The organism is Bathymodiolus japonicus methanotrophic gill symbiont, from assembly GCF_019721995.1.
In the GTDB taxonomy this organism is placed as follows: domain Bacteria; phylum Pseudomonadota; class Gammaproteobacteria; order Methylococcales; family Methylomonadaceae; genus Methyloprofundus.
This window is the reverse complement of sequence record NZ_BLYC01000014.1, coordinates 1-53,473: the sequence shown is the minus strand read 5'-3', so window position 1 is coordinate 53,473 and position 53,473 is coordinate 1. Positions and strand designations below refer to the sequence as shown.

Annotated in this window: 72 protein-coding genes, 1 tRNA gene and 6 pseudogenes; 45 read left to right on the top strand and 34 right to left on the bottom strand. The window is 42.7% G+C overall.

The window, feature by feature from the left end:
* Positions 1 to 21: 21 nt before the first annotated feature.
* Positions 22 to 186: a hypothetical protein gene (locus tag K6984_RS17300; RefSeq protein WP_221896662.1), complete on the top strand. Its 165-nt coding sequence runs from the start codon at positions 22 to 24 to the stop codon at positions 184 to 186.
* 377 nt (positions 187 to 563) lie between these two features.
* Here K6984_RS17300 and K6984_RS17295 read toward each other — a convergent pair whose 3' ends face one another.
* The 7 genes and pseudogenes from K6984_RS17295 to K6984_RS17275 all read right to left on the bottom strand — a co-directional run bounded on the left by K6984_RS17295 (position 564) and on the right by K6984_RS17275 (position 4,665).
* Entirely contained in the window at positions 564 to 1,631 is a 1,068-nt protein-coding gene (locus tag K6984_RS17295; protein ID WP_221896661.1) for a transposase, read from the bottom strand.
* 5 nt (positions 1,632 to 1,636) lie between these two features.
* Positions 1,637 to 2,020, bottom strand: a pseudogene (locus K6984_RS17290) (IS66 family transposase); the annotation flags it as partial.
* Complete coding sequence (locus tag K6984_RS31285) at positions 1,939 to 2,226, bottom strand: hypothetical protein (protein ID WP_230988152.1); 288 nt, start codon at positions 2,224 to 2,226, stop codon at positions 1,939 to 1,941. The pseudogene K6984_RS17290 and the gene K6984_RS31285, both read right to left, overlap by 82 nt.
* Positions 2,227 to 2,649: 423 nt before the next feature.
* Positions 2,650 to 3,591, bottom strand: a pseudogene (tnpC, locus tag K6984_RS17285) (IS66 family transposase); the annotation flags it as partial.
* A 149-nt stretch (positions 3,592 to 3,740) separates the two neighbouring features.
* On the bottom strand, positions 3,741 to 3,869 hold the full coding sequence (locus K6984_RS34000; RefSeq protein ID WP_263458596.1) for a hypothetical protein: 129 nt from the start codon (positions 3,867 to 3,869) through the stop codon (positions 3,741 to 3,743).
* Positions 3,818 to 4,252 (bottom strand): DUF6444 domain-containing protein, encoded by a 435-nt coding sequence (locus tag K6984_RS17280; protein ID WP_221896658.1) that lies wholly within the window; start codon positions 4,250 to 4,252, stop codon positions 3,818 to 3,820. Before K6984_RS17280 ends, K6984_RS34000 begins: the two co-directional genes overlap by 52 nt.
* A 167-nt stretch (positions 4,253 to 4,419) precedes the next feature.
* Positions 4,420 to 4,665, bottom strand: a complete 246-nt coding sequence (locus K6984_RS17275; protein WP_221896657.1) for a hypothetical protein — start codon at positions 4,663 to 4,665, stop codon at positions 4,420 to 4,422.
* 148 nt (positions 4,666 to 4,813) lie between these two features.
* Here K6984_RS17275 and K6984_RS17270 point away from each other — a divergent pair, with 148 nt between their 5' ends.
* The gene (locus K6984_RS17270) at positions 4,814 to 4,957 is read left to right on the top strand and encodes a hypothetical protein (protein WP_221896656.1); all 144 of its coding nucleotides are present in this window, start codon (positions 4,814 to 4,816) and stop codon (positions 4,955 to 4,957) included.
* 141 nt (positions 4,958 to 5,098) lie between these two features.
* Entirely contained in the window at positions 5,099 to 5,296 is a 198-nt protein-coding gene (locus K6984_RS17265; RefSeq protein WP_221896655.1) for a hypothetical protein, read from the top strand.
* A gap of 36 nt (positions 5,297 to 5,332) precedes the next feature.
* Here K6984_RS17265 and K6984_RS17260 read toward each other — a convergent pair whose 3' ends face one another.
* Together K6984_RS17260 and K6984_RS17255 are read right to left on the bottom strand one after the other, a co-directional pair.
* Positions 5,333 to 5,671, bottom strand: a complete 339-nt coding sequence (locus K6984_RS17260) for a hypothetical protein (protein ID WP_221896654.1) — start codon at positions 5,669 to 5,671, stop codon at positions 5,333 to 5,335.
* Between the two features lie 198 nt (positions 5,672 to 5,869).
* Positions 5,870 to 6,094, bottom strand: coding sequence for a hypothetical protein (locus tag K6984_RS17255; RefSeq protein ID WP_221896653.1), 225 nt, complete (start codon positions 6,092 to 6,094; stop codon positions 5,870 to 5,872).
* On the opposite strand from K6984_RS17255, the gene K6984_RS17250 reads away from it, so the two are divergent.
* Positions 6,051 to 6,188 carry a hypothetical protein gene (locus tag K6984_RS17250; protein ID WP_221896652.1) on the top strand — a complete coding sequence of 46 codons (138 nt, stop codon included), beginning with the start codon at positions 6,051 to 6,053 and terminating at the stop codon, positions 6,186 to 6,188. The two genes, K6984_RS17255 and K6984_RS17250, sit on opposite strands and share 44 nt — an antisense overlap.
* Positions 6,189 to 6,649: 461 nt before the next feature.
* On the opposite strand, the gene K6984_RS17245 is transcribed toward K6984_RS17250, so the two are convergent.
* Positions 6,650 to 6,802 (bottom strand): hypothetical protein, encoded by a 153-nt coding sequence (locus K6984_RS17245; RefSeq protein ID WP_221896651.1) that lies wholly within the window; start codon positions 6,800 to 6,802, stop codon positions 6,650 to 6,652.
* Positions 6,803 to 6,814: 12 nt separating this feature from the next.
* On the opposite strand from K6984_RS17245, the gene K6984_RS17240 reads away from it, so the two are divergent.
* From K6984_RS17240 to K6984_RS17230, 3 genes are all read left to right on the top strand, one after another.
* Positions 6,815 to 6,961, top strand: a complete 147-nt coding sequence (locus K6984_RS17240; protein WP_221896650.1) for a hypothetical protein — start codon at positions 6,815 to 6,817, stop codon at positions 6,959 to 6,961.
* 187 nt (positions 6,962 to 7,148) lie between these two features.
* Positions 7,149 to 8,477, top strand: a complete 1,329-nt coding sequence (locus tag K6984_RS17235; protein ID WP_221896649.1) for an N-acetylmuramoyl-L-alanine amidase — start codon at positions 7,149 to 7,151, stop codon at positions 8,475 to 8,477.
* A gap of 135 nt (positions 8,478 to 8,612) precedes the next feature.
* Complete coding sequence (locus K6984_RS17230) at positions 8,613 to 8,774, top strand: hypothetical protein (protein ID WP_221896648.1); 162 nt, start codon at positions 8,613 to 8,615, stop codon at positions 8,772 to 8,774.
* A 150-nt stretch (positions 8,775 to 8,924) separates the two neighbouring features.
* Here K6984_RS17230 and K6984_RS31280 read toward each other — a convergent pair whose 3' ends face one another.
* Entirely contained in the window at positions 8,925 to 9,032 is a 108-nt protein-coding gene (locus tag K6984_RS31280) for a DUF2442 domain-containing protein (RefSeq protein ID WP_230988151.1), read from the bottom strand.
* Positions 9,029 to 9,301 (bottom strand): hypothetical protein, encoded by a 273-nt coding sequence (locus K6984_RS17220; protein WP_221896647.1) that lies wholly within the window; start codon positions 9,299 to 9,301, stop codon positions 9,029 to 9,031. Before K6984_RS17220 ends, K6984_RS31280 begins: the two co-directional genes overlap by 4 nt.
* Here K6984_RS17220 and K6984_RS33995 point away from each other — a divergent pair.
* A complete protein-coding gene (locus tag K6984_RS33995) occupies positions 9,258 to 9,389 on the top strand; it encodes a hypothetical protein (protein WP_263458788.1) in 132 nt (43 codons plus the stop codon). The two genes, K6984_RS17220 and K6984_RS33995, sit on opposite strands and share 44 nt — an antisense overlap.
* On the opposite strand, the gene pyrF is transcribed toward K6984_RS33995, so the two are convergent.
* Positions 9,386 to 10,108 (bottom strand): orotidine-5'-phosphate decarboxylase, encoded by a 723-nt coding sequence (gene pyrF, locus K6984_RS17215; protein ID WP_221896646.1) that lies wholly within the window; start codon positions 10,106 to 10,108, stop codon positions 9,386 to 9,388. The two genes, K6984_RS33995 and pyrF, sit on opposite strands and share 4 nt — an antisense overlap.
* A 66-nt stretch (positions 10,109 to 10,174) precedes the next feature.
* Positions 10,175 to 10,345, bottom strand: coding sequence for a hypothetical protein (locus tag K6984_RS17210; protein ID WP_221896645.1), 171 nt, complete (start codon positions 10,343 to 10,345; stop codon positions 10,175 to 10,177).
* Between the two features lie 12 nt (positions 10,346 to 10,357).
* Between K6984_RS17210 and K6984_RS33990 the strand changes: the two genes are divergently transcribed.
* Positions 10,358 to 10,486 carry a hypothetical protein gene (locus tag K6984_RS33990; RefSeq protein ID WP_263458787.1) on the top strand — a complete coding sequence of 43 codons (129 nt, stop codon included), beginning with the start codon at positions 10,358 to 10,360 and terminating at the stop codon, positions 10,484 to 10,486.
* Here K6984_RS33990 and K6984_RS17205 read toward each other — a convergent pair.
* Together K6984_RS17205 and K6984_RS17200 are read right to left on the bottom strand one after the other, a co-directional pair.
* Positions 10,474 to 11,382, bottom strand: a pseudogene (locus tag K6984_RS17205) (aminotransferase class V-fold PLP-dependent enzyme); the annotation flags it as partial. The gene K6984_RS33990 and the pseudogene K6984_RS17205 overlap by 13 nt on opposite strands.
* Positions 11,383 to 11,572: 190 nt before the next feature.
* The gene (locus K6984_RS17200) at positions 11,573 to 12,076 is read right to left on the bottom strand and encodes a transposase (RefSeq protein WP_221896644.1); all 504 of its coding nucleotides are present in this window, start codon (positions 12,074 to 12,076) and stop codon (positions 11,573 to 11,575) included.
* 244 nt (positions 12,077 to 12,320) lie between these two features.
* Between K6984_RS17200 and K6984_RS17195 the strand changes: the two genes are divergently transcribed.
* The 3 genes from K6984_RS17195 to K6984_RS17185 are packed head-to-tail and all read left to right on the top strand — an operon-like array spanning position 12,321 to position 13,448.
* Complete coding sequence (locus tag K6984_RS17195; RefSeq protein WP_221896643.1) at positions 12,321 to 12,545, top strand: hypothetical protein; 225 nt, start codon at positions 12,321 to 12,323, stop codon at positions 12,543 to 12,545.
* Positions 12,542 to 13,102 carry a type I-F CRISPR-associated endoribonuclease Cas6/Csy4 gene (cas6f, locus tag K6984_RS17190; protein WP_221896642.1) on the top strand — a complete coding sequence of 187 codons (561 nt, stop codon included), beginning with the start codon at positions 12,542 to 12,544 and terminating at the stop codon, positions 13,100 to 13,102. The genes K6984_RS17195 and cas6f overlap by 4 nt, the downstream gene beginning before the upstream one ends.
* 40 nt (positions 13,103 to 13,142) lie before the next feature.
* Entirely contained in the window at positions 13,143 to 13,448 is a 306-nt protein-coding gene (locus tag K6984_RS17185) for a hypothetical protein (protein WP_221896641.1), read from the top strand.
* 55 nt (positions 13,449 to 13,503) lie between these two features.
* Here K6984_RS17185 and K6984_RS33985 read toward each other — a convergent pair whose 3' ends face one another.
* Positions 13,504 to 13,632, bottom strand: coding sequence for a hypothetical protein (locus tag K6984_RS33985; protein WP_263458596.1), 129 nt, complete (start codon positions 13,630 to 13,632; stop codon positions 13,504 to 13,506).
* 418 nt (positions 13,633 to 14,050) lie between these two features.
* Between K6984_RS33985 and K6984_RS17180 the strand changes: the two genes are divergently transcribed.
* On the top strand, positions 14,051 to 17,533 hold the full coding sequence (locus K6984_RS17180) for an SbcC/MukB-like Walker B domain-containing protein (RefSeq protein ID WP_221896640.1): 3,483 nt from the start codon (positions 14,051 to 14,053) through the stop codon (positions 17,531 to 17,533).
* Positions 17,534 to 17,739: 206 nt separating this feature from the next.
* On the opposite strand, the gene K6984_RS17175 is transcribed toward K6984_RS17180, so the two are convergent.
* Entirely contained in the window at positions 17,740 to 18,222 is a 483-nt protein-coding gene (locus K6984_RS17175; RefSeq protein WP_221896639.1) for an exosortase system-associated protein, TIGR04073 family, read from the bottom strand.
* Between the two features lie 517 nt (positions 18,223 to 18,739).
* On the opposite strand from K6984_RS17175, the gene K6984_RS35775 reads away from it, so the two are divergent.
* Complete coding sequence (locus K6984_RS35775; protein WP_338024541.1) at positions 18,740 to 19,036, top strand: hypothetical protein; 297 nt, start codon at positions 18,740 to 18,742, stop codon at positions 19,034 to 19,036.
* A gap of 20 nt (positions 19,037 to 19,056) precedes the next feature.
* Positions 19,057 to 19,305, top strand: a pseudogene (locus K6984_RS35770) (protein kinase domain-containing protein); the annotation flags it as partial.
* 2 nt (positions 19,306 to 19,307) lie between these two features.
* Here the strand turns inward: K6984_RS35770 and K6984_RS31275 are convergent.
* Entirely contained in the window at positions 19,308 to 19,541 is a 234-nt protein-coding gene (locus tag K6984_RS31275; protein WP_230988150.1) for a hypothetical protein, read from the bottom strand.
* A gap of 12 nt (positions 19,542 to 19,553) precedes the next feature.
* Here K6984_RS31275 and K6984_RS17165 point away from each other — a divergent pair, with 12 nt between their 5' ends.
* From K6984_RS17165 to K6984_RS17140, 6 genes are all read left to right on the top strand, one after another.
* Positions 19,554 to 19,697 carry a hypothetical protein gene (locus tag K6984_RS17165; protein ID WP_221896638.1) on the top strand — a complete coding sequence of 48 codons (144 nt, stop codon included), beginning with the start codon at positions 19,554 to 19,556 and terminating at the stop codon, positions 19,695 to 19,697.
* Positions 19,698 to 20,007: 310 nt separating this feature from the next.
* Complete coding sequence (ribF, locus tag K6984_RS17160; RefSeq protein WP_221896637.1) at positions 20,008 to 20,937, top strand: bifunctional riboflavin kinase/FAD synthetase; 930 nt, start codon at positions 20,008 to 20,010, stop codon at positions 20,935 to 20,937.
* Between the two features lie 8 nt (positions 20,938 to 20,945).
* Positions 20,946 to 23,777 carry an isoleucine--tRNA ligase gene (ileS, locus tag K6984_RS17155; RefSeq protein ID WP_221896636.1) on the top strand — a complete coding sequence of 944 codons (2,832 nt, stop codon included), beginning with the start codon at positions 20,946 to 20,948 and terminating at the stop codon, positions 23,775 to 23,777.
* A gap of 97 nt (positions 23,778 to 23,874) precedes the next feature.
* A complete protein-coding gene (lspA, locus tag K6984_RS17150; protein ID WP_221896705.1) occupies positions 23,875 to 24,342 on the top strand; it encodes a signal peptidase II in 468 nt (155 codons plus the stop codon).
* 32 nt (positions 24,343 to 24,374) lie between these two features.
* Positions 24,375 to 24,581, top strand: a complete 207-nt coding sequence (locus K6984_RS17145; RefSeq protein ID WP_221896635.1) for a hypothetical protein — start codon at positions 24,375 to 24,377, stop codon at positions 24,579 to 24,581.
* 198 nt (positions 24,582 to 24,779) lie between these two features.
* On the top strand, positions 24,780 to 24,944 hold the full coding sequence (locus K6984_RS17140) for a hypothetical protein (RefSeq protein WP_221896634.1): 165 nt from the start codon (positions 24,780 to 24,782) through the stop codon (positions 24,942 to 24,944).
* Here K6984_RS17140 and K6984_RS17135 read toward each other — a convergent pair.
* Positions 24,879 to 25,037 (bottom strand): hypothetical protein, encoded by a 159-nt coding sequence (locus K6984_RS17135; protein WP_221896633.1) that lies wholly within the window; start codon positions 25,035 to 25,037, stop codon positions 24,879 to 24,881. The genes K6984_RS17140 and K6984_RS17135 overlap by 66 nt on opposite strands.
* Before the next feature lie 27 nt (positions 25,038 to 25,064).
* Positions 25,065 to 25,193: a hypothetical protein gene (locus K6984_RS33980; protein ID WP_263458596.1), complete on the bottom strand. Its 129-nt coding sequence runs from the start codon at positions 25,191 to 25,193 to the stop codon at positions 25,065 to 25,067.
* Here K6984_RS33980 and K6984_RS17130 point away from each other — a divergent pair.
* Entirely contained in the window at positions 25,171 to 25,830 is a 660-nt protein-coding gene (locus K6984_RS17130; protein WP_221896632.1) for a hypothetical protein, read from the top strand. The genes K6984_RS33980 and K6984_RS17130 overlap by 23 nt on opposite strands.
* A gap of 69 nt (positions 25,831 to 25,899) precedes the next feature.
* Here the strand turns inward: K6984_RS17130 and ampD are convergent, their stop codons facing one another.
* Positions 25,900 to 26,451: a 1,6-anhydro-N-acetylmuramyl-L-alanine amidase AmpD gene (gene ampD / locus K6984_RS17125; RefSeq protein ID WP_221896704.1), complete on the bottom strand. Its 552-nt coding sequence runs from the start codon at positions 26,449 to 26,451 to the stop codon at positions 25,900 to 25,902.
* A gap of 154 nt (positions 26,452 to 26,605) precedes the next feature.
* On the opposite strand from ampD, the gene K6984_RS17120 reads away from it, so the two are divergent.
* The 3 genes from K6984_RS17120 (at position 26,606) to K6984_RS17110 (ending at position 28,248) form a co-directional block, all read left to right on the top strand.
* Positions 26,606 to 27,130 carry a hypothetical protein gene (locus K6984_RS17120; protein ID WP_221896631.1) on the top strand — a complete coding sequence of 175 codons (525 nt, stop codon included), beginning with the start codon at positions 26,606 to 26,608 and terminating at the stop codon, positions 27,128 to 27,130.
* 96 nt (positions 27,131 to 27,226) lie between these two features.
* On the top strand, positions 27,227 to 28,069 hold the full coding sequence (gene nadC, locus K6984_RS17115) for a carboxylating nicotinate-nucleotide diphosphorylase (RefSeq protein WP_221896630.1): 843 nt from the start codon (positions 27,227 to 27,229) through the stop codon (positions 28,067 to 28,069).
* The gene (locus K6984_RS17110) at positions 28,057 to 28,248 is read left to right on the top strand and encodes a flavin reductase (RefSeq protein ID WP_221896629.1); all 192 of its coding nucleotides are present in this window, start codon (positions 28,057 to 28,059) and stop codon (positions 28,246 to 28,248) included. The genes nadC and K6984_RS17110 overlap by 13 nt, the downstream gene beginning before the upstream one ends.
* On the opposite strand, the gene K6984_RS17105 is transcribed toward K6984_RS17110, so the two are convergent.
* Positions 28,229 to 28,453, bottom strand: a complete 225-nt coding sequence (locus tag K6984_RS17105) for a hypothetical protein (RefSeq protein WP_221896628.1) — start codon at positions 28,451 to 28,453, stop codon at positions 28,229 to 28,231. The genes K6984_RS17110 and K6984_RS17105 overlap by 20 nt on opposite strands.
* On the opposite strand from K6984_RS17105, the gene K6984_RS33975 reads away from it, so the two are divergent.
* The 5 genes from K6984_RS33975 to greA all read left to right on the top strand — a co-directional run bounded on the left by K6984_RS33975 (position 28,410) and on the right by greA (position 34,046).
* Positions 28,410 to 28,544, top strand: coding sequence for a hypothetical protein (locus tag K6984_RS33975; RefSeq protein ID WP_263458786.1), 135 nt, complete (start codon positions 28,410 to 28,412; stop codon positions 28,542 to 28,544). The genes K6984_RS17105 and K6984_RS33975 overlap by 44 nt on opposite strands.
* On the top strand, positions 28,511 to 28,795 hold the full coding sequence (locus K6984_RS17100; protein ID WP_230988149.1) for a flavin reductase family protein: 285 nt from the start codon (positions 28,511 to 28,513) through the stop codon (positions 28,793 to 28,795). The genes K6984_RS33975 and K6984_RS17100 overlap by 34 nt, the downstream gene beginning before the upstream one ends.
* A gap of 226 nt (positions 28,796 to 29,021) precedes the next feature.
* Positions 29,022 to 30,149, top strand: coding sequence for a glutamine-hydrolyzing carbamoyl-phosphate synthase small subunit (carA, locus tag K6984_RS17095; protein WP_221896627.1), 1,128 nt, complete (start codon positions 29,022 to 29,024; stop codon positions 30,147 to 30,149).
* Between the two features lie 24 nt (positions 30,150 to 30,173).
* On the top strand, positions 30,174 to 33,392 hold the full coding sequence (gene carB, locus K6984_RS17090; RefSeq protein ID WP_221896626.1) for a carbamoyl-phosphate synthase large subunit: 3,219 nt from the start codon (positions 30,174 to 30,176) through the stop codon (positions 33,390 to 33,392).
* A 177-nt stretch (positions 33,393 to 33,569) separates the two neighbouring features.
* Positions 33,570 to 34,046 carry a transcription elongation factor GreA gene (greA, locus tag K6984_RS17085; protein ID WP_221896625.1) on the top strand — a complete coding sequence of 159 codons (477 nt, stop codon included), beginning with the start codon at positions 33,570 to 33,572 and terminating at the stop codon, positions 34,044 to 34,046.
* A 25-nt stretch (positions 34,047 to 34,071) separates the two neighbouring features.
* Here greA and K6984_RS17080 read toward each other — a convergent pair whose 3' ends face one another.
* The gene (locus K6984_RS17080; RefSeq protein ID WP_221896624.1) at positions 34,072 to 34,293 is read right to left on the bottom strand and encodes a hypothetical protein; all 222 of its coding nucleotides are present in this window, start codon (positions 34,291 to 34,293) and stop codon (positions 34,072 to 34,074) included.
* On the opposite strand from K6984_RS17080, the gene K6984_RS17075 reads away from it, so the two are divergent.
* Complete coding sequence (locus K6984_RS17075; protein ID WP_221896623.1) at positions 34,250 to 34,390, top strand: hypothetical protein; 141 nt, start codon at positions 34,250 to 34,252, stop codon at positions 34,388 to 34,390. The two genes, K6984_RS17080 and K6984_RS17075, sit on opposite strands and share 44 nt — an antisense overlap.
* Positions 34,391 to 34,417: 27 nt before the next feature.
* On the opposite strand, the gene K6984_RS17070 is transcribed toward K6984_RS17075, so the two are convergent.
* The gene (locus K6984_RS17070) at positions 34,418 to 34,732 is read right to left on the bottom strand and encodes a YhbY family RNA-binding protein (RefSeq protein ID WP_221896622.1); all 315 of its coding nucleotides are present in this window, start codon (positions 34,730 to 34,732) and stop codon (positions 34,418 to 34,420) included.
* A 56-nt stretch (positions 34,733 to 34,788) separates the two neighbouring features.
* Between K6984_RS17070 and rlmE the strand changes: the two genes are divergently transcribed.
* Complete coding sequence (gene rlmE, locus K6984_RS17065) at positions 34,789 to 35,409, top strand: 23S rRNA (uridine(2552)-2'-O)-methyltransferase RlmE (protein ID WP_221896621.1); 621 nt, start codon at positions 34,789 to 34,791, stop codon at positions 35,407 to 35,409.
* 161 nt (positions 35,410 to 35,570) lie between these two features.
* Positions 35,571 to 37,496 (top strand): ATP-dependent zinc metalloprotease FtsH, encoded by a 1,926-nt coding sequence (ftsH, locus tag K6984_RS17060; protein ID WP_221896703.1) that lies wholly within the window; start codon positions 35,571 to 35,573, stop codon positions 37,494 to 37,496.
* Between the two features lie 177 nt (positions 37,497 to 37,673).
* On the opposite strand, the gene K6984_RS17055 is transcribed toward ftsH, so the two are convergent.
* A complete protein-coding gene (locus K6984_RS17055; protein ID WP_221896620.1) occupies positions 37,674 to 37,889 on the bottom strand; it encodes a hypothetical protein in 216 nt (71 codons plus the stop codon).
* Here K6984_RS17055 and K6984_RS33970 point away from each other — a divergent pair.
* The 6 genes from K6984_RS33970 (at position 37,846) to K6984_RS17030 (ending at position 42,015) form a co-directional block, all read left to right on the top strand.
* Positions 37,846 to 37,980 (top strand): hypothetical protein, encoded by a 135-nt coding sequence (locus K6984_RS33970; RefSeq protein WP_263458785.1) that lies wholly within the window; start codon positions 37,846 to 37,848, stop codon positions 37,978 to 37,980. The genes K6984_RS17055 and K6984_RS33970 overlap by 44 nt on opposite strands.
* A gap of 11 nt (positions 37,981 to 37,991) precedes the next feature.
* Entirely contained in the window at positions 37,992 to 39,332 is a 1,341-nt protein-coding gene (gene glmM, locus K6984_RS17050) for a phosphoglucosamine mutase (RefSeq protein WP_221896619.1), read from the top strand.
* Positions 39,333 to 39,386: 54 nt separating this feature from the next.
* Positions 39,387 to 40,139, top strand: coding sequence for a triose-phosphate isomerase (tpiA, locus tag K6984_RS17045; protein WP_221896618.1), 753 nt, complete (start codon positions 39,387 to 39,389; stop codon positions 40,137 to 40,139).
* 1 nt (position 40,140) lies between these two features.
* Positions 40,141 to 40,587, top strand: a complete 447-nt coding sequence (gene secG, locus K6984_RS17040; protein WP_221896617.1) for a preprotein translocase subunit SecG — start codon at positions 40,141 to 40,143, stop codon at positions 40,585 to 40,587.
* A gap of 5 nt (positions 40,588 to 40,592) precedes the next feature.
* Positions 40,593 to 40,677 (top strand) — tRNA-Leu (locus K6984_RS17035).
* Positions 40,678 to 40,839: 162 nt separating this feature from the next.
* On the top strand, positions 40,840 to 42,015 hold the full coding sequence (locus tag K6984_RS17030; protein ID WP_221896616.1) for a tyrosine-type recombinase/integrase: 1,176 nt from the start codon (positions 40,840 to 40,842) through the stop codon (positions 42,013 to 42,015).
* 12 nt (positions 42,016 to 42,027) lie between these two features.
* On the opposite strand, the gene K6984_RS17025 is transcribed toward K6984_RS17030, so the two are convergent.
* The gene (locus K6984_RS17025) at positions 42,028 to 42,279 is read right to left on the bottom strand and encodes an Ogr/Delta-like zinc finger protein (RefSeq protein WP_221896615.1); all 252 of its coding nucleotides are present in this window, start codon (positions 42,277 to 42,279) and stop codon (positions 42,028 to 42,030) included.
* Between the two features lie 256 nt (positions 42,280 to 42,535).
* On the opposite strand from K6984_RS17025, the gene K6984_RS17020 reads away from it, so the two are divergent.
* The 6 genes from K6984_RS17020 (at position 42,536) to K6984_RS16995 (ending at position 48,989) form a co-directional block, all read left to right on the top strand.
* Positions 42,536 to 43,024, top strand: coding sequence for an ImmA/IrrE family metallo-endopeptidase (locus K6984_RS17020; protein ID WP_221896614.1), 489 nt, complete (start codon positions 42,536 to 42,538; stop codon positions 43,022 to 43,024).
* Positions 43,025 to 43,469: 445 nt separating this feature from the next.
* Complete coding sequence (locus tag K6984_RS17015; RefSeq protein WP_420831625.1) at positions 43,470 to 44,813, top strand: IS4 family transposase; 1,344 nt, start codon at positions 43,470 to 43,472, stop codon at positions 44,811 to 44,813.
* Between the two features lie 119 nt (positions 44,814 to 44,932).
* Entirely contained in the window at positions 44,933 to 45,979 is a 1,047-nt protein-coding gene (locus tag K6984_RS17010; protein WP_221896613.1) for an STAS-like domain-containing protein, read from the top strand.
* A gap of 477 nt (positions 45,980 to 46,456) precedes the next feature.
* Positions 46,457 to 47,185, top strand: coding sequence for a hypothetical protein (locus K6984_RS17005; RefSeq protein WP_221896612.1), 729 nt, complete (start codon positions 46,457 to 46,459; stop codon positions 47,183 to 47,185).
* 500 nt (positions 47,186 to 47,685) lie between these two features.
* Positions 47,686 to 47,853, top strand: a complete 168-nt coding sequence (locus K6984_RS17000; RefSeq protein ID WP_221896607.1) for a hypothetical protein — start codon at positions 47,686 to 47,688, stop codon at positions 47,851 to 47,853.
* Complete coding sequence (locus K6984_RS16995; RefSeq protein ID WP_221896608.1) at positions 47,787 to 48,989, top strand: transposase; 1,203 nt, start codon at positions 47,787 to 47,789, stop codon at positions 48,987 to 48,989. The genes K6984_RS17000 and K6984_RS16995 overlap by 67 nt, the downstream gene beginning before the upstream one ends.
* A 553-nt stretch (positions 48,990 to 49,542) precedes the next feature.
* Here the strand turns inward: K6984_RS16995 and K6984_RS16990 are convergent.
* From K6984_RS16990 to K6984_RS16965, 7 genes and pseudogenes are all read right to left on the bottom strand, one after another.
* Positions 49,543 to 49,998: a triose-phosphate isomerase family protein gene (locus K6984_RS16990; RefSeq protein ID WP_230988148.1), complete on the bottom strand. Its 456-nt coding sequence runs from the start codon at positions 49,996 to 49,998 to the stop codon at positions 49,543 to 49,545.
* Between the two features lie 44 nt (positions 49,999 to 50,042).
* A pseudogene (locus K6984_RS36330) lies at positions 50,043 to 50,396 on the bottom strand (IS30 family transposase); the annotation flags it as partial.
* Positions 50,397 to 50,489: 93 nt separating this feature from the next.
* Entirely contained in the window at positions 50,490 to 50,801 is a 312-nt protein-coding gene (locus tag K6984_RS16980) for a hypothetical protein (protein WP_221896610.1), read from the bottom strand.
* Positions 50,802 to 50,828: 27 nt separating this feature from the next.
* On the bottom strand, positions 50,829 to 50,957 hold the full coding sequence (locus K6984_RS33965; RefSeq protein ID WP_263458596.1) for a hypothetical protein: 129 nt from the start codon (positions 50,955 to 50,957) through the stop codon (positions 50,829 to 50,831).
* A 20-nt stretch (positions 50,958 to 50,977) separates the two neighbouring features.
* A pseudogene (locus K6984_RS16975) lies at positions 50,978 to 51,178 on the bottom strand (helix-turn-helix domain-containing protein); the annotation flags it as partial.
* Between the two features lie 482 nt (positions 51,179 to 51,660).
* The gene (locus K6984_RS16970) at positions 51,661 to 52,863 is read right to left on the bottom strand and encodes a transposase (RefSeq protein ID WP_221896608.1); all 1,203 of its coding nucleotides are present in this window, start codon (positions 52,861 to 52,863) and stop codon (positions 51,661 to 51,663) included.
* Positions 52,797 to 52,964 (bottom strand): hypothetical protein, encoded by a 168-nt coding sequence (locus K6984_RS16965; protein ID WP_221896607.1) that lies wholly within the window; start codon positions 52,962 to 52,964, stop codon positions 52,797 to 52,799. Before K6984_RS16965 ends, K6984_RS16970 begins: the two co-directional genes overlap by 67 nt.
* Positions 52,965 to 53,473: the final 509 nt, after the last annotated feature.

Below are 53,473 nucleotides of genomic sequence, written 5' to 3'. Positions count from 1 at the left end.
AATGACTTGACGCCGTGTCGGATGGCCTTTTATTTTGTCTCCACCTTCGCTAACGCTCAGACTCCGACAAAACAACGGCCCTACGGCTATCGCGGACTAAAAATCTTCACTTCGCTAAAGCTCCGTTTCCAGGATTTTCAGCGATTGGTCTTCCAGTCCTCGTTGATGATGGTCCTACCGGTATAGGTGTCAGCTCTGATGGTACGCGAGTATATGTAGCAAATTATAATGCTAACACGGTATCAGTAACTGAAGTTTCCCAATTATTGAGTAGCTGAAATACACAATGCTGGTGTATCGAGGTTTATTTTAGGTGGTTTTGCCATGTTTATCATCAGTGTTCCCCTATCAATTGAGGCCGTGAAACTAACCTCGCCACAAGAGAGCTCATAAAGCACTGTAAAGACATTCCTGCGCTGAAAATCAGGGAAACGTAGCCTAAGCGAAGTGATGATTTTTAGTCCGCGATAGCCGTAGGGCCGTTATTTTGTCGGAGTCTGAGCGTTAGCGAAGGTGGAGACAAAATAAAAGGCCATCCGACACGGCGTCAAGTCATTTGGAGCCTATGTTCCGACCCCTTGTTGGGTCGGGACGAGGTGACGAGGACGAATCGGGGCCGCCGGAGGCATAAGTGGTCGCGTTAAGTTTTTGCTGCTTGCTTGGGCTGGGATGCCCAAAACAAGCTTTCGCAAAAATAGCGACTCCCCGATTATTATTGCGTTTTGAACTGCCCGAATGGTATACGAGCTGATACGAGATATTCTTGCCTGGAAAAATAATGGATTCACAAAACGATCTCGTTTTTGAGCCTGTTGCTGCCTAATCTCCAGAGCCTCGCTATATTTTTCATCCGATGGATGAATCAATTCTGGCTGTTGTGTTTTTGAAATCTCTTCAAACACGCGCATTAAATTATAGCTCATTGCAGTCAGGCGCATTTGATTTTCAAGTGAGCGGGTATTGGAAGACCAAGCTTTAGTTTCCTTGAAATTACTTTTAGTGTTATTGAATGTCTTTTCAATCGTCCATCGTTTGAAATATAGCATGGCAATGGCTCCAGGGTTAATAGTCATTGGCAAGGTTGTCACAAACCGGTGAAGTTTTCCGGTTTCTGGATCACGGTAATCCACCACGTTAAATTTGATGCCCTTGTTTTCGTACACACTGTATGCTTCAACTCCTGTATTGATCTCATGCTGGGAGTCAAAAGGGATAGACTCAACCAGAGTCGCAATTGAATTTTCTTTTAGCATTGAAATCATGTAATTAGCATGTCGTTTCTGCCGATCCCACCAGACAAAGTCGGTGACGGCTTTATCGTAGACATAGAGATGTTTCTGAGAGCTGTTATTTCCCTTGTTTTGCTTTTCAATATGATCTCGTAACACAGGTATTTCTTGATGTCTCTGAGTTCCGTTTGTCACCAGACAAAGAAATCTGAGCAACCCACTTCTGAGATTCAACGCGTAAATCCCCCCGGCCGCATAAACTTTCCCCTTGCTGTTTTTTTCAGTATGGCAGGCATGATCAATAAAATGTCCATCCGCTGCTTCTATGGTGTATTCGTCAAGTTCCGGTAATGCTTTAAGATAATCAATGTCGTAACTACTCAGCTTCGCTGAGTAGTTCAATGAAATTATAAAGCAAATTCAGGTAACTTTCCCTCAAAGACCAAGGTCATTGCCTGAGTTGCACTTAGACCTTGTTTACGGCACGTTGATAAATACCCTCTGACACGACAAAATATCTCTGCACCCTTGGTACTACGAAAGCAGCCGGATATCTTCTGTTGAACCTTGGTCATCCGAATCGAATTTTCTGCGGCATTATTGGTAAATGGCACCCAGGTATTTATCATGAAGTGCAAGACATCCTCTTCATAATTAATCAGCCTTTCCAGTAAGTTTCTAGCTTTACTGCGTTTTATTCGCTCCCGTTTTACTTCTTTAGGCTTATCGGGTGGTGGGCATTCGATCTCCGCTTTGCCAAGTAATTCTCTGTATTGTACCTTCCATCGCTGAAAATCATGGAAACGGAGCTTAGCGAAGTGGTGATTTTTAGTCCCTGATAGGCGACAGGGCAATTCGCTGATTCGACGTGTGCTAGCAGCACGCGAGAGGAGCAAGAATTGCATTCCGAATAGCCGTCCAGCCAGTGAGGTAGTAATGACGAAGCGGCTTTTGTGCGTAGTCGTTGCGGACGCAGGGCGTTCAGGGCATCTCCCATCCGCTGCGTAGGTGAACGAATTATACGGGGAGTCGCTATTTTTGCGAAAGCTTGTTTTGGGCATCCCAGCCCAAGCAAGCAGCAAAAACTTAACGCGACCACTAATGCCTTCGGCGCCCCAGACGTCCTGCGTACGTGCCACTTCGCCATTACCATCGTAAACTCGGTGCTGGCTTCGTAACACTCCCTCAAATGACTGGACGGCGTTCCGGAATGCCTTTTATTTTGTCTACACCTACGCTAGCGCTACGATTCCGACAAAACAACGGCCCTACGCCTTCTGGGGACTACCAGCCCTCGCGTTCGCTCTCCATGGCTGGCAGCGGGCGACAGGAGTCCCGGAATTTCGTGAGGTAGCATGGCGCGCCTGTTTTCTGCTTCTTTATGTGTAACTACTCAGCGAAGCTGAGTAGTTCAATGAAATTATAAAGCAAATTCAGGTAACTTTCCCTCAAAGACCAAGGTCATTGCCTGAGTTGCACTTAGACCTTGTTTACGGCACGTTGATAAATACCCTCTGACACGACAAAATATCTCTGCACCCTTGGTACTACGAAAGCAGCCGGATATTTTCTGTTGAACCTTGGTCATCCGAATCGAATTTTCTGCGGCATTATTGGTAAATGGCACCCAGGTATTTGTCATGAAGCGCAAGACATCCTCTTCATAATTAATCAGCCTTTCCAGTAAGTTTCTAGCTTTACTGCGTTTTATTCGCTCCCGTTTTACTTCTTTAGGCTTATCGGGTGGTGGGCATTCGATCTCCGCTTTGCCAAGTAATTCTCTGTATTGTACCTTCCATTTTTCTGCTTCTTTATGTAGTAGCATGCCACCTGCTTCATTGACGGCATCATTCATTTTTTCAAGTAGTCGTTTCATTTCAAGCGCCCACTCCTGTTTATCCTGCTCCCAGGCGCGCGTTAATTCCCTCAAATGATGTGCATTACAAAGCGAATGAGTACAATCATATTTATAGTAGGGCTTCCAATGATCATGACATAAAATCCCATGAAAATGGGGTAAAATACCAATGTCATTCATTGCCTCTGTGCCACGTTTGGCATGGGGAAAGAAGTGTGTCCACTGAACATTGGAGGCCCCATGTAGCCAATGGCGCTTACCATTAATATTAATGCCTGTTTCATCCGCATGAATGCACGCTGATTCGACTAAGTGTTCTTTACTGATAGTTTCAAACCCAGCCAACTTCTCATAGGCCAGTTCATTGAAATTATAGATAGAGCCTTCACTAATCGGCATACCTAATTGATCAGCGAAATACTCCTGTATTCGGTTGTAGGGCAATAACTGATATTGCGAAAGATAGACCACATGGGCTTTTATCCCATTACCATATTGCGCAGCCGCTGAAAATCAGGGAAACGGAGCCTAAGCGAAGTGATGATTTTTAGTCCGCGATAGCCGTAGGGCCGTTATTTTGTCGGAGTCTGAGCGTTAGCGAAGGTGGAGACAAAATAAAAGGCCATCCGACACGGCGTCAAGTCATTTGGAGCCTATGTTCCGACCCCTTGTTGGGTCGGGACGAGGTGACGAGGACGAATCGGGGCCGCCGGAGGCATAAGTGGTCGCGTTAAGTTTTTGCTGCTTGCTTGGGCTGGGATGCCCAAAACAAGCTTTCGCAAAAATAGCGACTCCCCAACTTAGTAACCTCATCTGGAAAAGGAGCGATAAAACACTGACCTTTTCCATTTATCAACCGTTGCGCCTGGTATTCTGTCACTACCCTTGAGATATCAATATCGAATACCTGGCGTGTTTCAAAGCCATCTGCCGTGTATCGCCCTTTTGGCAAGGTACGGCGATCAATGGTAATGATCTCGATTTCATCCGGGTCATCTATTTTTTGAAGTGTCGTGCCGACATGCGATTTTTGTCCGCCAGAAGGCTTATCTGATTTTTTTCGATTCCCTTTTTTACGGTTGGGATCACTTGCAGGTGGTTTACTGCTATTTTTGCTGTTCAGTGTCACTCGATTGAGTAATACCGTGACTAATAATAGAATCACTGTAACTACTCAGCGTAATTTAAATTCATAACATATTGATTTAAAAATATAATTAATGTATCTCTCTGGTTCTTAGTTTAATTTTCACCCATTTTTAAGGTAAATATGACTAAAATTAGGTCAGAATAAAATATATCCATTTTATCAATACCGTCGCCAATTTTAATTTAAGCCAAAAATGACAATCTTACACCTATATAAATCAATCGCTTATAGTCTGTAAGATTCATAAAAATGAGTGTATTTTCATTTTGGCGAAGGTATTGTTTTATTTTTAAAGTTAAAAAATACGCTGAGTAGTTACGAATCACTTCCAGTGCTGATTTTAGCGCAGGCGATATATCACGCTCAGTTTCAAGTAACTGTTTGGCATGACTGATTGCGGAATCAACATAGATGAAGTCTATTTTCAAAGGGTAACCTGTATTGCTTTCAGGCGCGCCATGCTACCTCACGAAATTCCGGGACTCCTGTCGCCGTAATTCGTTCACCTACGCAGCGAATAGGAGATGCTCCAGCCGCCCTGCGTCCGCCACAGACTGAGCACAAAGCAGCTCAGTCATGGCTACCACAAATGGCTCTACGGCTATTCGGGATAAAATTTTAGCCTCCCTCGCGCGCTATCGCGCACTTCGGATTGGCAAATTTCCCTGCGCCTTCTGGAGACTATCAGCCCGTCCGGGGCTGACAGCGAGCGTGGATTAATCGACTGTTGGGCAGTTTACTAAAAATCACAAAAACCAGACTAAAACCCTGTCAAGAACTTTTTTAATTATTCAGGTGCGCCATGCTACCTCACAACATTCTGGGACTCCTGTCACCAACATTCATTCGCCTACGCAGCGAATGGGAGATGCCCTGGTCGCCCTGCGTCCGTCTCAACTACTCAACTACGCACAAAACCCTGCTCAGTTAAGTCTACCTCAAATGGCTGGACGGCTATTCGGAATGCAATTCTTGCCTCCCTCGCGCGCTACTAGCGCACTTCGGATCAGCGAATTGCCCTGTCGCCTACCAGAGACTAAAAAGCATCACTCCGCTTAGGCTCCGTTTCCCTGATTTTAAGCGTACGCTGAGTAGTTACTCAATGTCTTGCGATAGCAGTGTTTCAGAGTGAAGATGGTAGCTCTGCTGTTCAAATGCCTCAAGCATACTTGTTCGTCTATGCGACTTCAGTGATTTAAAATACGTTGAGTGGGGAAGCAGCTGGCCATAAATCTGTTCATTGGTTTGGAGGAAATGGCGACCACTATCGACTACACTGATACAGCGTAATAACCCAAGGCGAATAAAGTCGATATCCTTCAACTCTGGGCATGAACGAGCCCACAAAGGATGACGCTCTGCTAACAGGGCACGTTCCATACTTTCATTGCAGTGTTGGTGAATATGTTCAGAGAGTGGTAGGTCTTTAAGCATGGGTGATATCCGTTTATGAGGTGATTAAAACGGAATTTTTTAGAAAATTTTTTCGGTAAATGCAAGCTTTATTTGAAATTATTTGTTGTTTTTTTACGGTGCCTACAGAGTGTCTATTTGCTGTTATAAGTGATTAAAATCAAAAAGATGGAAATATTCGAGTGGTGCTACCTTCAGGTAGGTTATAGGCTGCTTTGTTTATGTACTTCTTCCGCTGAAAATCATGGAAACGGAGCTTAGCGAAGTGGTGATTTTTAGTCCCTGATAGGCGACAGGGCAATTCGCTGATTCGACGTGTGCTAGCAGCACGCGAGAGGAGCAAGAATTGCATTCCGAATAGCCGTCCAGCCAGTGAGGTAGTAATGACGAAGCGTCTTTTGTGCGTAGTCGTTGCGGACGCAGGGCGTTCAGGGCATCTCCCATCCGCTGCGTAGGTGAACGAATTATGGCGACAGGAGTCCCGGAATTTCGTGAGGTAGCATGGCGCGCCTGCCATCGTGTATCGTTATACTTTTAGCTCTTTTAACTCGATGTTCAAGTTTTCAGCTATAACTGGGCTAAGAAAAGTAAATTCTTCCGGCTTTGTTTTATAAGTGATTGATTTACAATGATGTTGATGCTTTCTTTGTCAGTAAAATTATCAATAAAATCAATCAGTTAAAAAACTTGAACATCGAGTTTAAGCAAAGAGAAAATACCGGACAGATCTGGCAACGCGAATATCAGGGGGTTTACTGGCCGGCAAGAACACTTAACTGAAGTTTCCCAATAATTATTTATGGTAAAATTGAAACTATGCTACAACTATATGAAAAAAACAGTCTTTTCATTCGTTTCAAATGCTATTGCCTAAGGGGAATTAAGTAGGGGTTGCTATAAACATGGCAAAACCACCTAAAATAAACCTCGATACACCAGCATTGTGTATTTCAGCTACTCAATAATTGGGAAACTTCAGCTAATTGATACAGCACTATATTAATGCCCAGCCTTTCTTATCGCGATATTGTAGCGACAGGCGCGCCATGCTACCTCACGAAATTCCGGGACTCCTGTCGCCGTAATTCGTTCACCTACGCAGCGAATAGGAGATGCTCCAGCCGCCCTGCGTCCGCCACAGACTGAGCACAAAGCAGCTCAGTCATGGCTACCACAAATGGCTCTACGGCTATTCGGGATAAAATTTTAGCCTCCCTCGCGCGCTATCGCGCACTTCGGATTGGCAAATTTCCCTGCGCCTTCTGGAGACTATCAGCCCGTCCGGGGCTGACAGCGCTAGATGCAAGGTAAAAGGCATGCATTCAACCTGGGTAAATCTTTATTTTAAAAGCGGATTTATCGTTAAATTCACTTATTAAATCCCTGGAACAGACGTGGACTAGTCTATAATAATGATATAAATAGCAATCTTCCAGTAGTAAAAACAATCACATACTGCTATAATACAACTAAGATTATAGACTCTTGAGGAGGAGGTATGCGAAAACTAAGTATTTTATTTATTCTGGTTATTTTTAGTATCTCAGCCAGTTTTGCGGCACAAACTAAAATAAAATCAATGCGTATCAGTTCGTCCAGCGACAATACACGCTTGGTATTTGATGTGTCTGTGATTCCGACTCATAAGGTTTTTCGCTTAACAAACCCGGACAGGTTGGTTATTGATTTCAGCAATTCTTATTTAGAAAAAAACCTGAGCCAGCCTGAAAAACAACACCCCTTATTAAGCAGGTTACGCACGGCGCATCGGAATAAAAAAGATTTGCGCGTGGTGATCGATTTACAGCAAGCGGTTGCCCCCAAAAGTTTTGTCTTACAGGCAAATAAAAAGTATGGGCCACGCATCGTGATTGATCTGCCAATTAAAGGTAAAGCGCGGGTTGCGAAAACAGCGCCCACAAAAAAATATAAACCCGTTAAAACCGCTAGTCGCTATGCCAAGCCCTTTATAGTCGCTGTTGATGCAGGGCATGGGGGTAAGGCATCTGGCGCAAGAGGCAAGCATGGAACGCTGGAGAAAAAGGTTGTATTTCAAATTGCCACCAAGCTGGCCGCCCTGATTAATAATCAACCCGGCATGAAAGCCATTATGGTACGTAAGGGGGATTATTATGTTAGCTTGCGCGAGCGCATGAAGATTGCCAGAAAAGCCAATGCTGATTTATTTGTTTCCATCCATGCCGATGCCTTTAGAAAGTCCAATGTAACCGGCGCCTCGGTTTTCACCTTGTCTCGTCGTGGTGCATCGAGTGAAGCAGCACGCTGGCTGGCAAAACATGAAAATGCCGCAGATTTAATTGGCGGGGTTAGTCTGGATGACAAAGATGATATTCTCGCATCGGTGTTATTAGATTTATCACAAACAGCTTCACAGGATATTAGCCAGCTGGTAGCACAGGAAGTGCTGAAGAACCTTGCCCGCATTGGTGACCTGCATTCGCATAAAGTACAAAAAGCTGGATTTATGGTACTGAAATCTCCGGACATCCCGTCCATTCTGGTTGAAACTGCTTTTATCTCTAACCCTAAAGAAGAGCGCCGATTGAAAAGTAGTAAATATCAATTGCAAATGGCGAATGCTATTAAAAAAGGCATTATGTCTTATGCTGCGAAACATTCCCTCGCGTTAAATGGCTCTTCAGCATTTGCCGATGTATCCGCGCATAAAATTTCTAAGGGGGAGACATTATTAGGAATAGCACTAAAATATGGAATTACTTTAGACCAGATTAAACAGGCGAATGCCATTTCAAAAAGCAATAATATTAGGGTAGGGCAGGTATTATCTATCCCGGTAGGGATTTAACATGTTTCAGGCGCGCCATGCTACCTCACGAAATTCCGGGACTCCTGTCGCCGTAATTCGTTCACCTACGCAGCGAATAGGAGATGCTCCAGCCGCCCTGCGTCCGCCACAGACTGAGCACAAAGCAGCTCAGTCATGGCTACCACAAATGGCTCTACGGCTATTCGGGATAAAATTTTAGCCTCCCTCGCGCGCTATCGCGCACTTCGGATTGGCAAATTTCCCTGCGCCTTCTGGAGACTATCAGCCCGTCCGGGGCTGACAGCGAAGGAAGCTAAATTACTTACAGGGATGTAAGGCCAGAAACTAATGCTATTTTAAATAGCCCCCATGCTTTAAATTGACTTTGTAACTCGGGTTCATTTTTGAACGCCTGGAGAAAAATATACTCAGGTGCTAAATCTGTGCCATTTGGCCAAACAATAGTCTCTAATTCCTTATCAACCACTAAATTTGAAACTCAGCTTTATTTTTTAATTGCTCAAATACTTTTCCTTGCAAAGCATCTGCTAAATCAACAATACCTTCCCGACCGTTATTAAACGATACTTTCACTTTATAGTCTTGTAAATATTTAGCACTTGTAACGTGAATAAACACAGCATATTACTCCCGCTGAAAATCATGGAAACGGAGCTTAGCGAAGTGGTGATTTTTAGTCCCTGATAGGCGACAGGGCAATTCGCTGATTCGACGTGTGCTAGCAGCACGCGAGAGGAGCAAGAATTGCATTCCGAATAGCCGTCCAGCCAGTGAGATAGTAATGACGAAGCGGCTTTTGTGCGTAGTCGTTGCGGACGCAGGGCGTTCAGGGCATCTCCCATCCGCTGCGTAGGTGAACGAATTATGGCGACAGGAGTCCCGGAATTTCGTGAGGTAGCATGGCGCGCCTGTGAAGAGTTTAGAGCCTAAAACTGTGACGCAATTTGCAACTGAATTTTTTCTGCCATTGCTTTGCTGTTTTCCGCATCACGAATAGGGCGACCGATTACTATATAATCCGCACCATTCTGAAAAGCCTGCTCTACGCTAACGACACGTTTCTGATCATCTTCTATACGGTTGTCAATAGGACGTACACCTGGGGTAATTACCAGTAATTTATGATCCAGTTGTTCACGTAACATTGGAACTTCCAGACCGGATGAGACGATACCATCACAGCCTATAGCCAGTGCACGTTTAGCTCGAGAAAGTACCAGTTGTTGTACATCACATTGAAATCCAAGATCATCTAGATCGCCCCGATCCAGGCTAGTTAACGCCGTAACGGCCAGCACTTTCAAGTCTCCTTTCTCTTTAGTAGCCGCCTGCATAATCGAATCATTACCGTGAATAGTTGCCATATCAACGCCTTTGCTGCGTAACGCTTTAATCGCACGACCCACAGTAGCCGGAATATCAAAAAATTTCAGATCAACAAATATTTTTTTATTTCGAGATTTTAACCATTCTATAAATGCGAAATAGTCACCAGACATAAATATTTCCATGCCCACTTTGTAGTAAACCACCGTATCACCGAGCTCCTCGACTAATACCTTTGCTTGCGCAATGCTAGGGAAGTCCAGCGCCATTATAAGTCGTTCATTAGTCGGAATGGGTTTTGTCGAAATATTGTCTTGAGTCATAATTAAAAATATTGTTATAAGTTGCAGTTACGCTATTTTAACCCATGTAAGTGTACTGAACAGCTGTTATTCAGGTATTAACCCCACTGCGGCATCAAGTTCTTCCGCTGTCAGCCCCGGACGGGCTGATAGTCTCCAGAAGGCGCAGGGAAATTTGCCAATCCGAAGTGCGCGATAGCGCGCGAGGGAGGCTAAAATTTTATCCCGAATAGCCGTAGAGCCATTTGAGGTAGCCATGACTGAGCTGCTTTGTGCTCAGTCTGTGGCGGACGCAGGGCGGCTGGAGCATCTCCTATTCGCTGCGTAGGTGAACGAATTACGGCGACAGGAGTCCCGGAATTTCGTGAGGTAGCATGGCGCGCCTGCGCTACATTATAAAAAAAATGCGCTGAAAACCGAATCCCACCGCCACGCATGGCGCACACCACGTTATTTTCCTGCAGATGTGTATACAAAGCTTGCTGGGTCATTTGCGTATGCCTAAAAACTACTATGCCTGATTGTAAGTGAGCCGATGCATTGCTTAATAACTCTAAACGGGGGTGTGACTGTATCGCATCCATTAAATAACGGGCATTAGCCAGCACTTGCCTTTCTACTGTAGCCATACCAGTGTCAAGTAATACTGATAAACTAGCTGATAATGCATGTATACCTAAGGTATTTGGGCTACCGCACTCAAAGCGCTGCGCTGCAGGGTGGGTATCCCATGGCTTATTTTCATAATTATGCGTATCGTGCATCATATGCCAGCCATATTGAGTCAGTTTTAATTGCTCTCGTGCCGCAGGGCTACTATAAAATACCCCCAGGCCTTCGGGCCCCAGCATCCATTTATGCCCATCGGCCATAACAAAATCAGCCTGATATTTTTGCACGTCAAATTGTACTGCACCAATGCTTTGTATGGCATCAATACAAAATAAAATATGCTGCTGTTTGCAAAACTCACCAATTCTTTGAAGGTTCATACGCAAGCCACTGGCAAATTGTATCGAGCTAATGCTAATTAAACGCGTATGCTTGTCTACCAATGCAAACAGCGCATCCTCGGGTGTTTCGGCAGTAGACAGGTTTGCTTCGCGAAACTCAACTTGCTGGTCAGCCAGGGACTGCCAGACGATACGGTTGGATGGGAATTCTTCATTACTCGATACGATATTATCTCCAACTTGCCAATCCAGGCCGTAGGCGACAAATGACAGCGCTTCCGAGGTGTTTTTTACCAGCGCAATATCAGTAGTGCAGGGGGCGTTCAACAAGGCTTGTAATTGCTTAATTTATTATTAGGAGATGGGCGTATGGCATCCGACCTTCTATCGGCCTCTACTCCTCCGTTAACTTGCCAGTTTTGTAAGGTACGAATGCTGATACCAACAATATTACAGACTTTGCCCTTTCTGGCACCTTGTTCAATAGCTTCATTGATCCATGTGACATAATTTACGCGCTCTGAGTGAGGAATTAAGCGTCCTCGTTTTCCTCCCAGAGCGCATCCAGCTTTTTTCTAAGCACCAATAAGGCCGCTGTTTCTGCAAGTGCTTTCTCTTTGCGATTAAGCTCTTTCTTTAATTTTTTGTTTTCACTACGTAATTGTTTTAATACGTTTTTATCTGTTTTTTCTTGCGTCACGTTTTGCTCTGATCCTTTAATAAAATGGGTCTTCCAGGACTCAAGTTCAGCTTTATAAAGCCCATGTGTACGACAATATTCATTACACTCTTGCTCGCTCAGGGTACTTGTTTCTATAATGGCTGATAATTTTTTCTCGGCTGTCCACTGTATAGGAGAATGGCTTGTGTTTTTAGTGTTTTTGCACTTCTTATCAACATAAGTTTGCTTCCACGTATACAGCGTTCCGTAAGGAATATTTTCGGCCTTAGCTAATTCAGGTACGCTCATACTTAAGGGCGGAAGCATTTTGTTAATGATGGCATCTTTTCTTTCTTTTGGGTATTGAGTTGTCATGGTTTTATTTTTCCGCCCCTTGTTTGAGTTATTATTTTTCAAATAAGGCGAAAACTATCCTGACACGGGGGGATAATAACAGGAATGTCTTTACAGTGCTTTATGAGCTCTCTTGTCAGGCGCGCCATGCTACCTCACGAAATTCCGGGACTCCTGTCGCCGTAATTCGTTCACCTACGCAGCGAATAGGAGATGCTCCAGCCGCCCTGCGTCCGCCACAGACTGAGCACAAAGCAGCTCAGTCATGGCTACCACAAATGGCTCTACGGCTATTCGGGATAAAATTTTGGCCTCCCTCGCGCGCTATCGCGCACTTCGGATTGGCAAATTTCCCTGCGCCTTCTGGAGACTATCAGCCCGTCCGGGGCTGACAGCGGTTGAAAATGCAGGCGTTTCCAGTTTTTATTTGGGTAAAAAAGGCTTAGCCTATATTTCTCAGGAGATTGATACAAGGGAGCTAACAAGATGAATCACTATATTGATATTTTGATTAAGCCCGATGCAGAAATGCGAAAAAATGTATTGCTCAATAAAGTCTATACTAAACTCCAAAAAGCATTATTTACACTAAACTCAACGGGAATTGGTGTAAGCTTTCCTCAATACAAAGTCATGCTAGGCAATAGACTAAGAATACATGGAATAGAAGAAAAGCTGACTGAATTACAAGCCACTGATTGGCTTGGAGGGTCGGCTGGTTATTGTGATGTGAGCCCTATACAAGCAATTCCTAACGAAGTCGTTTACCGAACTATTTCGCGTAAGCAATCAAATATGACAGAAGCAAAATTAAGAAGGCTAATTAAAAGAGATTCTATTTCATTAGATGAGATTAAAGGGTATAAAGCCAAAATGTTTCAAAAATGGCTTGATAACCCGTACCTTGAATTGGATAGTTTATCCAATGGGCATAAACATAGGCGCTATATAGCTTTTGGTGAACCTGTTAAGTCAAATAGTGAAGGTAAATTTGACTTTTTTGGTTTAAGTAAAACCGCCGCTGAAAATCAGGGAAACGTAGCCTAAGCGAGGTGATGATTTTTAGTCCGCGATAGCCGTAGGGCCGTTGTTTTGTCGGAGTCTGCAGGCGCGCCATGCTACCTCACGAAATTCCGGGACTCCTGTCGCCATAATTCGTTCACCTACGCAGCGGATAGGAGATGCCCTGAACGCCCTGCGTCCGCAACGACTACGCACAAAAGCCGCTTCGTCATTACTACCTCACTGGCTGGACGGCTATTCGGAATGCAATTCTTGCTCCTCTCGCGTGCTGCTAGCACACGTCGAATCAGCGAATTGCCCTGTCGCCTATCAGGGACTAAAAATCACCACTTCGCTAAGCTCCGTTTCCATGATTTTCAGCGAGCGTTAGCGAAGGTGGAGACAAAATAAAAGGCCATCCGACACGGCGTCAAGTCATTTGGAGCCTATGTTCCGACCCCTTGTTGGGTCGGGACGAGGTGACGAGGACGAATCGGGGCCGCCGGAGGCATAAGTGGTCGCGTTAAGTTTTTGCTGCTTGCTTGGGCTGGGATGCCCAAAACAAGCTTTCGCAAAAATAGCGACTCCCCGATATAATGTGTTCACTGCCGCACAGGCAGTTTAGAAACCAGTAACAACAGATGCAAAAATATATTTATCGGTCACTGCAATACAGGAAAATGCTAAACAGACTTCATAAATAAATTAGAACCTTTTTTTTTGATTTATAATTAAGTAAGTGAGTTACTGAAGTTTCCCAATTATTGAGTAGCTGAAATACACAATGCTGGTGTATCGAGGTTTATTTTAGGTGGTTTTGCCATGTTTATAGCAAACCCCTACTTAATTCCCCTTAGGCAATAGCATTTGAAACGAATGAAAAGACTATTTTTTTTCATATAGTTGTAGCATAGTTTCAATTTTACCATAAATAATTATTGGGAAACTTCAGGTGAGTTATATAAGCGCAGAAAATAGGTTTGCCAGTGCGGTTTGTTTTTCCTTGCTTATGCTGATAGTAGACTGATTAATAAATACTTTATGAAAATACTGAATGTTTATTTTAATAATATCAATTCCCTGGCAGGTGAAAGCCGGATTGACTTTGATAAAGCGCCTATTGCGGATGTCGGTGTATTTGCGATTACCGGGCCGAATGGTTCAGGAAAAACCAGTATTTTAGATGCAATTAGCCTGGCTTTATATGGCGAGACATTTCGCTTTAAGAAGCCGGCTGAAAATGTTATGACCAGAAATACAGCCGTGTGTTTTGCACAGGTTGAATTTATCGTCAGCGGTGAAAAATATCGTTCTAGCTGGCAGGTAAAACGCCAGGATGATGCGCCTGAGGGTAAAGTTCAGGCTTCGCAGATGCAGCTGGTTCATGTTAATGGCGCGGATGAAATTATCGAACGTGAAGCGCATAAGGTGCGGGCGTTTAATACTGAAATAACAGGCATGGATTTTCGCCGTTTCAGTCGCTCGATTATGCTGGCGCAAGGTGATTTTGCGGCTTTTCTAAATGCCCTTGATGCTGAGCGCCTGGATATACTAGAGCGTATTATCAGTAAGGATATTTATACTGATTATAAGCAACAGATTCATCTGCTAACCCAGCAGGCGGAGCAGCAATTAGCAAGCTTGCAAATACGCCTGGATGAGATCGATTTGATGTCCGATGCGCAGCTTGAAGCTGCTGAACTGGATTTAGCAGATCAGAAAATCACTTTTTCTGAGTTAAAACAGCAAAATACCAGCTTGTTGCAATTACAGGCAGGTTTACAGAATCTGCAAAAACTAGAGCAGAGTATTAGCCAGTTACAGCAAGCGCAAGCCGAGGATCAGCAACGTACAGTTCAAGCGCAGGAAGGCCTTGCGACCATTGCTAAGTCTACAGATGTACTGGAATTCAAATCAGGACTGGATAGTGTCGCCGAGAAACAAGCGCTAATAGACCAGACACAAAAGCAACAAGCAATTTACCAACAGGATTTGCAGAAAATTCAGGATAAACTTGCAGTTGATGGTGCCGATGAAAGTAAATTAGCTACCTTGCCTCGGCAGGATACTTCAGTGGTGCAGCGAAGAATCGCTAACTTTAAAACTAAAGTTGCACAGATTAAAACCGATAGGCAATCGGAAGCTGCGCTGTTAAATGCAATAGAAGTGCAATTGCCAGAAAAAAAGCAGACGCTATCAACGGTGGATAGCTGGTTGTCAGAGCGGAAAAAAGATCATATTCTAATTGAGAATATGCCTGAACTAGGACGCTTAAAAAATCTGCGTAATCGTAGTGCTGATATCCAAAAGCAGCTTAAAGCCTATAACAAAATTCATAAAAACAGCACTTCAGCATCGGTTAAAAATCTAAAGCGTCTGGCATCTTCCAAAAAGGAAATTAGCGCTGCCAGGAAATATCTTGAGAAACTACATCATCAGCTGGAGTTTATCGCTGATGGACATACTTTTGAAGAGATGCTTGCCTTACATGCTGAGCAAAAGGAACGCGTAGCGAATTTTGTTGAATTACTCAGTTTGGCAAAAGTACATAGACGTTTTGTTAAGAAAGGCTTTTCTAAGCGTTATGAGCATTTTGACAAAGCGCGATTAGAGCATCAGCTAGAAGTTAAACAGAGGAAAATTGAAGAAGCGCAAAATATTCAGAAAATCTTAGAAAAAACAGTTTATCGTGAACAATTAACGATTAAACTGACCGAAGATCGAAAAAATCTTGAATATGACACTCCTTGCCCCTTATGCGGATCTTTGACGCACCCGTACACGAGTCATGCGCCTAATCCTAATGATTCGCGAAAAGCGCTAAGTGACCAATCCGCTATCGTAAAAGCATTGCAGAATGATGTGAAACGAATTTCTCAGCAGTTAGCTGCATATACTAAGGTAAAAGACAAAAACAGAGAACATGCAGAACGAATTAATCGAGTGGAAGCAGAATGGCTGAGCTTGTGTACGCGGCTTAATGCAGTCAGTGATGGCTTTGACATTGGTGGTTTTCGGGGCATGAAAAGCCGGATAAAAAAAGAGAAACAAGACCTGAAAGAAATTACTGACTTGATAAAGCGCTATCAGGGGAAGAATAAAGAAATCGCTAAACAGGATGTCTGGATTGTAAAAAAACAGACTGCACTGGAAAAATTGCAGGCTAAGCAAAAGGTACTTGATGAAAGTGGGCAGGGGCGGCCGCAAGAAATAGTTGTTATGGAAGCAGAACTGGCTAAATGTATGCAGGAAGAAAGTAGTCTGGCTAAGCTGACCAGTACCATATTAGCCGAGCTAGATGAGAAATTTCCTGGTTCCGGTAAAGAAGATGGTTTGTATGATTTGCTTAGTAGGCGTCGGCAAGATTACCAGAGCTACAATTATCGGCAAAAATCCCTGGCTGATGAGATAGCGCAAATAAGCGCTAAAGTCACGGCGAGTAATGAAGTATTACATGAACAGGATCAGCAGTTACAGGCATTGTTTGCGCAAATTCGTGAGCAGGAAATAGCGCAAATGTATTTTTCTAAACTGGACCTGCAAGCGCAGCTGACAGGGCAGAAAAAAACTATTGCGCAATTAGAGCTGGAATTAAATCAAAAGCTTGCTGCTTTAAATGTTCAATTACAACATTCTGGGTACCCGTCCTTGGATAAGGTCAGGGAATTGATAGATCTCAGTGCTCACAGGGATGATATTCAGGCTTCATTATTGCAGTTAGAGAAAAATATTGCGCAATACCCTGCCGAAATTGAGGCGTTACAGAAGCAGCTTGATGCTGAGCGAGAAAATATTTCTACTCAGGAAACGCTTGAAGAGCTTTCGATTCAGCTTAGGGATAAGCAGGTGCAGATGGAAATTGCGCAGCAAGAAGTGGCAACAATAGCAAACAGCCTGCAAAAGCAGCAGCAGTTACATCAGCAAAATGCACAATTGCTTAAACATGTTGAGCAGCAGAAACAATCCTTGCAAGAAAAGCAGCAACAGCAACAGAAGATTGATGCCGAGCCGGAAAATATTTTCCGCCGCAGGGTGCAGATAGCGGTTGCGGAAAAGCTGCTGGTGTTGACTAATAGTTTTCTGGATAAAATTAATGGCCGCTATCATGTGGCAAGTGTGCCTAGTGAGCAGGGGCTGGCAATTGAGATTATTGATAATAAGCAGAAGCAAAGCAGACGGGCAGTAAAATCGTTGTCGGGAGGCGAGACTTTTGTGGTTAGTCTGGCGATGGCATTGAGCTTATCTGAAATAGCCAATAATGGCAGGGCCATTGATTCGCTGTTTATTGATGAAGGCTTTGGTAATCTGGATGCAGAGACCTTATATACAGTGGTGAGTACATTAGAGTCTTTAAAAGCGCATGGTAAGACAGTAGGTATTATTTCCCATGTTCAAGGCATTAAAGAACGCATTAAAGCGCAAGTGGAACTTATTAAAGAACCTAATGGAATGAGTCGTATTGTGCTGCAGGAGTAGCAAACAATAAGCCTATCATTTTCAAACCCCATTGTGAGTCACGTCTGACTGAAATAGTCTGGCAATAGTTTTTAATGATGGGGTTTAAAGCAGTTTTTAGGCAGTTTGATGGAATAAAGCTACCAAGATTGCGAAGAGTTTTTGATTCTGGTCAAACTACCTCAAGAGGAGCATAGTTATTCTACATGACGATTGAGGTCGTTTAGTCAGGAGCAAAAAGGCAAGTAAGGCTGGTAATTTTTTGCGTTAGACTGGCTAATATTGGCGCATATTGACAGCGTTTCTTTCCCGAGCATGCTTTCACTTTGATAATCCATTACAAACATATCATTATAGCTAGTGTAAACGTCTAAGTACTGATTCCAGGGGTAAACAGGTCGTGCAATAGGTTGTGTTGGTAGTGGGAAGGTAAGTAGATCCAGCAGGCCAACAGAAATACGTCCGGCTGTATTGAGTACACCTAGCCCAGTACCACCGGTCAGGCCATAAAGTAGATTGGTTCGGTTAGTCACGATAATAATATTTTTGGGGATTTCAATGATGCCGAGAGAAATATTAGCTAAAGCAATCAGGGTTTTATTGCCTATTTTAGCGCCATATGACTTTTCAGTCGACTCGGGTGCTGCTGTTTCAGTTGCATTGCTTAACCCATCTTCGTCACTATTGATGATGTAGTTGTTATAAATCAATTGGTTGAAATTTTAAAAAGTAGCCAGTTGGCACTACAGATTTTGTGTTTTTGTATAAAACGTTGGATTTTTTAGAGTATTTTTGTCGCATGTAAATTACACTCAAATAATGATGATTTTTTTGACAAAAGTCAATGAATTTATCGACAAAAATAATATAAATGGCACTACAAAACTTTCAAAAAAAACACCATTGATTTTAAAGAGAATTTTTCGACAAAAAATCGCTTAAACCGATGAATCAATGGCTTAGAAAGATGAAAGTGACGAAGATGGGTTAAGCTGGCAAAAGAGATAAAAGGGCTGGTGAATAAAGCCAAGGCAATTGTTTTGTTAAATTTCATCAGGTGACCTTAGATTGTGGATGTGTTTAAAAATTAGTATAGCAGAACTTTTTAAGAACTCAGACGCAGGAGAATAAAAATAGTACGCTCAGACTGTATTTATGTAAATTAGCTATTTTGCCCTGATTTTTACTGGTTACGTGTTAGCATATGACAATAGTGTCCAGACAGTAATGCAAGTATTTGTAAGTTTCGCAGGCACACTTTCACAAGGGAGTTTTATGGCCGAATATTACGACCCAGAAACCTATCCATCACAATGGAATTATCTTCAGCCTGGTACAGTAGTTGATGACTATATTATCGAGCGTGAGATTGCGCATGGCGGTTTTAGCTCGGTGTATTTAGCCCGGCACAGGGTAACTCAAGTGCAGGTGGCGATTAAAGAATATTTACCGCGCAAGTTGGCACATCGCACCTGGAATAATGATATCGTCGCAAATAGTGATGAATCGCAGAAGCTATATTAAAACACCCGAATATTGTTGAGGTGGTCAGTTTCTTTCATGCTAATTCTACTGTTTATCTGGTCATGATGTACATTTATGGTATTACGCTGGATAAGTTATTGCTAATGCAAAAAATCAATATTAATAATGCCTGGTTAATACAGGTATTTAGCACATTGCTAGACGGCTTACAGTTAATTCATCAGCATAATTTTCTGCACTTGGATATCAGGCCTGCTAATCTAATGATCGGGCCTGGTAATAGTGTTGTGTTGCTTGGTTTTGGTGCTATTCAGGCCTTTCCGCTAAGCAGTAATAAACAGAAAGCCCAGGTGTTAAGTAAAGGTTTTTCGCCTATCGAACAATATTCTGCAACAGGTGTTTTGGGCGCATACGCTGTCAGCCCCGGACGGGCTGATAGTCTCCAGAAGGCGCAGGGAAATTTGCCAATCCGAAGTGCGCGATAGCGCGCGAGGGAGGCTAAAATTTTATCCCGAATAGCCGTAGAGCCATTTGTGGTAGCCATGACTGAGCTGCTTTGTGCTCAGTCTGTGGCGGACGCAGGGCGGCTGGAGCATCTCCTATTCGCTGCGTAGGTGAACGAATTACGGCGACAGGAGTCCCGGAATTTCGTGAGGTAGCATGGCGCGCCTGTTCTAATATCTATGCAGTAGGGGGGTAGTATGCGCACTTGCCTGGATTTAAGTGTGCCGCCTCAGGCACCTGACCGGGTGGATAATAATGATTTTCCTTTGGCGCAAAAAGCGCATGCAGGTAAATTTGATAGTAGGCTGCTAGCAGTTATTGACTAGGCTATGGAGGTAAATCCTGAAGATCCCCCTCAATCAGTAGCGGAGTTGCGAGAAGCCTTAATAAATATCCGCTAGTGCTGTTACTCGGCTTTAGGCGATATAAGTTTTGAACCGGTGAATCCTGAGTGCCGAGCGCTTGTAAAAATGTTAATATACTGGTTTTTTCAAAAGCTGAATTGAATGCGGTTAATTCGTGGTATAAAAAACCTACCCTCCTATGCTTCCGGCTGTGTACTCACTATCGGAAATTTCGATGGTGTGCATAAGGGGCATAGTGTTGTCATCCACAGGTTAGCTGAAAAAGGTGCGTTACTGGGCTTACCCGTTGTGGTTATGGTATTTGAACCACAACCACAGGAATTTTTTCTGAAAGACAATGCGCCTTCGCGACTAACGCGGCTAAGAGAAAAAATTATCCACTTTAAACATTTGCCGGTTGATAATTTGCTGATTGTTAATTTTAATCAGAGCTTTGCAAATTTAGATCCCGCGTATTTTATTCAGGAAATTTTAGTACAGCGCCTAAATGTTAAATACTTGGTCGTCGGTGATGATTTCCATTTTGGTAAAGCGCGACGCGGAAATTTTGCATTACTGCAGCAAGCCGGCAAGCAATTTAATTTTAAGGTGATTGATACCGCCTCATATTCAGTTAAAGGCAGTCGAGTCAGTAGTACCTTGATTAGGGATGCGCTGAGTAATGGTGATTTGGCAACCGCTGAATCAATGTTAGGACGTCACTACTCGGTATGTGGCAGAGTAGTGCATGGTGAACAACTGGGGCGCAAGATTGGATTTCCTACTGCGAATATTCAGATGCAACGTAAAAATACTCCAATACAGGGCGTGTTTGCGGTGACTATGACCGGGATCGGTAGCGATCCGATATGCGGGGTAGCCAATGTCGGTACCAAGCCAACGGTTAATGGCGGAGCAAAGGTGTTGCTGGAAACGCATTTGTTTAATTTTGACCAGGATATTTATGAAAAGTATGTAGAAGTGCATTTTAAACACAAAATGAGGAATGAGATGCGCTTTCAATCAGTGGATGATTTAAAACGGCAGATTCAATTGGATACTGCACAGGCAAAGACTTTAATGCAAAATTAGAAATACTAATGACCATCGATTATAAACAGACACTTAACCTACCCAAAACAGCTTTTCCTATGAAAGGTAATTTGGCACAGCGTGAACCTGAGCGCCTAAAAAAATGGACTGAAGCGCAACTTTATCAAAAAATTCGCAAGCAATTTGCAGGCAAGCCGCAATTTATATTACATGATGGCCCTCCTTATGCGAACGGTGCCATTCATATTGGTCATGCGGTAAATAAAGTACTGAAAGATATTATTTTGAAGTCTAAAACTCTCTCTGGCTACGATACCCCGTATGTGCCTGGCTGGGATTGCCACGGTCTGCCGATTGAGTTAATGGTTGAGAAGAAAGTAGGTAAGGCAGGAGGCAAAGTTTCTGCTGAGGTATTTCGTAAAGCCTGTCGAGAATATGCGAGCAAACAGGTCAAAATGCAAAAAGATGAGTTTGTGCGTCTGGGTGTTTTGGGCGAATGGGATAAGCCATATCTGGCTATGGATTATAAATTCGAAGCAGATATTGTTCGCTCCCTGGGTAAAATAAATGCAAAAGGACATCTGAGCAAGGGCTCTAAACCAGTACACTGGTGTACAGATTGCGGCTCTGCTTTGGCGGAAGCAGAAGTAGAATATGAAGACAAGCAGTCACCAGCAATTGATGTGCGCTTTGAAGTGATTGATGAAAAGCAGTTTTTTGCCAGCTGTCATCATGTGCCTGAACATGAAGGAGAAGGGCCGCTATCAGTAGTGATCTGGACTACCACGCCCTGGACTCTGCCGGCTAATCAGGCGGTCAGCCTGAATCCTAAGTATGAATATGTCGTTGTGCAGTGCGAGAAAGACGGGCAGAAAGAGCGTCTGGTACTGGTCAATCAATTATGGAATGATGCTGTGGCACGCTATGGCATGGAAAACTGCCGTGTGCTGGCTTATTGCAATGGGGATGCACTGGAAAATCAATTGCTGATGCATCCTTTTTATCACCGTAAAGTGCCTATCGTTTTAGGTGATCATGTAACTGCTGAGGCCGGTACAGGTGCAGTACATACTGCACCTGGTCATGGGCAGGATGACTATGTCGTAGGTCAGCGTTATGGTCTGCCAGTGGATAATCCGGTGGGTGATAATGGCGTGTTTCTACCCAATACAGAGTTGTTTGCCGGGGAACATGTGTTCTCGGCGAATGACCATGTGATTGAAGTATTAACGAGCAAGCATAAGTTACTGCATCACGAAGCATTACTCCATAGCTATCCGCACTGCTGGCGACATAAAACACCGATTATTTTTCGCGCAACACCGCAATGGTTTATTTCCATGGACAAAGGCGAATTGCGGGCAAAGGCGATGCAGGAAATCGAAAAAGTCGAGTGGATCCCTGACTGTGGGCAAGCGCGAATTGAAGGTATGGTGGAAAACCGGCCAGATTGGTGTATCTCCAGGCAACGTACCTGGGGAGTACCGATTCCATTCTTTGTACATAAAGAAACGCAGGAGCTACATCCTGAAACAGATAGATTGATTGAAGATATTGCGCTACATATAGAGCAAAAAGGCATAGAAGCCTGGTTCGCACTGGATAAGGCGGAATGGTTAGGGGATGAGGCCGAGCACTATGAAAAAACGTCGGATACGCTGGATGTCTGGTTTGATTCAGGTGTTACTCACGAGGCAGTGCTGCATCAGCGTGAGCAACTGAGCTTTCCCGCTGATCTTTATCTGGAAGGTTCTGATCAGCATCGTGGCTGGTTTCAGTCATCATTATTATCCTCGGTTGCAATCAATGGTGTGGCTCCGTATAAAGCTGTTTTAACCCACGGATTTACTGTGGATGCCGAAGGCAAAAAAATGTCTAAGTCACGTGGTAATGTGGTAGCGCCACAAACAGTAATGAAATCTTTAGGCGCTGATGTTTTGCGGCTTTGGGTGTCGGGTACAGATTATCGGGGTGAGATGACAGTATCCGATGAGATCTTAAAGCGAACTTCGGATGTTTACCGGCGCTTGAGAAATACTTCACGTTTTTTATTATCCAACCTGAATGGCTTTGACCCAGCGCTACATTGTGTGCAGGCTGAGGATATGCTGGCTTTAGATCGCTGGATTGTCGATCGGGCATATCAGTTACAGGAAGATGTTATACAGGCTTATGATCAATATCAGTTTCATGTGATTAATCAGCAAGTACATCATTTTTGCGCGATGGATCTAGGCGGTTTTTATCTGGATATTATCAAAGATCGTCAATACACCGCCCAGGAAGATAGTCCGGCGCGACGCTCAGCGCAAACAGCCATGTATCATGTGATGGAGGCGCTAGTGCGCTGGCTAGCGCCAATTACCAGCTATACTGCCGATGAAATCTGGCAATACATGCCGGGTGAACGTAGTGAGTCAGTGCTACTGGAAACGTGGTACCAAGGCTTATTCCCATTAGCGGATGATGCAATGTTTTGCAATACAGACTGGGAAACAATAATGTCGGTACGTGAAGCTGTTAGTAAACGGCTTGAGCAGTTGCGCAAGTCTGATGTAATCGGAGCTTCGCTAAATGCAGAAGTGACTTTATATTGTAGTAAGGATTATGCGAGTGTTTTAAACAAACTAGGTGATGAATTACACTTTATTTTTATTACCTCCCAGGCACAGGTGTTAGCAATAGAAGAAGCACAAAGTGATACGGCAGAGACTGAGCTGGATGGATTGAAAGTTAAAGTTGTGGCTTCCGAACATGAAAAATGTGTGCGCTGCTGGCATTATCGAGGAGATATCGGTAGTCATGACGAACACCCGGAACTTTGTGAGCGTTGCATAGAAAACGTAGCTGGCGAGGGTGAAGTTCGGCAGTTTGCCTAAGCTTACTACACTGTAGGGCGTGGCTTTAGCCCGCCAATATCAGAAAAAGCGGGCTAAAGCCACGCCCTACATATGCTTACTTTTTAAAACAATTATTATGATGAAATGGCTATGGCTGTCTATTTTGGCAGTGATATTAGATCAGCTAAGTAAAATCTGGATTGGTAGCACGATGAGTCTATATCAATCTATTCCGGTATTTCCTGGATTTAATATTACTTATGTACATAATTTTGGTGCGGCTTTTAGTTTTCTGAGTGATCAGGGCGGTTGGCAGCGTTGGTTTTTTGCACTACTTGCTGCGTCAATCAGTGTTGGCATCGTTTTCTGGATAAAACGCCTGAAACCACAGGAAATCTTGTCAGCGATTTCACTTAGCTTAATTCTCGGTGGAGCTATCGGTAATCTAATTGACCGGGTTATGTATGGCTATGTTATCGACTTTTTTGATGTCTATTATCAGAGCTGGCACTGGCCGGTATTTAATATTGCCGATTCAGCAATAACTGCAGGTGTAGCTCTTATGTTATTAGAATCTTTTATACATAAAGAGCAGGAAGGCTGATGACCAATCTATTGCGTAAGTTGAGCGAAACATTGGTAAAGCCCCTGCAGACTTCAGGCAATCAACCACAGACAACAAAAATAGCTAATCAAAGTGCAACAATGACAGAACTAGCTGAACAGCGGATTAATTTTATTGCCCAATTGCATGAAGCCTTTTTGCTTAATAAAGGCTATGGTGCTTTTGCATATATCTCTATCACCGACATCAGTGTTCCCATTGAAAGAAGAAGCACCTAAACAAAGCAGCCTATAACCTACCTGAAGGTAGCACCACTCGAATATTTCCATATTTTTGATTTTAATCACTTATAACAGCAAATAGACACTCTGTAGGCACCGTAAAAAAACAACAAATAATTTCAAATAACGCTTGCAATTGCCGAAAAAATTTTCTAAAAATTTCCGTTTTAATCACCTCATAAACGGATATCACCCATGCTTAAAGACCTACCACTCTCTGAACATATTCACCAACACTGCAATGAAAGTATGGAACGTGCCCTGTTAGCAGAGCGTCATCCTTTGTGTGCTCGTTCATGCCCAGAGTTGAAGGATATCGACTTTATTCACCCGCTGAAAATCCTGGAAACGGAGCTTTAGCGAAGTGAAGATTTTTAGTCCGCGATAGCCGTAGGGCCGTTGTTTTGTCGGAGTCTGAGCGTTAGCGAAGGTGGAGACAAAATAAAAGGCCATCCGACACGGCGTCAAGTCATTTGGAGCCTATGTTCCGACCCCTTGTTGGGTCGGGACGAGGTGACGAGGACGAATCGGGGCCGCCGGAGGCATAAGTGGTCGCGTTAAGTTTTTGCTGCTTGCTTGGGCTGGGATGCCCAAAACAAGCTTTCGCAAAAATAGCGACTCCCCGATTGGGTTATTACGCTGTATCAGTGTAGTCGATAGTGGTTGCCATTTCCTCCAAACCAATGAACAGATTTATGGCCAGCTGCTTCCCCACTCAACGTATTTTAAATCACTGAAGTCGCATAGACGAACAAGTATGCTTGAGGCATTTGAACAGCAGAGCTATCATCTTCACGCTGAAACACTGCTATCGCAAGGCATTGATTATCTTAAAGCATTCCCGGAACTTGACGAATACACCATAGAAGCAGCGGATGGACATTTTATTGATCATGCCTGCCATACTGAAAAAAAACAGCAACAGGCGCGCCATGCTACCTCACGAAATTCCGGGACTCCTGTCGCCATAATTCGTTCACCTACGCAGCGGATGGGAGATGCCCTGAACGCCCTGCGTCCGCAACGACTACGCACAAAAGCCGCTTCGTCATTACTACCTCACTGGCTGGACGGCTATTCGGAATGCAATTCTTGCTCCTCTCGCGTGCTGCTAGCACACGTCGAATCAGCGAATTGCCCTGTCGCCTATCAGGGACTAAAAATCACCACTTCGCTAAGCTCCGTTTCCATGATTTTCAGCGTAAGCAGCTTGTTTTTACATGCAAAGTTTTTAGCGAGTTATTGAAGTAAGGAAGGAGTTGTTTGGTAGGGATACTTGATGGCTGTAGACACAACAAACCCGACTTTTTATCGTCTAGCCTGTAGTTTTTAACATCTGATTTAGCTTTCCCCAGTCAAAGTATTTCCCCGGGTCGGCTTTACGCTGTGGAGCAATATCACTGTGCCCGGTAATGTCACTCAGGTTTAGTTTAGGGTAGGTAGCAATCAAGTTCTGAATTACAGTTGCTAGTTGAGAATATTGTGCTTCGGTAAATGCACAGCACACGGTTCCCTCTAGCTCTATGCCGATAGAAAAGTCATTACATTTATCACGCCCTTTATATTCGGAGGCTCCAGCATGCCAGGCGCGCTTATTGAAAGGGACGTATTGTGTTATTAAGCCATCACGCTGGATCACAATATGACTGGATACATGTAAATGGCAGATTTCAGTAAAACCGGGATCAGCTAGTGCATCGAGTTGATTAGTAAATAATTGCGCTATGTAGGGTGTGCCGAATTGACCTTCTGGCAAGCTGATGCAATGAATGACAATAAGTGACATGTCGCTTTCATCTTCACGTGCATCACAGTTGGGCGAGTTAATTTTATCTGCTGTTGTTAGCCAGTGGTTGTTGATTTTCATTATTAAACGCAAGGTGGAAAGGAAAAAACCGAGTATATAAAAAATCTATTACTATCCGCTTTATTATATGGAATAATGCGGCTTGAGTTATGGGTATTTATCAGTGATGCTCTTAACGTCTATCTTTACAATAATAATTAGCAAGGGGAATAGTGTGTTTGAATTTATCGTGGTTCTATTAATTGCAGCTGCAGGATGGTTTTATTGGAGCAAAAAAAATAATGATATAGAAGGTTCGTCATCTATACCTGAAGCTAAGCAACCCCCTGAGACACCGCAGCCAGAGCCTAGTATAGAAGAACCTGAAGTTACAGCAGCAGAGCCAGAGCCAGTAAAAACCGAACAGGTAGTAACAGAGCTGGATGAGGCGGTTAACGAGATTCCTGAAGATTCTGCATTAAGACGCCATTTTCTACAGAACCAGGCAGCTCAAGATCAAAAAGATATTGATTCTAGCGCTTCTGCTGACGCTAAAGATTCAGTGGTTGAGCCAGTAAAACCAGTAATGACAACAACTGAGATTCCTGTAGAAAAGGAAGTTAAGCGTGATGTTATTCAACAACTGGTTGCAGAAACTGAAGCAACAATGCCGCCGCGACCTACAGATTCAACTTTAAAGCGTCATTATGATACGCAATTAATGAGTATTGTTTTGAGTAAATTGCAAGAATCGAAATAGTCTCGATTGATCACTGGTGCGTAGTGCGAATGATATGCTGCGTATCATATTCTTAAAACACGCCTTAATTTTTTCTTTGTTATTTTCTTATTATAAATGACTTATTCCGACCCTATCAATATTCAAGCTTTTCTGGATGAAGATATAGGTAGTGGTGATATTACCGCCTTAATCATTCCGCAATCGATTGAGGCTGTTGCGAAAGTCATTACACGTGAGGCGATGGTTTGTTGTGGGCAAGACTGGTTTAATGCTGTTTTTCAAGAATTAGATCCAAGTATAACTGTACAGTGGCATGTTCAAGAAGGGCAGTGGTTAGAATCTGGTACTTTATTATGTACACTAAAGGGCAAAGCCAGGCCATTATTAACCGGAGAGCGAACTGCGCTAAATTTATTACAAACGCTGTCGGCGGTTGCTACCCAGGCAAGTTTATATGCAAAGGAAGTTGCAGGGACTAATTGTAATGTGCTGGATACCCGCAAAACCATTCCGGGTTTACGGAATGCGCAAAAATATGCGGTGGCCTGTGGTGGTTGTTATAACCAGCGCATTGGCTTATATGATGGTATTTTAATTAAAGAAAATCATATTATCGCGGCGGGCTCTATTGCAAAAGCCATTGTCCAGGCAAGGAAGATCAGTGATAAATTACTGGAAGTCGAGGTCGAGACTATGGCTGAGCTAGATCAGGCATTAGCAGCGCAGCCGGATAGAATTATGCTGGATAATTTTTCTGTTGCGCAGTTAAAACAAGCGGTTAAAAAAGTAGCTGGCCTCTGTGCTCTGGAAGCCTCGGGTAATGTTGTATTAAGCAATATACGCGAGATTGCCGAGACTGGAGTTAATTACATTTCCATAGGCGCGTTAACTAAAAATATCCAGGCTATCGATTTATCCATGCGTATCGTTTTGGAGCGAAAGTCATGCAAGACATAGCAAATATACTGCAACATATTACCCAAGGCGTGTATGTGGTTGGTGTTGCCGATGGAGATAAAACCAATGCCTTTACTGCAGCATGGGTGATGCAGGTGTCTTTTTCACCGGTACTATTAGCTATCAGCATTAATCCTGAACATTACTCATATCAATTGCTTAAAAAAGGCAATCGCTGAAAATCATGGAAACGTAGCTTAGCGAAGTGGTGATTTTTAGTCCCTGAAAGGCGACAGGGCAATTCGCTGATTCGACGTGTGCTAGCAGCACGCGAGAGGAGCAAGAATTGCATTCCGAATAGCCGTCCAGCCAGTGAGGTAGTAATGACGAAGCGGCTTTTGTGCGTAGTCGTTGCGGACGCAGGGCGTTCAGGGCATCTCCCATCCGCTGCGTAGGTGAACGAATTATGGCGACAGGAATCCCGGAATTCCGTGAGGTAGCATGGCGCGCCTGGTTTGCAGTGTTAATGTTTTAAGTCAGGAACAAAGCCATTTTGCCGAGCATTTTGGCCAGTCTGGAATTAGCGATAAAATGGCAGTCGGAACCTGGGTGGCTGCATCGACCGGGGCGCCAGTGCTGCAAGAGAGTCTAGCGTATTTTGATTGTAAAGTAAGCCATGAAACTTCGGCTGGTGATCACCAATTAGTTATTTGTGAGGTACTGGAAGCACGGAAGCTGAATGTTGGGGGCAGCTATGCTGTATGGCGATACCGGAAGTATGGATAAGAGTAATGAACTCTATTGATACGGTTAGTTAATAGCAAGCACAAAGACAGGTATAGTTATAACGAGGGGATATTTTTTAAAAATATTAATGACCGCACTCTGATAATTCAGTAAAATCGTTCTAATAATTCGGTAATCCGGATGACGCTGTTGTTGGGCGTATTTATTCTATAACGGGAAGGGCCGCGAGGTGCTTCCCGTTTTTTATACATTTTAGGTGCTTACATTGAACAAACCTGCATTATTAATGTTAGAAGATGGAACCGTATTTCATGGTGTATCCATAGGCGCGGATGGTTGTTCTGCTGGAGAAGTGGTGTTCAATACCTCTTTAACCGGTTATCAGGAAATCCTGAGCGATCCATCCTACGCGAAGCAAATCGTTACCTTAACCTATCCGCATATTGGTAATGTAGGTACCAATGATGAGGATAATGAATCAACCGGGGTCTTTGCCAGTGGACTGGTTATTCGTGACCTGCCCGTGCTTGCCAGTAATTTCCGCTCGCAAAAAGGCCTGTCTGAATATTTACAGGCTAATAATGTGGTTGCTATCGCCGATATTGATACCCGTCAATTAACTCGCTTGTTACGTGACAAGGGTGCGCAGCGGGGCTGTATCATCGCGGGTGAGGAAATTGATGAGGTTGCAGCTAAAAAAGCACTCGATGCATTTCATGGACTTAAAGGGATGGATTTAGCAAAGCAGGTAAGCACCACAGAGTCTTATGAGTGGACGGAAAATACCTGGGATTTACAACAAGGCTATATTCAGGCAGAGAATTCCACTAAGTATGTGGTCGCCTATGATTTCGGGGTTAAGCGTAATATTCTGCGCTTATTAGCGAATCGCGGATGCCGGGTGACGGTAGTGCCGGCAACAACTACTGCAGCAGATGTTCTGGCCATGAACCCAGATGGTGTTTTTCTCTCGAATGGTCCGGGTGATCCAGAGCCATGTACCTATGCGATAGAGGCTATTCAGATAATTTTAGAAAAGCAGATACCGGTATTTGGAATTTGCCTGGGACATCAGTTATTAGCTCTGGCCTGCGGTGCGAAAACAGAAAAAATGAAGTTCGGCCATCATGGTGCTAATCATCCGGTACAAGAGAAATCTAGCGGGCGGGTGATGATCAGTAGCCAGAACCATGGTTTTGCAGTAGATGAAAAAACCTTGCCGGATAATTTAACTGCAACCTATCACTCTTTATTTGATGGCAGTTTACAAGGGGTAGCGCGTACTGATATTCCGGCCATGAGTTTTCAGGGACATCCAGAAGCGAGCCCGGGTCCGCATGATGTAGAGTCATTATTTGATGACTTTATGGCAATGATGCAGCAAGCCAATTAATCACAGCAGAGTAATGATACTAGTATGCCAAAAAGAACCGACATAAAATCCATTTTATTATTAGGAGCGGGGCCGATTGTAATTGGTCAAGCCTGTGAATTTGATTATTCAGGTACACAAGCCTGTAAAGCTTTGCGCGAAGAAGGGTATCGAATTATCCTGGTGAATTCCAATCCGGCTACGATTATGACCGATCCGGAAATGGCGGATGCCATTTATATCGAACCTATAGACTGGCAGACAGTCGAGAAAATTATTGAAAAAGAGCACCCTGATGCGGTATTACCGACCATGGGTGGACAGACAGCATTAAATTGTGCCTTAGACCTGGATAAGCATGGCGTATTGGAAAAATACGGCGTAGAAATGATCGGAGCAACGAAAGAAGCCATTAATATGGCCGAAGATAGAGAGTTGTTTAACTTGGCGATGGGAAGGCTGGGTTTTGAAGTCGCGCGTTCGAAAACCGCACATAGTATGGAAGAGGCTTTTGCAGCGCAAGCAGAAGTCGGATATCCAACAGTAATTCGCCCATCATTTACAATGGGCGGCAGTGGTGGTGGTATCGCCTACAATAAAGAGGAATTTATTGAGATTTGTGAGCGCGGCTTATATTTATCGCCAACTGATGAATTGTTGATTGAAGAGTCGGTGCTCGGCTGGAAAGAGTATGAAATGGAAGTGGTGCGTGATAGCAATGATAATTGCATCATTATCTGCTCTATCGAAAACTTTGACCCGATGGGCGTACATACGGGTGACTCAATTACTGTTGCACCTGCGCAAACACTAACTGATAAAGAGTATCAGATTCTGCGTAATGTCTCACTTGCAGTATTGCGTGAAATTGGTGTAGACACAGGTGGTTCGAATGTGCAGGTTGCCATTAATCCGGCCGATGGTCGTATGGTGGTAATTGAAATGAACCCAAGAGTGTCACGCTCTTCGGCACTTGCATCAAAAGCAACCGGATTTCCAATTGCCAAAGTGGCGGCTAAACTGGCAGTGGGCTATACGCTGGATGAATTGAGAAATGAAATTACTGGTGGCGCTACCCCAGCTTCATTTGAGCCATCAATAGATTATGTGGTGACTAAAGTACCACGCTTTACCTTTGAAAAATTCCCTCAAGCAGACGATAGACTGACCACGCAGATGAAATCAGTCGGAGAAGTTATGGCTATCGGGCGTACGTTTCAGGAGTCATTACAAAAAGCCTTGCGTGGCCTGGAAATTGGGGTTGATGGTCTGGATGAAATTGTCGATTTTAACGAATCAGATGCCAGCGATAAAATACAGCGTGAAATGCGTCATCCCGGGCCTGACCGCTTATGGTATGTGGCAGATGCATTCCGCAGTGGTATGTCATTTAATGATGTGCATGAAGCAAGTAAAATTGATCCATGGTTTTTAGCGCAAGTGGAAGACCTGGTGTTAACCGAGAAATCTCTGGCAACAAAAACCTTGGCAACTATTAAGGGCGACGAGTTATTTCGCTTAAAGCAGAAGGGCTTTTCTGATGCGCGCCTAGCAAAACTGCTGGATACCAAAGAATCGGATATTCGCAATGCACGACATAAGCAGAATATCCGTCCTGTCTATAAGCGCATTGATTCTTGTGCAGCCGAGTTTTCATCAGATACTGCCTATTTATATTCTACCTATGAGCGTGAATGTGAAGCGCGGGTGTCTGATAAAGAGAAAATTATGATTTTGGGTGGCGGTCCAAACCGGATCGGGCAGGGAATCGAGTTTGATTACTGTTGTGTGCATGCGGCTTTAGCGCTGCGTGAAGAAGGTTTTGAAACCATTATGGTGAATTGTAATCCGGAAACAGTGTCCACCGATTTTGATACTTCAGACCGCTTATATTTTGAGTCTTTAACGCTGGAAGATGTGCTGGAGATTATTCATCTGGAAAAACCCAAAGGCGTGATTGTACAATATGGTGGTCAGACGCCACTTAAACTGGCACGTGCTTTAGAAGCAGCAGGCGCGCCCATTATTGGTACCTCGCCTGATGCAATTGACTTGGCAGAAGACCGGGAGCGATTTCAGAAATTACTCACTAAATTAGATTTGAAGCAGCCGCCTAATGGCACGGCTAGTTCAACCGAACAGGCACTGAATGTTGCCAAAGAGTTAGGCTTTCCATTAGTAGTGCGCCCTTCTTATGTCTTAGGTGGACGAGGTATGGAAATCGTTTATAACGAAGAAGCACTACAACGTTATATGCAGGAAGCAATCAATGTATCAAATGACTCTCCGGTGCTGCTGGATCGTTTTCTGGATGATGCTATTGAAATGGATGTGGATGCAATTTATGATGGTGAAACCTTATTAATCGGTGGCCTAATGCAGCACGTCGAGCAAGCTGGGGTGCATTCGGGTGATTCGGCCTGCTCGATTCCACCATATGATTTAGCACCGCATTTACAGGATCAGTTACGGGTGCAAGTAAAGCAAATGGCCGAAGCGCTGGGTGTACGCGGCTTGATGAATACCCAGTTTGCGATTCAGGGTGAAAATATCTATGTTTTAGAGGTTAATCCGCGTGCATCGCGTACTGCGCCATTTGTTTCTAAAGCTGCGGAATATCCCCTGGCGAAAATAGCTGCGCTGTGTATGGCAGGAAAGTCACTTAAAGAGCAGGGCATTACTAAAGAGCGGGTTCCGGAGTATTTTTCAGTTAAAGAAGCGGTATTTCCCTTTGTTAAATTTCCTGGTGTAGATCCATTGCTTGGGCCGGAAATGAAGTCTACCGGTGAGGTGATGGGTGTAGGCAAGACGTTTGGCGAGGCCTTTGCTAAGTCACAGCGTGCCGCAGGTGTGGATTTAAGCCATAGCGGTAAAGTACTGATGAGTATCCGCGAAGCAGATAAGCCGAAAGTAGTTGAAATAGCGCAGATGCTGATTACAAAAAATTATCAGATCGTTGCAACCCGGGGAACAGCGAGGGTCATTAAGGATGCTGGAATAGATTGCGAAGTGGTTTATAAGGTTAATGAAGGCCGGCCTAATACTGTGGATATGATTAAAAATGACCAGGTTCAATTAATTGTAAATACCACTGAAGGTGTAAAAGCGGTCGCAGATTCTTTCACTATGCGTAGAGAAGCGCTACAGCATCATGTAACCTATTACACTACTATGGCAGGTGCAAAAGCAGCCTGCTATGCTTTAGGTGAATTAGATGCAGGGGATGTGAATTGTTTACAGGACTTGCATAAAAATCTACATTAAGATCAGTGTATCATTAACTTTAAGGGCTGGCTTACGTCAGCCTTTGTTGTGTTTGCTGATTAATTTCCAGGTATTTGTCGGGCGTGGCTTCACCCAGCCGTTAGAAACAGTAGGGGGTAGTTCGCCTTTAACACTTGTTTTTGATTTATAGAATAATATTAAAGTTTGGAGTTTTGGATGGATAAGGTACCTCTTACAGTTGTTGGAGCCGATAAGTTAAAGGCTGAATTAGAAGAATTAAAAACAGTGACCAGGCCACGTATAGTCGAAGCAATTGCAACGGCAAGAGCGCATGGTGATTTAAAAGAAAATGCTGAATATCATGCAGCGCGTGAACAACAGAGTTTTTCAGAAGGGCGGATCAATGAAATTGAAGCAAAGTTATCTAATGCACAAATTATAGATGTGACGAAAATTGATGCCAATGGAAAAGTGATCTTTGGCGCAACGGTGGAAATTGAAGATTTAGAGTCTGAGAAAAAAGTGACCTACCAGATTGTCGGTCAAGATGAAGCAGATATTAAGCAAGGGCGTATTTCAGTAGGCTCGCCTATAGCCAGAGCACTGATTGGTAAGGAAGAAGAGGATGTCATTACGGTTAAAACACCGGGTGGTGAAGTGGATTACGAGATTTTGTCTATCCAGTATATTTAGTTTTTTTACGATGTAGGGAGTGGCTTTAGCCGCTAACGCTGAAAATCATGGAAACGGAGCTTAGCGAAGTGGTGATTTTTAGCCCCTGATAGGCGACAGGGCAATTCGCTGATTCGACGTGTGCTAGCAGCACGCGAGAGGAGCAAGAATTGCATTCCGAATAGCCGTCCAGCCAGTGAGGTAGTAATGACGAAGCGGCTTTTGTGCGTAGTCGTTGCGGACGCAGGGCGTTCAGGGCATCTCCCATCCGCTGCGTAGGTGAACGAATTATGGCGACAGGAGTCCCGGAATTTCGTGAGGTAGCATGGCGCGCCTGTATCAAAATATGGATAATAGCGGGCTAAAGCCACGCCCTACAGAGGCTAAATATTCTACCGGGTGCCGTCTCTTCTTCTGGTATGCGGCGCCGGTTTCTTTTTGGCTTGTTCGGGTTTTTTGCGGTAAATAACAAAAACTTGTCCAATGCTTTGGATGGATTCAGATTTTGTTTTTGTACAGATTAGTTCCTGGAGTTGCTTACGCTCTGCTCTTTCTGCCCGAATTTTAATTTTAATCAGCTCGTGAGTATCCAACGCTAGCTCAATTTCCTTGAGCACTGCGTCCGTTAAGCCCGCCTGGCCGATCATAATAACCGGCTTTAGTTCGTGAGCTTGGGTTTTCATTTGTTTCAGTTGTTCAGAATTCACTCAGTATTTCCTTCAAATATAAATTGTAATGTAATTCTACACTAATAAGATTATATATGGCGCGCAGTAAAAGTAGCAATCAATGGATGCAAGAGCATCTGAATGATGAATATGTCAAAAAGGCAAAAGCCTTAGGGTATCGATCCAGGGCCACATTTAAGTTGATTGAAATCATCGAAAAAGACAAACTGGTGCAGACAGGGATGAATGTTGTGGATCTAGGCGCGGCACCAGGTGGCTGGTCTGAATATGTGCGTGGTATCGTGGGTAAGAAACAGAAAGTTGTTGCACTGGATATTCTGGGTATAGATCCTATTGATGGCGTGGATTTTATTCAGGGAGATTTTAGGGAAAATGAAGTTTATGAGCAGCTAAATGAAATTCTGGATGGCGCTCCTATTGATGTGGTCTTGTCCGATATGGCGCCAAATTTAAGCGGCAATAAGGCAATAGATCAGCCTGGAGCAATGTACTTGTGTGAATTAGCGTTAGAAACAGCAGAAGCTATTTTGGTCGAGGGTGGCTCGTTTCTGGTTAAAGTGTTTCAGGGGGCTGGTTTTGAAGTCTATAAAAATCAGGTAGCCGCTTCATTTAATAAGGTGCTGATTAGAAAACCCAAGTCATCCCGAGCACGCAGTAATGAAGTTTATATTTTAGCCAGGGGCTTTAAAAAATGATAATAGCCCTTATTGTAAATACTTACTGCTTTATTTTCGATAAGCTTGTGCTATACAGGCATGAATAGTGATAAGTCAGAACATATTATTGCTGATATAATCACTTGCTAATAAATTTTTGATAAGGACTGTTCTGGTCAGGGGCGAAAAAATTGAACGATATGTTTAAAAATATACTTTTATGGGTAGTCATTGCTGTGGTATTGACGTCTGTATTTAATAATTTTGGTGCCCGGGGAACGCAAAAAAAGGAAGTGCTTTCTTATTCGCAGTTTATTGATGCGGTTAAATCAGGACAAGTACAAAATGTTATTCTGGATGATGAAAATGGCATAAAGGGTCAACTGCAAGGTAGAGAGACTTTTACCTCCTATGCGCCCAATGACCCGCATCTGGTGGATGATTTATTAGCCAATGGTGTGGAAATTAAAGCGCAAGCAGCGCAGGAAGAGTCCATGCTGATGCAAATATTTATCTCCTGGTTCCCAATGCTGTTATTGATTGGTGTCTGGGTGTTCTTTATGCGTCAGATGCAAGGTGGTATGAGTGGCAAAGGTGGACCGATGAGCTTTGGTAAAAGTAAGGCGCGAATGCTCGAAGAAGACCAGATTAAAGTGACTTTTGCCGATGTCGCGGGTTGTGATGAAGCGAAAGAAGAAGTAGAAGAAATGGTGGATTTTCTTAAGGATCCAGAAAAATACCAGAAACTCGGTGGAAAAATTCCTCGTGGTGCACTCATGGTCGGGCCGCCTGGAACAGGTAAGACGCTACTGGCCAGGGCGATTGCTGGCGAAGCGAAAGTTCCGTTTTTTACCATTTCAGGTTCTGACTTTGTTGAAATGTTCGTCGGTGTCGGTGCTTCGCGTGTCAGAGATATGTTTGAACAGGCAAAGCGTCATGCACCTTGTATTATCTTTATTGATGAAATTGATGCCGTTGGCCGTCAGCGTGGTGCAGGATTAGGTGGTGGTAATGATGAGCGCGAGCAAACCCTGAATCAGTTATTAGTTGAAATGGATGGTTTTGAAGGCAATGAAGGCGTTATTGTGATTGCCGCAACTAACAGACCTGATGTACTAGATGCTGCATTATTGCGTCCGGGACGCTTTGATCGTCAGATAACGGTTAGTTTGCCTGATGTCAAAGGGCGTGAAAAAATTCTGGCTGTGCATATGGGCAAAGTTCCTGCTGAAGAAGATGTGGAAATCAAATATATCGCCCAAGGGACCCCCGGATTTTCGGGTGCTGATTTAGCAAACCTGGTTAATGAAGCTGCTTTGTTTGCCGCGAGAATGAATAAGCGACTGGTTAGTATGTTTGACCTGGAGAAGGCTAAGGATAAGCTTATTATGGGGGCGGAAAGGCACTCTGTGGTGATGGATCCTAAAGAGAAAAAAATGACCGCTTATCATGAAGCAGGGCATGCAATAGTTGGTAAAATTGTGCCTGAGCATGACCCGGTTTATAAAGTCAGTATCATGCCGAGAGGCCGTGCTCTGGGTGTGACTATGTTCCTGCCGGAAAAGGATCAATACAGTGCCAGTAAATGTAAATTAGATAGCATGATCTCCAGTTTATATGGCGGACGTATTGCGGAAGCGCAGATTTTTGGCTGGGAGCAGGTTTCTACTGGGGCATCGAATGATATCGAACGTGCAACCGAGCTGGCAAGAAACATGGTGACTAAGTGGGGCTTATCGCAGCGTCTGGGACCTTTGGCATATAGTGAAGAAGAAGGTGAAGTCTTTTTAGGGCGTTCAGTTACGCAGCATAAGAGTGTTGCCGATGAAACTTCGCATACAATTGACGAAGAGATACGCTCGATTATTGATAAAAACTATGAGCGTGCAGAAAAAATCCTGCAGGAAAATGAAGATATACTGCATGCCATGGCTGATGCCTTAATGAAATATGAAACCATTGATAAAGATCAGATTGATGACCTGATGGCGCGCCGACCAGTAAGAGACCCAAAAGGTTGGGATGATACCGAACCGCCGAATCAGGGGGTCGAGGTTGCAAGAGCGACTGAGGCTGAGTCTAAAGAGCCAGATGCACCTAATATAAATACAGCAGAGCAAAACTAAATAAAAAAAGGAGTAGTCAGTCGCTACTCCTTTTTTTTGATATGAATATATATTGAAACCGCAGTCGAGTACTATAAAACATTAAAAAAGCATCTGAGTATTACACTAATGAGCGAAAAAACTGTCACCTGTTGGATGAGTGTGCTTCGCTCCACAGTTTTTTGCATAAATCTGCGCTCAACCGCTGAAAATCATGGAAACGGAGCTTAGCGAAGTGGTGATTTTTAGTCCCTGATAGGCGACAGGGCAATTCGCTGATTCGACGTGTGCTAGCAGCATGCGAGAGGAGCAAGAATTGCATTCCGAATAGCCGTCCAGCCAGTGAGGTAGTAATGACGAAGCGGCTTTTGTGCGTAGTCGTTGCGGACGCAGGGCGTTCAGGGCATCTCCCATCCGCTGCGTAGGTGAACGAATTATGGCGACAGGAGTCCCGGAATTTCGTGAGGTAGCATGGCGCGCCTGTGAGGTTTCTAGAAAAAAATAGGATAGAGAAATATGAACAAGAAATATTTTGGTACAGATGGTATTCGCGGTACGGTCGGAGAGCAGCCTATTACGCCAGATTTTTTCCTGAAACTTGGTTGGGCTACAGGGCGAGTATTTGCCGAAGAAGGGCAGGGGTTTGTTCTGGTTGGTAAAGATACCCGGATTTCCGGCTATATGTTTGAATCAGCATTAGAAGCAGGGCTGTCTGCTGCCGGTGTCAATACGCGTCTGTTAGGCCCTATGCCTACTCCTGGCATAGCTTATTTAACGCGGACATTACGTGCGCAGGCGGGGATTGTTATCAGTGCTTCACATAATCCATACTATGACAATGGCATTAAGTTTTTTTCCACCGAAGGCACTAAATTAGCCGATGAATTAGAATATAAAATTGAACACTATCTGGATCAGCACATGACTACGGTCGCATCAGATAAGCTGGGCAAGGCTAAGCGACTTCCTGATGCAGCAGGTCGATATATCGAATATTGCAAAGCAAGTATTCCGGCAAATATCGATTTTAATGGGCTGAGAATTGTTGTTGATTGCGCAAATGGCTCTACCTACCATATAGCCCCACATGTTTTTTCTGAAGTTGGCGCCGAGGTTATTACCATTGCTTCTGATCCTGATGGTATCAATATCAATGAAAATTGTGGTGCTACCAAGCCGGAGCAATTACAGGAAGCGGTGATTGAATTTCGAGCTGATTTAGGCATTGCTTTGGATGGTGATGGAGACCGCCTGATAATGGTGGATGGTAAAGGCGAAATAGTCGATGGTGATGAGTTAATCTATATCATCGCTAAAGCGCGTCAGGATTCAGGTGATCTACATGGGCCTGTTGTCGGTACATTAATGAGCAATCTGGGTATGGAACATGGCCTAAAAAAACTCAAAATTGATCTGCTTCGCGCTAAGGTCGGCGACCGTTATGTGCTGGAACTAATGAAAAAACATAAAGGAATTTTAGGCGGGGAAAGCTCGGGACATATTATTTGCCTGGACAAAACTACAACGGGAGATGGAATAGTTGCCGCTTTGCAGGTGCTGGCCGAAATGCATAAAACCGGAAAAACCCTGTATGATTTGAAATCCGGAATGCGTAAATACCCGCAGATATTACTGAATGTCAGAGTCACTAAAAAGGTAGATATAAATAACAACGAAACGATACAAAAAGCAGTAAAGTCGGTCGAAAAAGCACTAGGCGATCAGGGGCGGGTATTACTCCGCGCATCAGGCACCGAGCCGCTGATCAGGGTAATGGTTGAAGGTGCAGATGAAGCGAAAGTTAAAAAATATGCACATTCCCTGGTTAATGATGTCGAGAATGCAATCACTGCTTGAAATACAAGGCCATAATAGCTATCATAAGCGGTTTATTTAATTCTGGAGTTTATAATGCGTAGAAATCTTGTTGTTGGCAACTGGAAGATGAAAATTAACCAGCAAAGTGCGCAGAAGCTAATTGGTGAAATTATTGCTGGTCTGCCTTCCGAAGATGCTGACATAGTCGTTTGTCCTCCGTATGTATATATTCCTGAAGTTAGTCAGCGCCTTGAAGGTACGACGATAGGCCTAGGTGCGCAGAATGTTGCAACACATTCAGAAGGTGCCTATACAGGTGAAATAGCGGCAGTAATGCTGAAAGATTTTAGCTGTAAATATGCCATCGTAGGACATTCTGAGCGTAGAGCAAACTATGCAGATACTGATGAGACCGTTGCACAGCGATTTAAGCAAGCGCTTGATGCAGATATCATTCCCGTTCTGGCTATCGGCGAACTACTCGAAGAAAGAGAGCAGGGTGTTACCTTTGATGTTGTTGCCAAGCAGTTAAATGCGGTTATAGATTTTGCTGGTATCGACAGCTTTCAAAATGCGGTTATTGCATATGAGCCTGTATGGGCGATAGGCACAGGACTAACTGCATCAGCAGAACAGGCACAGGAAGTACACCAGTATATTCGTCAATTGCTAGCGGGTAAGAACCAGCAAATTGCCGAAAAAATTCAAATTCTATATGGTGGTAGCGTTAAACCACAAAATGCACAAGCTTTATTTGCAATGCCTGATATTGATGGCGCGCTAGTTGGTGGAGATTCGTTAAATGCGGACTCTTTTTTAAAGATTTACTCTTCATTTCAAAAATAAAATGTATCAAGTTATTATCATAGGCCATGTATTAGTTGGTTTAGCCGTTATAGGATTAGTCTTAATGCAGCACGGGAAAGGTGCTGATGCTGGGGCTGCGTTTGGTAGTGGCTCATCAGGTACTGTATTCGGTGCGCAAGGTTCAGCCTCATTTTTATCCAGAACAACGGCAGTACTTGCAGCGGTTTTTTTCTCAACTAGTTTAGGATTGGCAATGCTAAGTGGCAATTCTGGAACAGATGCAGATATTATGGATACTCCCGTGGTTGAAAGTTTAGAAACTGAAATGCCTATTGTTGATGGTGAGCAGGTTATTGTTGATGAACCAGTAATTGATGAAGCAGAAGTACCTGAAGCAGTCGTTATTGAAGACGTTGTTACTGAGGAAGCTGTACCTACGATTGAAACAGACGAAATTGTTATTGAAGACGATGTAGTAACACCATAAGAAAAGCCGATGTGGTGAAATTGGTAGACACGCCATCTTGAGGGGGTGGTGACGCAAGTCGTGCCGGTTCAACTCCGGCCATCGGCACCAATAAATAGTACAAGCAAGTCCAACGAAGTGCAAGAACCTGTGAGCTGGTAAGGCTTACGGGTTTTTTACTGTCCGCTGGAGTCCAAGGAAGTGTATTGACATCCAGCGATAGTTGGCGGTATAAATGACGGTATATTTTAAATCACTAAAAAATGTACCGTCATGTCACTATCTGATACCGCTATAAAAAAACTTAAACCCAGAGAAGATAAAGCTTTCAAGGTGTCTGATGAAAAAGGCATGTATTTATTAGTACGCCCTAATGGTAGTAAATATTTTAGGTTTGATTATCGGTTTGAAGGTAAACGAAAAACATTAGCATTGGGTATTTATCCTGACACCAGCTTAAAACAAGCAAGGGAGAAACATACCAAAGCACGAGAAGCATTAGCGCAAGGTATTGACCCCAACGAAAAGAAAAAAATAGAAAAAACCGCTACTAATCATACTTTTGAAAAAAGTACCCGTGATTATTTAGCATCTATTGCCCATAATGTTAATGAAACCACCCAACATAAGAAAATAAGGCGGTTTGAATTACATACCTTCCCCAATATTGGGGCTATGCCTATTGGTGATATAAAGTCCCCAGATATTTATCAATCACTAAAACCGATGATTGAGAGTAAAAAATTAGAAACAGCTCACCGCATACACAGTGAAATAAGCCTAGTTTTTAGTTATGCCATAGCACATGGTTTAATAGATTATGACCCCGCCCAAGCAGTAGCCCCACAAATTCCTTCACAAAAAGTAACCCATAGAGCCGCATTAACTGAACCCAAAGACGTAGCCCAACTATTAAGAGATATTTATCATTACAATGGAACGTTTGTTGTGCAATGTGCTTTTAAAATATCCCCGCTATTATTTCAACGTCCTGGTGAAATTCGACAAATGGAATGGAAAGATATTGATTTTAAGGCGAAGGAATGGCGTTATTTTGTCACTAAAACTAAGGTGCTACACATTGTGCCATTATCAACCCAATCCATAGCAATATTAAATGAAATTAAGCCTTTAACGGGTAATGGTCAATATGTTTTTCCTTCTAGTCGTGGTGATGGTCGTCCTATGTCTAGCGGTACGATTCTTACCGCACTAAAAACACTAGGCTATGATAGTAACACCATGACAGCCCACGGATTTAGAACAACTGCCTCTACTTTGCTTAATGAACAAGGCTGGTCTCCAGATGCTATTGAAAGGCAGTTATGCCACATGCCAAAAGATGCCGTAAGAGCAGCTTATAATCGGGCGCAGTATTTAGATGAACGTAGGCGGTTGATGCAAGACTGGGGAAATTATTTAGATAATTTAAGAAACACCAACCATTAGCAATAAAAATAATTAACTAAATACATTAGCTTGTAAATTAGCCTTTTCTTCTTTGCTTAGTCGATTAATTAAATTGTGGGCAATATCTAAGGTGCTGTTAACAGGTGGGTTAAGATCATGTTTATAAGCTAATGTAAAAACAAAACTTGCCCCACAATGTCGAGTGTTTTCACATTGGCAATATAAATCTTTCACGGTATCACTCATTTTATTACTGGAGGTGATTATTGCTTTAGTTTGGCAATGGGGACAAGATACACGCATGGTAAACACTCCTAAATATTTTTAAGTATTTTACCAAAAATATAAAATAGCATTGAGTTAAATAATTTAACTTATAAACCTTATAGCACTGAGTTTTTTTGGAAAAAAGTTATTTTATTGTCTATATTTACAAGCTATTGGTACATTGCGTTTACCTTTTATAAATAGGACAATAGAACCAAATACACTCAGATAGACTTTAATGCACACTAAATATATTTATTCGCTTTATCATTAATTTTAAGAGGAGTTAACAATGAATCCAGAACTAGCGGCTAAACAATTAATAGAATTAACATGGGAGCATGGTTTTCCTGTTGACCCTGTAACTATTGCTAGGACTATCGGTGTTGACGTATTGGAAACATCATTACCTAATCAAGTTTCTGGTGCGCTTATAAAAGAAATAGGAGAAGATGCAAAGATTGTTATTCATCACTTAGATAGCAATAACAGAAAACGTTTTAGTTGTTCCCATGAATTAGGACATTACGTTTCAAGGGTTGAATCGAATAATGAAGATAAAGAGTATGAATATATAGACTTTCGTGACCATACTTCATCCAATGGAGATAAAAAAGATGAAGTATTTGCTAATCAATTTGCTGCCTGTTTATTAATGCCAAAAGAAAAAGTACAAGAATTAAGTCAATCAAAAAAAAGCCACATGGCTATGGCTCTATTTTTCGGCGTTTCAAATGAAGCAATGAAATATAGGTTACAAAATTTAAACTTACTTTGCTGAAGAATAAATGCTCAAAAATAAAGAGACTCTTTCCGCAAAAATTAAAACAGCCCTTGCCGATACAAATGTAACCACTAAAGCAGATCCATTAACCACTCAAAAGTAAAAGATGCAGAATCCGATAGGCTACTAAAAGAAAAGTATGCAAAGTACTTTATATTAATATTGGTTGTCCAACTTCTGATAATGAATTGCGTTTTTATTTTTGCGGGTCTAAAGGTTTTAGAGTTTGAAAAGTGGACTTTAGATTTATATATGGGAGGAACGCTTGCTGAAGTTTTTGGAATCGTACTGGTTATAACAAAAAATTTATTTCCTCCCAAAAAGTAAACTATTGTTCACTCCTGTATAACATAGTATCCAGTATAAGGTTTACCAACCTTTACCCCATCTCCTTACACACAAGTCTGATATAAGAGTGTAAAATCTCATTATTTTAGTAACGATGACTGAGACTTGGGCAGAAATGGAATTTTGTAATTTAGATTTAGGTGATTCACGGCTTAATAAAAGAGCAGTTAAATTGATAGAAACTTTTGTAAAAGCGCCTAAACTAAGCATTCCTCAGGCTTGCCAAGGCTGGGCTGAAACACAAGCGACTTATCGATTTTATGCAAATGAAAATGTGACATGGGAAAAGTTGTTAGTCGCCCATACAGATCAAGTTGAACAGCGCATTATAGTCAGTGAAGAGCCCGTTATTTTATGCTTACAAGATACGACAGAATTAGATTTTAATGGACAAGAAACTGAGGATTTAGGTCGCTTATCTTACGATGCCCAAAGAGGCATGTACTTGCATCCGACACTCTGCATTACACCAGACCGGCTCCCTTTAGGGGTTAGTGATGCGTGGATGTGGGCAAGAGGAAAAAGCAAAGCAGAAGATCAAAATAATCCCACGATAAAAGAAAGTGATCGCTGGATAGAAGGTTATGAACGTGTCGCTGAAATGGCCGAACGTTGCCCTAAAAGTCGGCTCGTTTATGTGGCCGATAGAGAAGGTGATATTTTAAGTCTTATGCAGAGAAGTAAGGCGTTAAATACGCCTGCTGACTGGCTAGTAAGAGCCAGGCATAACCGTAAATTATCAGCGGATGAAACACTGTGGGATAGCGTCGATAAGCAAGAGGTTATGAGTCGCGTTAGTTTTATTAAGCCACGAAAAAAAGGCGAAAAATCGCGACAAGTTCAGCAAGAAATTAAAGTGTTACGCTGCACTTTCCCCGTAAAAGGGAAAGAAGGTATTGAAGTAACTTTGGTTCAGGCAAAAGAAATCAACCCGCCTAAAGGGAAGTCACCGCTCATATGGCGCTTATTAAGCAATCGAAGGGTAGAAAGTGAAGATCAAGCCTGTGAGTTGATTGACTGGTATCGCTGTCGCTGGGAAATAGAAATGTTTTTTGATATTTTGAAAGTGGGCTGCAAGGTTGAAAAGCTTCAATTATCCAGTAAAGAGCGCATTGAAAAAGCCTTAGTCATGGCCATGGTTATTGCTTGGCGGGTGATGTATCTTATGCGCTTAGGTCGCATCTGTCCTGACTTGCCTGCTGAATTAATCTTTGATCCTTTAGAATGGAAATCATCTTATGGTTTATTGGACAAAAAGATACCCAAAAAAGTGCCTACACTGAATGCCGTGTTAAGAAATTTAGCGACATTGGGTGGTTTTTTAGGGCGTAAATCAGATGGTGACCCTGGTGCGAAAAGTATTTGGATCGGTTTTCAGAGGATTCAGGACTGCGTATATGGTATTCAAATGGCCAGAAAGCTAAAAGGCGTATTTTAGGACTTGTGTGTAAGGAGGTGCCTTTACCCAGTCATTATCTCATCACTTGATTTAAGGTTGACAATAAAATAAACAAAGGTTGACAATAGTTATCCTAAATAATTTTAATTATACAAACAATGACTTTAAGAACTCGCGGTAAAACTATTCGCCGTCAAATATTAAGGGATGTTAAATATCATCCAAATGATATTGCTCAACACATTAGTCAAATATTTTCAATTTCAAAGCAAGCAGTATATAAGCATTTAAAAAGGTTAGTAGATGAGGACTGGCTTGAAGCGACTGGCACAACTAGAAAAAAAATCTATAAATTAGGCCAACGAAGAGAAAATGAAATTATTCTGCCATTAGATGGTAATGCTTCAGAGCATAGTATTTATGCCCATGAATTTTCCTTTATTATAGATGGTTTGCCTAAAAATATAGAAGACATCATTTTTTATGGTTTTACAGAAATGCTTAACAATGCTATTGACCATTCTCAAGGTGAAAATTGTTTTATCTCAGTAAAAAGGAATAAAGAGGAGGTGTCGATTACTATTATTGATGATGGAGAAGGCATCTTCAAACGTATTACCAGACTCAAAGAATTATCTGATGAAAAACAAGCCATTTTAGAGCTATATAAAGGAAAGTTAACAACAGACCCAGAAAACCATTCAGGACAGGGGATTTTCTTTACTTCTAAAATGTTTGATAATTTTTATATTCTTTCCCACGAATTATTTTTTAACCATCACCATGAAAGGGATCTTGATGTTATCAGTGATAACGATGTAACAAACCCAGAAGAGGGAACAGGTGTTTATATGGCAATTTCTCTCGACTCAACACGAACAGATAAAGAAGTTTTTGACAAATTTAGTGGTAGTGAGAATGAAGGTTATGCTTTCAATAAAACAATTATTCCAGTTAATATGGCAAGAATTAATAAAGAAAATTTAGTCTCTAGGAGTCAGGCAAAAAGGTTGCTAATACGAATTGAAAACTTTGAATATGTGTTTTTTGACTTTGAAGATGTAGAATCTATTGGTCAAGCTTTTGCCGATGAAATATTTAGGGTCTATCACCAAAGACACCCAAATATTAAAATTGCTTACCAAAATACTAATAATGCTGTGGAATCTATGATAAAACGAGCAAAGGGAGATATTAAGGGATAACATGGTTTTTTTGAAGAATAGTCATCAAATAAAAACTAATCTTATAATTGAAGCAATGGCCAAAACGCCCTATACTTTAAAACCAGCCACTCGGCATAAAACAATGATAATTAATGTTACACTGTAACGAACTAACTAAGCATTACAGTGTAACGTTAATAAGTATTGAAATAACGACGGCTGGGTAATAGCCCACCAATAGCTAATAATTAAATTCGCCATTGGAGGTAAGATTCTAAGGCATAAACCTAGTTCCCATTGAAAGAAGAAGTACCTAAACAAAGCAGCCTATAACCTACCTGAATGTAGCACCACTCGAATATTTCCATCTTTTTGATTTTAATCACTTATCACAGCAAATAGACACTCTGTAGGCACCGTAAAAAAACAACAAATAATTTCAAATAAAGCTTGCAATTGCCGAAAAAATTTTTCTAAAAATTTCCGTTTTAATCACCTCATAAACGGATATCACCCATGCTTAAAGACCTACCACTCTCTGAACATATTCACCAACACTGCAATGAAAGTATGGAACGTGCCCTGTTAGCAGAGCGTCATCCTTTGTGGGCTCGTTCATGCCCAGAGTTGAAGGATATCGACTTTATTCGCCTTGGGTTATTACGCTGTATCAGTGTAGTCGATAGTGGTCGCCATTTCCTCCAAACCAATGAACAGATTTATGGCCAGCTGCTTCCCCACTCAACGTATTTTAAATCACTGAAGTCGCATAGACGAACAAGTATGCTTGAGGCATTTGAACAGCAGAGCTATCATCTTCACTCTGAAACACTGCTATCGCAAGGCATTGATTATCTTAAAGCATTCCCGGAACTTGACGAATACACCATAGAAGCAGCGGATGGACATTTTATTGATCATGCCTGCCATACTGAAAAAAACAGCAAGGGGAAAGTTTATGCGGCCGAGGGGATTTACGCGTTGAATCTCAGAAGTGGGTTGCTCAGATTTCTTTGTCTGGTGACAAACGGAACTCAGAGACATCAAGAAATACCTGTGTTACGAGATCATATTGAAAAGCAAAACAAGGGAAATAACAGCTCTCAGAAACATCTCTATGTCTACGATAAAGCCGTCACCGACTTTGTCTGGTGGGATCGGCAGAAACGACATGCTAATTACATGATTTCAATGCTAAAAGAAAATTCAATTGCGACTCTGGGCGAGTGGCTAATGATTTACTGAGTATTAAACAGAAAAAAACAACAGTAGCTTTTAGTGAATGATTGTTTTTAAGGTGGTGCGTTAAAATCGCTCTAAATGGCTAAAAATCGCAAATGCTCTCTAACACCTCAACAATCAAAAAAGATAAGAATATTTACTCCTTGACGGTATATTTGACGGTATAAATATTAATATAATTTATCAATTACTTTAATATCAATTGGTTGTTTGTCTGTTTTGAGTACTGCCATCGGGCACCAATAGAAAATCCGGCAAATTCCGGTTAAGTACAGGAAGCTCAAGAGCCATAAGACCTTGGGCTTTTTTATGTCTTAGGGTACACGCAGCTCGAAAAACTCTCAATATACCATTACCAGAGGTACGTATAAAAGCACTTAGGTTCTACTAATAAGTGTGTTGTCCAACTCTATTAATCGTTTCAGTTTGATTTTCAGGCGCGCCATGCTACCTCACGAAATTCCGGGACTCCTGTCGCCATAATTCGTTCACCTACGCAGCGGATGGGAGATGCCCTGAACGCCCTGCGTCCGCAACGACTACGCACAAAAGCCGCTTCGTCATTACTATCTCACTGGCTGGACGGCTATTCGGAATGCAATTCTTGCTCCTCTCGCGTGCTGCTAGCACACGTCGAATCAGCGAAGGGTTATTACGCTGTATCAGTGTAGTCGATAGTGGTCGCCATTTCCTCCAAACCAATGAACAGATTTATGGCCAGCTGCTTCCCCACTCAACGTATTTTAAATCACTGAAGTCGCATAGACGAACAAGTATGCTTGAGGCATTTGAACAGCAGAGCTATCATCTTCACGCTGAAACACTGCTGTCGCAAGGCATTGATTATCTTAAAGCATTCCCGGAACTTGACGAATACACCATAGAAGCAGCGGATGGACATTTTATTGATCATGCCTGCCATACTGAAAAAAACAGCAAGGGGAAAGTTTATGCGGCTGGGGGGATTTACGCGTTGAATCTCAGAAGTGGGTTGCTCAGATTTCTTTGTCTGGTGACAAACGGAACTCAGAGGCATCAAGAAATACCTGTGTTACGAGATCATATTGAAAAGCAAAACAAGGGAAATAACAGCTCTCAGAAACATCTCTATGTCTACGATAAAGCCGTCACCGACTTTGTCTGGTGGGATCGGCAGAAACGACATGCTAATTACATGATTTCAATGCTAAAAGAAAATTCAATTGCGACTCTGGTTGAGTCTATCCCTTTTGACTCCCGCCATGAGATCAATACAGGGGTTGAAGCATACAGTGTGTACGAAAACAAGGGCATCAAATTTAACGTGGTGGATTACCGTGATCCAGAAACCGGAAAACTTCACCGGTTTGTGACAACCTTGCCAATGACTATTAACCCTGGAACCATTGCCATGCTGTATTTCAAGCGATGGACGATTGAAAAGACATTCAATAACACTAAAAGTAATTTCAAGGAAACTAAAGCTTGGTCTTCCAATACCCGCTCACTTGAAAATCAAATGCGCCTGACTGCAATGAGCTATAATTTAATGCGCGTGTTTGAAGAGATTTCAAAAACACAACAGCCAGAATTGATTCATCCATCGGATAAAAAATATAGCGAGGCTCTGGAGATAAGGCAGCAACAGGCTCAAAAACGAGATCGTTTTGTGAATCCATTATTTTTCCAGGCAAGAATATCTCGTATCAGCTCGTATACCATTCGGGCAGTTCAAAACGCAATAATAACAGGAATGTCTTTACAGTGCTTTATGAGCTCTCTTGTGGCGAGGTTAGTTTCACGGCATCAATTGATAGGGGAACACTGATGACCAGCATAGGGAATAATAAAGCCTGGTTATATTTACCCGAAAAGACGATTGTACTTGGGCATGCATTTTCATTATTCAGTTCCTGTCAGGATACTATCAGCGGAGAAACATTTGATTTTAGCGTGCAAGTCAGGCTTGATGATCAGTTATATACAGGTTGCGGCAGGTCATTGCTTTAAACATAAAGCTAGTGTAATAAAAATGGTAAAATGACATCTACAATTTAACATAATATACATTATACGAAGTAAATAACGGTACCTCTTAAAAAACTTTCGTTTAAGAAAATAATAAAAATCACGAGTGATTGAACGAATAAGAACGGATAGTATTTGAATCATGAGAGCCAGGAAAGTTAATTCTGATTAATGTATAGCAAAGATCAGGCATACATACAGAAGGTGTAAAGGTTTTTGATAAATATTGAGGGATATTACATCTAACAGATTTAGAGGAAAAAATTAAACAATTGGACGGTAAACGATCAAAAGACCTGAATTCGTATAATAAGTGCATAACCCTCTGCCGACAGAAAGACGCTGTAAATCAATTAAAGAATAAAGCTGATGCCTATCGCCCATACAGGCTCATATGCAATAACCGCATTTTGAAAGCTGTCGATACCAGCAAAATCTATAACCGCATTTAACTGCTTGGCAACAACATCAAAGGTAACACCCTGCTCTCTTTCTTCGAGTAGTTCGCCGATAGCCAGAACGGGAATGATATCTGCATCAAGCGCTTGCTTAAATCGCTGTGCAACGGTCTCATCAGTATCTGCATAGTTTGCTCTACGCTCAGAATGTCCTACGATGGCATATTTACAGCTAAAATCTTTCAGCATTACTGCCGCTATTTCACCTGTATAGGCACCTTCTGAATGTGTTGCAACATTCTGCGCACCTAGGCCTATCGTCGTACCTTCAAGGCGCTGACTAACTTCAGGAATATATAAATACGGAGGACCATTGATAGATTTACGCATATCAGTAACGCCGGTCGCCAAAAACACTTGATTAACAACAAGCCCGTTTATCATGAGATAGGCCTAACAATCGCCCCTTTGTGATTTTCCCCAATGATTGTATCTGCCTCCCAACCACCTATACGCTTACGGTTGTTGACCTCTTCAGGACGCTCATCTATATCGACTCTATTAGGGATTCCTGTCCTATTATGGGCTGACCCATACCGCTTGCGATAGGTTTTGTTCTGATGCCGAAGATGCTTGTATAGTTCACCCCCTGCCTTTTTGTACGCCAGAATATGCTGATAGATTGTTTCATGATGAAGACTAATTATACCTTCTTGTTTTAACCGCCCTGCAATCTGCTCAGGACTCCAGTCATCCTCAATGCGAACATTAACAATGCCTTTTATTTCATCCGTTAATTTAACCTCTTTCGCTGAAAATCCTGGAAACGGAGCTTTAGCGAAGTGAAGATTTTTAGTCCGCGATAGCCGTAGGGCCGTCGCTTAAAATCAGGGAAACGGAGCCTAAGCGGAGTGATGATTTTTAGTCCCTGGTAGGCGACAGGGCAATTCGCTGATCCGAAGTGCGCTAGTAGCGCGCGAGGGAGGCAAGAATTGCATTCCGAATAGCCGTCCAGCCATTTGAGGTAGTCTTAACGGAGCAGGGTTTTGTGCGTAGTTGAGACGGACGCAGGGCGACCAGGGCATCTCCCATTCGCTGCGTAGGCGAATGAATGTTGGTGACAGGAGTCCCAGAATGTTGTGAGGTAGCATGGCGCGCCTGTGTTTTGTCGGAGTCTGAGCGTTAGCGAAGGTGGAGACAAAATAAAAGGCCATCCGACACGGCGTCAAGTCATTTGGAGCCTATGTTCCGACCCCTTGTTGGGTCGGGACGAGGTGACGAGGACGAATCGGGGCCGCCGGAGGCATAAGTGGTCGCGTTAAGTTTTTGCTGCTTGCTTGGGCTGGGATGCCCAAAACAAGCTTTCGCAAAAATAGCGACTCCCCGAAGGCTTGTTTTTGTGTCGTTCTTGGGAAAAATCTTCTGCTTGTTTATGCCTGTAGCCTCTTTGACCTGTATTGCGTTTAATCTCGCGTGAAATATTGCTTTGGCTTCGTTCTAAGGCTTCTGCTATTTTATTCTGTGAAGTTCCCTTTTTTAATTCAATTTCTATATAATATCTTTCTTCAGGACATAGGTGTGTATAGCTCATTTGTAGCCTCTGTAAATTGTTTGGTAGCTGTATCTGTTAGATGTAATATCCCTCAATATTTATCAAAAACCTTTACACCTTCTGTATGTATGCCTGATCTTTGCTATACATTAATCAGAATTAACTTTCCTGGCTCTCATGATTCAAATACTATCCGTTCTTATTCGTTCAATCACTCGTGATTTTTATTATTTTCTTAAACGAAAGTTTTTTAAGAGGTACCGTTATTTACTTCGTATAATGTATATTATGTTAAATTGTAGATGTCATTTTACCATTTTTATTACACTAGCTTTATGTTTAAAGCAATGACCTGCCGCAACCTGTATATAACTGATCATCAAGCCTGACTTGCACGCTAAAATCAAATGTTTCTCCGCTGATAGTATCCTGACAGGAACTGAATAATGAAAATGCATGCCCAAGTACAATCGTCTTTTCGGGTAAATATAACCAGGCTTTATTATTCCCTATGCTGGTCATCAGTGTTCCCCTATCAATTGATGCCGTGAAACTAACCTCGCCACAAGAGAGCTCATAAAGCACTGTAAAGACATTCCTGTTATTATTGCGTTTTGAACTGCCCGAATGGTATACGAGCTGATACGAGATATTCTTGCCTGGAAAAATAATGGATTCACAAAACGATCTCGTTTTTGAGCCTGTTGCTGCCTTATCTCCAGAGCCTCGCTATATTTTTTATCCGATGGATGAATCAATTCTGGCTGTTGTGTTTTTGAAATCTCTTCAAACACGCGCATTAAATTATAGCTCATTGCAGTCAGGCGCATTTGATTTTCAAGTGAGCGGGTATTGGAAGACCAAGCTTTAGTTTCCTTGAAATTACTTTTAGTGTTATTGAATGTCTTTTCAATCGTCCATCGCTTGAAATACAGCATGGCAATGGTTCCAGGGTTAATAGTCATTGGCAAGGTTGTCACAAACCGGTGAAGTTTTCCGGTTTCTGGATCACGGTAATCCACCACGTTAAATTTGATGCCCTTGTTTTCGTACACACTGTATGCTTCAACCCCTGTATTGATCTCATGGCGGGAGTCAAAAGGGATAGACTCAACCAGAGTCGCAATTGAATTTTCTTTTAGCATTGAAATCATGTAATTAGCATGTCGTTTCTGCCGATCCCACCAGACAAAGTCGGTGACGGCTTTATCGTAGACATAGAGATGTTTCTGAGAGCTGTTATTTCCCTTGTTTTGCTTTTCAATATGATCTCGTAACACAGGTATTTCTTGATGCCTCTGAGTTCCGTTTGTCACCAGACAAAGAAATCTGAGCAACCCACTTCTGAGATTCAACGCGTAAATCCCCCCAGCCGCATAAACTTTCCCCTTGCTGTTTTTTTCAGTATGGCAGGCATGATCAATAAAATGTCCATCCGCTGCTTCTATGGTGTATTCGTCAAGTTCCGGGAATGCTTTAAGATAATCAATGCCTTGCGACAGCAGTGTTTCAGCGTGAAGATGATAGCTCTGCTGTTCAAATGCCTCAAGCATACTTGTTCGTCTATGCGACTTCAGTGATTTAAAATACGTTGAGTGGGGAAGCAGCTGGCCATAAATCTGTTCATTGGTTTGGAGGAAATGGCGACCACTATCGACTACACTGATACAGCGTAATAACCCTTCGCTGATTCGACGTGTGCTAGCAGCACGCGAGAGGAGCAAGAATTGCATTCCGAATAGCCGTCCAGCCAGTGAGATAGTAATGACGAAGCGGCTTTTGTGCGTAGTCGTTGCGGACGCAGGGCGTTCAGGGCATCTCCCATCCGCTGCGTAGGTGAACGAATTATGGCGACAGGAGTCCCGGAATTTCGTGAGGTAGCATGGCGCGCCTGAAAATCAAACTGAAACGATTAATAGAGTTGGACAACACACTTATTAGTAGAACCTAAGTGCTTTTATACGTACCTCTGGTAATGGTATATTGAGAGTTTTTCGAGCTGCGTGTACCCTAAGACATAAAAAAGCCCAAGGTCTTATGGCTCTTGAGCTTCCTGTACTTAACCGGAATTTGCCGGATTTTCTATTGGTGCCCGATGGCAGTACTCAAAACAGACAAACAACCAATTGATATTAAAGTAATTGATAAATTATATTAATATTTATACCGTCAAATATACCGTCAAGGAGTAAATATTCTTATCTTTTTTGATTGTTGAGGTGTTAGAGAGCATTTGCGATTTTTAGCCATTTAGAGCGATTTTAACGCACCACCTTAAAAACAATCATTCACTAAAAGCTACTGTTGTTTTTTTCTGTTTAATACTCAGTAAAT

Coding starts and splice junctions, on each gene's coding strand:
- ampD (WP_221896704.1), bottom strand. CDS start 26,451: ATGAAAATCAACAACCACTGGCTAACAACAGCAGATAAAATTAACTCG.
- K6984_RS17140 (WP_221896634.1), top strand. CDS start 24,780: ATGCTTAAAGACCTACCACTCTCTGAACATATTCACCAACACTGCAAT.
- K6984_RS17270 (WP_221896656.1), top strand. CDS start 4,814: ATGGCTACCACAAATGGCTCTACGGCTATTCGGGATAAAATTTTAGCC.
- K6984_RS17220 (WP_221896647.1), bottom strand. CDS start 9,301: ATGGGAGATGCCCTGAACGCCCTGCGTCCGCAACGACTACGCACAAAA.
- K6984_RS17135 (WP_221896633.1), bottom strand. CDS start 25,037: ATGGCCTTTTATTTTGTCTCCACCTTCGCTAACGCTCAGACTCCGACA.
- K6984_RS17130 (WP_221896632.1), top strand. CDS start 25,171: ATGCCCAAAACAAGCTTTCGCAAAAATAGCGACTCCCCGATTGGGTTA.
- carB (WP_221896626.1), top strand. CDS start 30,174: ATGCCAAAAAGAACCGACATAAAATCCATTTTATTATTAGGAGCGGGG.
- K6984_RS17025 (WP_221896615.1), bottom strand. CDS start 42,279: ATGCGTGTATCTTGTCCCCATTGCCAAACTAAAGCAATAATCACCTCC.
- K6984_RS17100 (WP_230988149.1), top strand. CDS start 28,511: ATGGCGCGCCTGGTTTGCAGTGTTAATGTTTTAAGTCAGGAACAAAGC.
- lspA (WP_221896705.1), top strand. CDS start 23,875: ATGATGAAATGGCTATGGCTGTCTATTTTGGCAGTGATATTAGATCAG.
- K6984_RS16965 (WP_221896607.1), bottom strand. CDS start 52,964: ATGGGAGATGCCCTGAACGCCCTGCGTCCGCAACGACTACGCACAAAA.
- K6984_RS17260 (WP_221896654.1), bottom strand. CDS start 5,671: ATGCTTAAAGACCTACCACTCTCTGAACATATTCACCAACACTGCAAT.
- K6984_RS17015 (WP_420831625.1), top strand. CDS start 43,470: ATGACTGAGACTTGGGCAGAAATGGAATTTTGTAATTTAGATTTAGGT.
- K6984_RS16980 (WP_221896610.1), bottom strand. CDS start 50,801: ATGGCCTTTTATTTTGTCTCCACCTTCGCTAACGCTCAGACTCCGACA.
- K6984_RS35775 (WP_338024541.1), top strand. CDS start 18,740: ATGCAAGTATTTGTAAGTTTCGCAGGCACACTTTCACAAGGGAGTTTT.
- K6984_RS17300 (WP_221896662.1), top strand. CDS start 22: ATGGCCTTTTATTTTGTCTCCACCTTCGCTAACGCTCAGACTCCGACA.
- K6984_RS31285 (WP_230988152.1), bottom strand. CDS start 2,226: ATGGGAGATGCCCTGAACGCCCTGCGTCCGCAACGACTACGCACAAAA.
- K6984_RS17005 (WP_221896612.1), top strand. CDS start 46,457: ATGCTTAAAGACCTACCACTCTCTGAACATATTCACCAACACTGCAAT.
- tpiA (WP_221896618.1), top strand. CDS start 39,387: ATGCGTAGAAATCTTGTTGTTGGCAACTGGAAGATGAAAATTAACCAG.
- K6984_RS17055 (WP_221896620.1), bottom strand. CDS start 37,889: ATGGGAGATGCCCTGAACGCCCTGCGTCCGCAACGACTACGCACAAAA.
- ftsH (WP_221896703.1), top strand. CDS start 35,571: ATGTTTAAAAATATACTTTTATGGGTAGTCATTGCTGTGGTATTGACG.
- K6984_RS17000 (WP_221896607.1), top strand. CDS start 47,686: ATGGGAGATGCCCTGAACGCCCTGCGTCCGCAACGACTACGCACAAAA.
- K6984_RS17110 (WP_221896629.1), top strand. CDS start 28,057: ATGCAAGACATAGCAAATATACTGCAACATATTACCCAAGGCGTGTAT.
- K6984_RS17020 (WP_221896614.1), top strand. CDS start 42,536: ATGAATCCAGAACTAGCGGCTAAACAATTAATAGAATTAACATGGGAG.
- K6984_RS17240 (WP_221896650.1), top strand. CDS start 6,815: ATGGCTACCACAAATGGCTCTACGGCTATTCGGGATAAAATTTTAGCC.
- rlmE (WP_221896621.1), top strand. CDS start 34,789: ATGGCGCGCAGTAAAAGTAGCAATCAATGGATGCAAGAGCATCTGAAT.
- K6984_RS17105 (WP_221896628.1), bottom strand. CDS start 28,453: ATGGGAGATGCCCTGAACGCCCTGCGTCCGCAACGACTACGCACAAAA.
- pyrF (WP_221896646.1), bottom strand. CDS start 10,108: ATGACTCAAGACAATATTTCGACAAAACCCATTCCGACTAATGAACGA.
- K6984_RS17255 (WP_221896653.1), bottom strand. CDS start 6,094: ATGGGAGATGCCCTGAACGCCCTGCGTCCGCAACGACTACGCACAAAA.
- secG (WP_221896617.1), top strand. CDS start 40,141: ATGTATCAAGTTATTATCATAGGCCATGTATTAGTTGGTTTAGCCGTT.
- greA (WP_221896625.1), top strand. CDS start 33,570: ATGGATAAGGTACCTCTTACAGTTGTTGGAGCCGATAAGTTAAAGGCT.
- nadC (WP_221896630.1), top strand. CDS start 27,227: ATGACTTATTCCGACCCTATCAATATTCAAGCTTTTCTGGATGAAGAT.
- glmM (WP_221896619.1), top strand. CDS start 37,992: ATGAACAAGAAATATTTTGGTACAGATGGTATTCGCGGTACGGTCGGA.
- K6984_RS17200 (WP_221896644.1), bottom strand. CDS start 12,076: ATGACAACTCAATACCCAAAAGAAAGAAAAGATGCCATCATTAACAAA.
- K6984_RS17010 (WP_221896613.1), top strand. CDS start 44,933: ATGACTTTAAGAACTCGCGGTAAAACTATTCGCCGTCAAATATTAAGG.
- K6984_RS17080 (WP_221896624.1), bottom strand. CDS start 34,293: ATGGGAGATGCCCTGAACGCCCTGCGTCCGCAACGACTACGCACAAAA.
- ribF (WP_221896637.1), top strand. CDS start 20,008: ATGCGGTTAATTCGTGGTATAAAAAACCTACCCTCCTATGCTTCCGGC.
- K6984_RS17030 (WP_221896616.1), top strand. CDS start 40,840: ATGTCACTATCTGATACCGCTATAAAAAAACTTAAACCCAGAGAAGAT.
- K6984_RS17195 (WP_221896643.1), top strand. CDS start 12,321: ATGGCTACCACAAATGGCTCTACGGCTATTCGGGATAAAATTTTGGCC.
- K6984_RS31275 (WP_230988150.1), bottom strand. CDS start 19,541: ATGGCTACCACAAATGGCTCTACGGCTATTCGGGATAAAATTTTAGCC.
- K6984_RS17230 (WP_221896648.1), top strand. CDS start 8,613: ATGGCTACCACAAATGGCTCTACGGCTATTCGGGATAAAATTTTAGCC.
- ileS (WP_221896636.1), top strand. CDS start 20,946: ATGACCATCGATTATAAACAGACACTTAACCTACCCAAAACAGCTTTT.
- K6984_RS17210 (WP_221896645.1), bottom strand. CDS start 10,345: ATGGCTACCTCAAATGGCTCTACGGCTATTCGGGATAAAATTTTAGCC.
- K6984_RS17265 (WP_221896655.1), top strand. CDS start 5,099: ATGGGAGATGCCCTGGTCGCCCTGCGTCCGTCTCAACTACTCAACTAC.
- K6984_RS17235 (WP_221896649.1), top strand. CDS start 7,149: ATGCGAAAACTAAGTATTTTATTTATTCTGGTTATTTTTAGTATCTCA.
- cas6f (WP_221896642.1), top strand. CDS start 12,542: ATGAATCACTATATTGATATTTTGATTAAGCCCGATGCAGAAATGCGA.